The organism is Acinetobacter sp. 226-1 (genome assembly GCF_030329325.1).
GTDB classification, from domain to species: Bacteria; Pseudomonadota; Gammaproteobacteria; order Pseudomonadales; family Moraxellaceae; genus Acinetobacter; species Acinetobacter sichuanensis.
Genome location: NZ_JACANU010000011.1, coordinates 1 through 57,671 on the forward strand (window position 1 = coordinate 1; position 57,671 = coordinate 57,671).

At 35.1% G+C, this 57,671-nt stretch carries 61 protein-coding genes; 29 read left to right on the plus strand and 32 right to left on the minus strand.

The features are described 5' to 3' along the window. The 5 genes from HX124_RS14120 to HX124_RS14140 form a co-directional block, all read left to right on the plus strand. Positions 1-187, plus strand: a 187-nt coding sequence (locus HX124_RS14120) for a hypothetical protein (RefSeq protein WP_286383592.1), incomplete at its 5' end; no start/stop codon positions are given. A 39-nt stretch (positions 188-226) separates the two neighbouring features. Next, positions 227-1,042, plus strand: a complete 816-nt coding sequence (locus HX124_RS14125) for a hypothetical protein (protein ID WP_286383594.1) — start codon at positions 227-229, stop codon at positions 1,040-1,042. Positions 1,043-1,366: 324 nt separating this feature from the next. Beyond that, positions 1,367-3,355, plus strand: coding sequence for a transketolase (tkt, locus tag HX124_RS14130; protein WP_286383596.1), 1,989 nt, complete (start codon positions 1,367-1,369; stop codon positions 3,353-3,355). Positions 3,356-3,525: 170 nt separating this feature from the next. Further along, on the plus strand, positions 3,526-3,741 hold the full coding sequence (locus HX124_RS14135) for a hypothetical protein (protein WP_107009034.1): 216 nt from the start codon (positions 3,526-3,528) through the stop codon (positions 3,739-3,741). Positions 3,742-3,843: 102 nt separating this feature from the next. After that, positions 3,844-4,224, plus strand: coding sequence for a hypothetical protein (locus tag HX124_RS14140; protein WP_286383598.1), 381 nt, complete (start codon positions 3,844-3,846; stop codon positions 4,222-4,224). Positions 4,225-4,376: 152 nt separating this feature from the next. Here the strand turns inward: HX124_RS14140 and HX124_RS14145 are convergent, their stop codons facing one another. Continuing rightward, complete coding sequence (locus HX124_RS14145; RefSeq protein WP_286383599.1) at positions 4,377-5,648, minus strand: mechanosensitive ion channel family protein; 1,272 nt, start codon at positions 5,646-5,648, stop codon at positions 4,377-4,379. A gap of 276 nt (positions 5,649-5,924) precedes the next feature. On the opposite strand from HX124_RS14145, the gene HX124_RS14150 reads away from it, so the two are divergent. Further along, positions 5,925-6,677 (plus strand): IclR family transcriptional regulator, encoded by a 753-nt coding sequence (locus HX124_RS14150; protein ID WP_286376979.1) that lies wholly within the window; start codon positions 5,925-5,927, stop codon positions 6,675-6,677. Positions 6,678-6,745: 68 nt separating this feature from the next. Here the strand turns inward: HX124_RS14150 and HX124_RS14155 are convergent, their stop codons facing one another. The 4 genes from HX124_RS14155 to HX124_RS14170 form a co-directional block, all read right to left on the minus strand. Continuing rightward, positions 6,746-8,242 carry a CoA-acylating methylmalonate-semialdehyde dehydrogenase gene (locus HX124_RS14155; protein ID WP_286383600.1) on the minus strand — a complete coding sequence of 499 codons (1,497 nt, stop codon included), beginning with the start codon at positions 8,240-8,242 and terminating at the stop codon, positions 6,746-6,748. 81 nt (positions 8,243-8,323) lie between these two features. Continuing rightward, a complete protein-coding gene (locus HX124_RS14160) occupies positions 8,324-9,484 on the minus strand; it encodes an iron-containing alcohol dehydrogenase (RefSeq protein ID WP_286383601.1) in 1,161 nt (386 codons plus the stop codon). A gap of 38 nt (positions 9,485-9,522) precedes the next feature. Then, positions 9,523-10,920, minus strand: a complete 1,398-nt coding sequence (locus HX124_RS14165) for a GntP family permease (protein WP_286383662.1) — start codon at positions 10,918-10,920, stop codon at positions 9,523-9,525. A gap of 386 nt (positions 10,921-11,306) precedes the next feature. After that, a complete protein-coding gene (locus HX124_RS14170; RefSeq protein ID WP_107009029.1) occupies positions 11,307-12,086 on the minus strand; it encodes a ferredoxin--NADP reductase in 780 nt (259 codons plus the stop codon). A gap of 105 nt (positions 12,087-12,191) precedes the next feature. On the opposite strand from HX124_RS14170, the gene tsaA reads away from it, so the two are divergent. Then, positions 12,192-12,911, plus strand: a complete 720-nt coding sequence (gene tsaA, locus HX124_RS14175; protein ID WP_286383602.1) for a tRNA (N6-threonylcarbamoyladenosine(37)-N6)-methyltransferase TrmO — start codon at positions 12,192-12,194, stop codon at positions 12,909-12,911. Positions 12,912-12,939: 28 nt separating this feature from the next. Here tsaA and HX124_RS14180 read toward each other — a convergent pair whose 3' ends face one another. From HX124_RS14180 to HX124_RS14195, 4 genes are all read right to left on the minus strand, one after another. Then, on the minus strand, positions 12,940-13,308 hold the full coding sequence (locus HX124_RS14180; RefSeq protein WP_286383603.1) for a hypothetical protein: 369 nt from the start codon (positions 13,306-13,308) through the stop codon (positions 12,940-12,942). A 165-nt stretch (positions 13,309-13,473) separates the two neighbouring features. Next, entirely contained in the window at positions 13,474-14,322 is an 849-nt protein-coding gene (gene thiM, locus HX124_RS14185) for a hydroxyethylthiazole kinase (protein WP_286383604.1), read from the minus strand. 9 nt (positions 14,323-14,331) lie between these two features. Beyond that, positions 14,332-15,486 carry a hypothetical protein gene (locus HX124_RS14190; RefSeq protein ID WP_286383605.1) on the minus strand — a complete coding sequence of 385 codons (1,155 nt, stop codon included), beginning with the start codon at positions 15,484-15,486 and terminating at the stop codon, positions 14,332-14,334. 282 nt (positions 15,487-15,768) lie between these two features. After that, positions 15,769-15,948 carry a hypothetical protein gene (locus tag HX124_RS14195; RefSeq protein WP_286383607.1) on the minus strand — a complete coding sequence of 60 codons (180 nt, stop codon included), beginning with the start codon at positions 15,946-15,948 and terminating at the stop codon, positions 15,769-15,771. Positions 15,949-16,324: 376 nt separating this feature from the next. On the opposite strand from HX124_RS14195, the gene HX124_RS14200 reads away from it, so the two are divergent. From HX124_RS14200 to HX124_RS14215, 4 genes are all read left to right on the plus strand, one after another. Next, complete coding sequence (locus HX124_RS14200) at positions 16,325-16,609, plus strand: hypothetical protein (RefSeq protein WP_107009024.1); 285 nt, start codon at positions 16,325-16,327, stop codon at positions 16,607-16,609. A gap of 130 nt (positions 16,610-16,739) precedes the next feature. Then, entirely contained in the window at positions 16,740-17,777 is a 1,038-nt protein-coding gene (gene fba, locus HX124_RS14205) for a class II fructose-bisphosphate aldolase (protein WP_107009023.1), read from the plus strand. An 81-nt stretch (positions 17,778-17,858) separates the two neighbouring features. Further along, positions 17,859-18,710, plus strand: coding sequence for an EamA family transporter (locus HX124_RS14210; protein ID WP_286383609.1), 852 nt, complete (start codon positions 17,859-17,861; stop codon positions 18,708-18,710). 135 nt (positions 18,711-18,845) lie between these two features. Continuing rightward, positions 18,846-19,445 (plus strand): GNAT family N-acetyltransferase, encoded by a 600-nt coding sequence (locus HX124_RS14215; RefSeq protein WP_286383610.1) that lies wholly within the window; start codon positions 18,846-18,848, stop codon positions 19,443-19,445. A gap of 59 nt (positions 19,446-19,504) precedes the next feature. On the opposite strand, the gene HX124_RS14220 is transcribed toward HX124_RS14215, so the two are convergent. The 3 genes from HX124_RS14220 to HX124_RS14230 form a co-directional block, all read right to left on the minus strand. After that, positions 19,505-20,455 carry a hypothetical protein gene (locus tag HX124_RS14220; RefSeq protein ID WP_286383611.1) on the minus strand — a complete coding sequence of 317 codons (951 nt, stop codon included), beginning with the start codon at positions 20,453-20,455 and terminating at the stop codon, positions 19,505-19,507. A gap of 273 nt (positions 20,456-20,728) precedes the next feature. After that, a complete protein-coding gene (locus tag HX124_RS14225) occupies positions 20,729-21,769 on the minus strand; it encodes an AlbA family DNA-binding domain-containing protein (RefSeq protein WP_107009019.1) in 1,041 nt (346 codons plus the stop codon). Between the two features lie 201 nt (positions 21,770-21,970). Then, positions 21,971-22,621: an A1S_1983 family putative colistin resistance protein gene (locus HX124_RS14230; protein ID WP_286383612.1), complete on the minus strand. Its 651-nt coding sequence runs from the start codon at positions 22,619-22,621 to the stop codon at positions 21,971-21,973. 101 nt (positions 22,622-22,722) lie between these two features. Here HX124_RS14230 and ispF point away from each other — a divergent pair, with 101 nt between their 5' ends. Next, positions 22,723-23,214: a 2-C-methyl-D-erythritol 2,4-cyclodiphosphate synthase gene (gene ispF, locus HX124_RS14235; RefSeq protein WP_107009017.1), complete on the plus strand. Its 492-nt coding sequence runs from the start codon at positions 22,723-22,725 to the stop codon at positions 23,212-23,214. A gap of 54 nt (positions 23,215-23,268) precedes the next feature. Here ispF and HX124_RS14240 read toward each other — a convergent pair whose 3' ends face one another. From HX124_RS14240 to HX124_RS14255, 4 genes are all read right to left on the minus strand, one after another. After that, on the minus strand, positions 23,269-23,820 hold the full coding sequence (locus HX124_RS14240; protein ID WP_286383613.1) for a hypothetical protein: 552 nt from the start codon (positions 23,818-23,820) through the stop codon (positions 23,269-23,271). Further along, positions 23,820-24,344 carry a protein tyrosine phosphatase family protein gene (locus tag HX124_RS14245; RefSeq protein ID WP_286383614.1) on the minus strand — a complete coding sequence of 175 codons (525 nt, stop codon included), beginning with the start codon at positions 24,342-24,344 and terminating at the stop codon, positions 23,820-23,822. The genes HX124_RS14240 and HX124_RS14245 overlap by 1 nt, the downstream gene beginning before the upstream one ends. Before the next feature lie 82 nt (positions 24,345-24,426). After that, complete coding sequence (locus tag HX124_RS14250) at positions 24,427-25,518, minus strand: 3-deoxy-7-phosphoheptulonate synthase (protein WP_286376964.1); 1,092 nt, start codon at positions 25,516-25,518, stop codon at positions 24,427-24,429. A 141-nt stretch (positions 25,519-25,659) separates the two neighbouring features. After that, positions 25,660-26,538, minus strand: a complete 879-nt coding sequence (locus HX124_RS14255; protein WP_286383615.1) for a sulfite exporter TauE/SafE family protein — start codon at positions 26,536-26,538, stop codon at positions 25,660-25,662. Between the two features lie 216 nt (positions 26,539-26,754). On the opposite strand from HX124_RS14255, the gene lpxB reads away from it, so the two are divergent. Both lpxB and HX124_RS14265 read left to right on the plus strand, forming a co-directional pair. Further along, entirely contained in the window at positions 26,755-27,924 is a 1,170-nt protein-coding gene (gene lpxB, locus HX124_RS14260; protein ID WP_286383616.1) for a lipid-A-disaccharide synthase, read from the plus strand. Positions 27,925-28,076: 152 nt separating this feature from the next. After that, entirely contained in the window at positions 28,077-28,499 is a 423-nt protein-coding gene (locus HX124_RS14265) for a protease inhibitor I42 family protein (RefSeq protein WP_286383617.1), read from the plus strand. Between the two features lie 62 nt (positions 28,500-28,561). Here HX124_RS14265 and HX124_RS14270 read toward each other — a convergent pair whose 3' ends face one another. Further along, positions 28,562-29,431, minus strand: a complete 870-nt coding sequence (locus HX124_RS14270; RefSeq protein ID WP_286383618.1) for a DUF2797 domain-containing protein — start codon at positions 29,429-29,431, stop codon at positions 28,562-28,564. Positions 29,432-29,463: 32 nt separating this feature from the next. Between HX124_RS14270 and HX124_RS14275 the strand changes: the two genes are divergently transcribed. The 3 genes from HX124_RS14275 to HX124_RS14285 all read left to right on the plus strand — a co-directional run bounded on the left by HX124_RS14275 (position 29,464) and on the right by HX124_RS14285 (position 32,530). Next, positions 29,464-29,934, plus strand: a complete 471-nt coding sequence (locus tag HX124_RS14275) for a DUF6231 family protein (RefSeq protein WP_107009007.1) — start codon at positions 29,464-29,466, stop codon at positions 29,932-29,934. A 264-nt stretch (positions 29,935-30,198) separates the two neighbouring features. Then, a complete protein-coding gene (locus HX124_RS14280) occupies positions 30,199-30,807 on the plus strand; it encodes a YidB family protein (RefSeq protein ID WP_286383619.1) in 609 nt (202 codons plus the stop codon). A gap of 424 nt (positions 30,808-31,231) precedes the next feature. Beyond that, positions 31,232-32,530 carry an MFS transporter gene (locus tag HX124_RS14285; RefSeq protein ID WP_286376959.1) on the plus strand — a complete coding sequence of 433 codons (1,299 nt, stop codon included), beginning with the start codon at positions 31,232-31,234 and terminating at the stop codon, positions 32,528-32,530. 75 nt (positions 32,531-32,605) lie between these two features. On the opposite strand, the gene HX124_RS14290 is transcribed toward HX124_RS14285, so the two are convergent. The 5 genes from HX124_RS14290 to HX124_RS14310 form a co-directional block, all read right to left on the minus strand. Continuing rightward, positions 32,606-33,091 carry a GNAT family N-acetyltransferase gene (locus HX124_RS14290; RefSeq protein WP_286383620.1) on the minus strand — a complete coding sequence of 162 codons (486 nt, stop codon included), beginning with the start codon at positions 33,089-33,091 and terminating at the stop codon, positions 32,606-32,608. A 97-nt stretch (positions 33,092-33,188) separates the two neighbouring features. Next, complete coding sequence (locus HX124_RS14295; protein WP_286383621.1) at positions 33,189-34,388, minus strand: acyl-CoA dehydrogenase family protein; 1,200 nt, start codon at positions 34,386-34,388, stop codon at positions 33,189-33,191. A 25-nt stretch (positions 34,389-34,413) separates the two neighbouring features. Beyond that, complete coding sequence (locus tag HX124_RS14300) at positions 34,414-35,700, minus strand: acyl-CoA dehydrogenase family protein (protein WP_286383663.1); 1,287 nt, start codon at positions 35,698-35,700, stop codon at positions 34,414-34,416. Between the two features lie 245 nt (positions 35,701-35,945). Then, the gene (locus HX124_RS14305; RefSeq protein ID WP_286383622.1) at positions 35,946-37,319 is read right to left on the minus strand and encodes an ABC1 kinase family protein; all 1,374 of its coding nucleotides are present in this window, start codon (positions 37,317-37,319) and stop codon (positions 35,946-35,948) included. 159 nt (positions 37,320-37,478) lie between these two features. After that, positions 37,479-37,784: a hypothetical protein gene (locus HX124_RS14310; RefSeq protein WP_107009000.1), complete on the minus strand. Its 306-nt coding sequence runs from the start codon at positions 37,782-37,784 to the stop codon at positions 37,479-37,481. 101 nt (positions 37,785-37,885) lie between these two features. Between HX124_RS14310 and HX124_RS14315 the strand changes: the two genes are divergently transcribed. The 4 genes from HX124_RS14315 to aroC all read left to right on the plus strand — a co-directional run bounded on the left by HX124_RS14315 (position 37,886) and on the right by aroC (position 40,885). Continuing rightward, positions 37,886-38,146, plus strand: a complete 261-nt coding sequence (locus HX124_RS14315; RefSeq protein ID WP_286376955.1) for a hypothetical protein — start codon at positions 37,886-37,888, stop codon at positions 38,144-38,146. A gap of 136 nt (positions 38,147-38,282) precedes the next feature. Continuing rightward, the gene (locus HX124_RS14320; RefSeq protein ID WP_286383623.1) at positions 38,283-38,675 is read left to right on the plus strand and encodes a hypothetical protein; all 393 of its coding nucleotides are present in this window, start codon (positions 38,283-38,285) and stop codon (positions 38,673-38,675) included. 92 nt (positions 38,676-38,767) lie between these two features. Next, positions 38,768-39,778 carry a 50S ribosomal protein L3 N(5)-glutamine methyltransferase gene (gene prmB / locus HX124_RS14325; protein WP_286383624.1) on the plus strand — a complete coding sequence of 337 codons (1,011 nt, stop codon included), beginning with the start codon at positions 38,768-38,770 and terminating at the stop codon, positions 39,776-39,778. A gap of 12 nt (positions 39,779-39,790) precedes the next feature. Next, positions 39,791-40,885, plus strand: a complete 1,095-nt coding sequence (aroC, locus tag HX124_RS14330; RefSeq protein ID WP_286383625.1) for a chorismate synthase — start codon at positions 39,791-39,793, stop codon at positions 40,883-40,885. A 69-nt stretch (positions 40,886-40,954) separates the two neighbouring features. On the opposite strand, the gene HX124_RS14335 is transcribed toward aroC, so the two are convergent. Beyond that, positions 40,955-41,419, minus strand: a complete 465-nt coding sequence (locus tag HX124_RS14335; protein ID WP_286383626.1) for a hypothetical protein — start codon at positions 41,417-41,419, stop codon at positions 40,955-40,957. Between the two features lie 130 nt (positions 41,420-41,549). After that, complete coding sequence (locus tag HX124_RS14340; protein ID WP_286383627.1) at positions 41,550-42,023, minus strand: CinA family protein; 474 nt, start codon at positions 42,021-42,023, stop codon at positions 41,550-41,552. Positions 42,024-42,287: 264 nt separating this feature from the next. Between HX124_RS14340 and HX124_RS14345 the strand changes: the two genes are divergently transcribed. Continuing rightward, a complete protein-coding gene (locus HX124_RS14345; protein ID WP_107008994.1) occupies positions 42,288-42,521 on the plus strand; it encodes a hypothetical protein in 234 nt (77 codons plus the stop codon). A gap of 61 nt (positions 42,522-42,582) precedes the next feature. Here the strand turns inward: HX124_RS14345 and HX124_RS14350 are convergent, their stop codons facing one another. The 3 genes from HX124_RS14350 to HX124_RS14360 all read right to left on the minus strand — a co-directional run bounded on the left by HX124_RS14350 (position 42,583) and on the right by HX124_RS14360 (position 45,372). Then, entirely contained in the window at positions 42,583-43,026 is a 444-nt protein-coding gene (locus HX124_RS14350) for a universal stress protein (RefSeq protein ID WP_107008993.1), read from the minus strand. Between the two features lie 148 nt (positions 43,027-43,174). Continuing rightward, positions 43,175-43,621, minus strand: a complete 447-nt coding sequence (locus HX124_RS14355; protein WP_286383628.1) for a universal stress protein — start codon at positions 43,619-43,621, stop codon at positions 43,175-43,177. Positions 43,622-43,911: 290 nt separating this feature from the next. Beyond that, on the minus strand, positions 43,912-45,372 hold the full coding sequence (locus HX124_RS14360) for a sensor domain-containing diguanylate cyclase (RefSeq protein WP_286376949.1): 1,461 nt from the start codon (positions 45,370-45,372) through the stop codon (positions 43,912-43,914). Between the two features lie 257 nt (positions 45,373-45,629). On the opposite strand from HX124_RS14360, the gene HX124_RS14365 reads away from it, so the two are divergent. Next, on the plus strand, positions 45,630-46,118 hold the full coding sequence (locus HX124_RS14365; protein WP_286383629.1) for a hypothetical protein: 489 nt from the start codon (positions 45,630-45,632) through the stop codon (positions 46,116-46,118). Positions 46,119-46,176: 58 nt separating this feature from the next. On the opposite strand, the gene accC is transcribed toward HX124_RS14365, so the two are convergent. Genes accC through aroQ form a run of 3 tightly spaced genes read right to left on the minus strand, consistent with a single transcriptional unit; the run spans position 46,177 to position 48,454 of the window. After that, positions 46,177-47,541, minus strand: coding sequence for an acetyl-CoA carboxylase biotin carboxylase subunit (gene accC, locus HX124_RS14370; protein WP_107008989.1), 1,365 nt, complete (start codon positions 47,539-47,541; stop codon positions 46,177-46,179). Positions 47,542-47,557: 16 nt separating this feature from the next. Then, entirely contained in the window at positions 47,558-47,980 is a 423-nt protein-coding gene (gene accB, locus HX124_RS14375; protein ID WP_286383630.1) for an acetyl-CoA carboxylase biotin carboxyl carrier protein, read from the minus strand. Positions 47,981-47,998: 18 nt separating this feature from the next. Next, positions 47,999-48,454 (minus strand): type II 3-dehydroquinate dehydratase, encoded by a 456-nt coding sequence (gene aroQ / locus HX124_RS14380; protein WP_107008987.1) that lies wholly within the window; start codon positions 48,452-48,454, stop codon positions 47,999-48,001. A 1,190-nt stretch (positions 48,455-49,644) separates the two neighbouring features. On the opposite strand from aroQ, the gene HX124_RS14385 reads away from it, so the two are divergent. The 3 genes from HX124_RS14385 to HX124_RS14395 all read left to right on the plus strand — a co-directional run bounded on the left by HX124_RS14385 (position 49,645) and on the right by HX124_RS14395 (position 50,699). Beyond that, a complete protein-coding gene (locus HX124_RS14385) occupies positions 49,645-49,800 on the plus strand; it encodes a hypothetical protein (protein WP_286383631.1) in 156 nt (51 codons plus the stop codon). 136 nt (positions 49,801-49,936) lie between these two features. Continuing rightward, positions 49,937-50,275 carry an immunity protein Imm33 domain-containing protein gene (locus HX124_RS14390; RefSeq protein ID WP_107008986.1) on the plus strand — a complete coding sequence of 113 codons (339 nt, stop codon included), beginning with the start codon at positions 49,937-49,939 and terminating at the stop codon, positions 50,273-50,275. 49 nt (positions 50,276-50,324) lie between these two features. After that, the gene (locus tag HX124_RS14395) at positions 50,325-50,699 is read left to right on the plus strand and encodes a hypothetical protein (RefSeq protein WP_286376945.1); all 375 of its coding nucleotides are present in this window, start codon (positions 50,325-50,327) and stop codon (positions 50,697-50,699) included. Positions 50,700-50,885: 186 nt separating this feature from the next. Here HX124_RS14395 and HX124_RS14400 read toward each other — a convergent pair whose 3' ends face one another. Continuing rightward, positions 50,886-51,776 carry a DUF4198 domain-containing protein gene (locus tag HX124_RS14400; RefSeq protein ID WP_286383632.1) on the minus strand — a complete coding sequence of 297 codons (891 nt, stop codon included), beginning with the start codon at positions 51,774-51,776 and terminating at the stop codon, positions 50,886-50,888. Positions 51,777-51,881: 105 nt separating this feature from the next. On the opposite strand from HX124_RS14400, the gene HX124_RS14405 reads away from it, so the two are divergent. The 3 genes from HX124_RS14405 to HX124_RS14415 are packed head-to-tail and all read left to right on the plus strand — an operon-like array spanning position 51,882 to position 55,422. Further along, on the plus strand, positions 51,882-53,444 hold the full coding sequence (locus tag HX124_RS14405) for a DUF2271 domain-containing protein (RefSeq protein WP_286383633.1): 1,563 nt from the start codon (positions 51,882-51,884) through the stop codon (positions 53,442-53,444). 33 nt (positions 53,445-53,477) lie between these two features. Further along, the gene (locus tag HX124_RS14410; protein WP_107008983.1) at positions 53,478-54,074 is read left to right on the plus strand and encodes a PepSY-associated TM helix domain-containing protein; all 597 of its coding nucleotides are present in this window, start codon (positions 53,478-53,480) and stop codon (positions 54,072-54,074) included. A gap of 10 nt (positions 54,075-54,084) precedes the next feature. Further along, the gene (locus tag HX124_RS14415; protein ID WP_286383634.1) at positions 54,085-55,422 is read left to right on the plus strand and encodes a sulfite reductase subunit alpha; all 1,338 of its coding nucleotides are present in this window, start codon (positions 54,085-54,087) and stop codon (positions 55,420-55,422) included. Between the two features lie 120 nt (positions 55,423-55,542). On the opposite strand, the gene HX124_RS14420 is transcribed toward HX124_RS14415, so the two are convergent. Further along, positions 55,543-57,612, minus strand: a complete 2,070-nt coding sequence (locus HX124_RS14420; protein WP_286383635.1) for a TonB-dependent receptor plug domain-containing protein — start codon at positions 57,610-57,612, stop codon at positions 55,543-55,545. Positions 57,613-57,671 lie beyond the last annotated feature (59 nt).

A 57,671-nucleotide genomic window follows, 5' to 3' on the forward strand; every position in this document is an offset into this window, starting at 1 on the left:
CCATGTGAGAGTAAGTCATCGCCAGCTTTTAAATCTAAAAGCCCCCTCAAAGCGACGGGGCTTTTTTTATGGGGGAAAGAAAGATAGTTTTAGCCTTACTTATATAAAAATAATAAGCCATCTTCATGATACTTTGATATTTCTTAATATAAAGGTTTTAAGTAATTTCATATTTGATTATAATTAATTTAAATAAAATCTGTTTTTTTAGATTATAGAGATAAGTATGATTGATATAAACCTCAAACAAACAGAACAATTGAAAATGTTAATTAGTGATACATTTCAAGAGTTTTATTATCATTATAAAAGTAGTGGTATATATGCATTCGTTGTAGAGCTTAATAAAAATTTTGATATAGAATCATTTTTAATTTCAACACAATCTAGTATTTTTGATCATACTGAAAATAAGCAACAATATCTTTTGGAAGATGATAAGTGGAATATAAATAAATGGAAATTTAAAAAAGAAATTTATTATGATTTACAGTTTAATTCTTCTATAAATAATATTTATCAAAATAGCTTAATGAGCCAAATTTATGATACGGCTTTTTATGAACAAGATTTAGATGAAAAAAAAGAATGGATTATTACGACTTTTCAACAAGCTATTGTATTTTTGATGAATGTCTATAATTTAAAAGAAGATTCTATCATTTTTCTACTGAAGTCTACTGTAGATAATCACTTATTAACTGAGCAAGCTGTTCATTTAAATCAAGCCTCTTCTTTATTATTTGAATGTATTGCGAATATTAAAATAGCTGAAAGAAATGAAGTAATTCAGACCGCTAAATTATCACAATTAGATAAAGACTTATTGATTGATTTGGCTCAAGTCGTCAAAAATATAGAACCTTATGATTCTTTATCGGTTGCTTATCAGGCATATTTATTTACTTTAGAAGGTAGTTTTCAGGATTTAAGCCCTCACATTCAAAATTTAGTGAATCATATTGCAGCACTTGAAGGACAAGAATTTGCATTAGATCGCAAAGAAATTTTAGATCGAATTAATCAATTTTATCGTATATAACTTGATTTAATATCAAATTATTTTAATGTTATATTATTCAACTAAATACTTAATTTTATAAATGATTCATGATCAGCATTTTAATCTTTATTTGTGATATAAAGATATTCTAAGGCACTGAATTTTTTATAGAACAAAGATCATAATTTTGTCATTTTAATGTTGTAATGTTCTTTTTATTGATGTTTTTTTGTTCTATTGCGTTGCGTTTTAATATTTATAGCTGAACAGGCTTTACGCCCTTCATTTTTTTTACGACAATATACGGCAGTTTTGAATTTTTATTCATTCTCTTATTTTTTTATATTTATTGGACTTTGATCTATGACAACCCCGCTGAATGAACGTCGTATTGCCAATGCAATTCGTGTACTCGCAATGGATGCTGTGCAAAAAGCAAACTCTGGACATCCAGGTGCGCCAATGGGGATGGCGGATATCGCAGATGTGGTGTGGCGTGAGTTTTTAAATCACAACCCAACAAATCCACAATGGGCGAACCGTGACCGCTTTGTACTTTCAAATGGTCATGGCTCAATGCTTCAATATGCATTATTACATTTGACAGGTTATGATCTTTCAATCGAAGATTTAAAATCATTCCGTCAATTGCATTCAAAAACACCGGGTCACCCAGAGCTAGGTTATGCACCTGGAATTGAAACCACGACAGGTCCTTTAGGTCAGGGTATTGCCAATGCGGTTGGCTTCGCGCTTGCTGAAAAAACGCTTGCTGCACAGTTCAACAAAGAAGACATTAAAGTTGTTGATCACTTCACTTACTGTTTCTTGGGTGATGGTTGCTTAATGGAAGGTATTTCCCATGAAGCATGTTCGCTTGCAGGAACTTTGAATCTGGGTAAATTGATCACTTATTATGATGACAATGGCATCTCGATTGATGGTGAAGTAGAAGGTTGGTTCTCTGACGATACTGAACAACGTTTCTTGGCTTATGGTTGGCAAGTGCTTCGTGTAGACGGTCATGATGCTGATGCAATCCGTGCTGCAACTGTTGAGGCACAAGCAGAAACAGCAAAACCAACATTGATCATTTGTAAAACTGTGATCGGTTTAGGTTCACCAAATAAACAAGGTAAAGAAGATTGCCACGGTGCGCCACTCGGTAATGATGAAATTGCTTTAACTCGTGAAGCGTTGGGTTGGACAGAAGGTCCATTTGAAATTCCTGCTGATGTTTATACAGCTTGGGATGCTAAAGCCAAAGGCACTGCATCTGAATCTGCATGGGATGAAGTTTTTGCAGCGTATGCAGCAAAATACCCAACTGAAGCAGCTGAACTTAAACGTCGTTTAAATGGTGATTTACCTACAGATTTTGTTGCTCAAGCAGATGCATATATCGCTGAAGTGAATGCAAAAGCTGAAACCATTGCTACACGTAAAGCAAGCCAAAATGCAATTCAAGCATTTGCACCACAACTTCCTGAAATTTTAGGTGGTTCTGCGGACTTGGCAGGTTCTAACCTGACGCTTTGGAAAGGTGCCAAAGGTGTTGAGTCTGATGCTGCAGGTAATTATGTACATTATGGTGTACGTGAGTTTGGTATGACAGCCATTGCCAATGGTGTAGCACTACATGGCGGTTTCATTCCTTATGTTGCGACATTCCTGATGTTTATGGAATATGCACGTAATGCAGTACGTATGTCTTCATTGATGAAACAGCGTGTAATTCATGTCTATACCCATGACTCAATCGGTTTGGGTGAAGATGGTCCTACACATCAGCCAATCGAACAAATTGCATCTTTACGTGGTACACCAAACTTAAACACTTGGCGTCCATGTGACACTGTAGAAGCGTCTATTTCATGGAAATCTGCATTGTTACGTAGCGAAGGTCCTACAGCACTTATTTTCTCTCGTCAAAACTTACCATTCCAAACCCGTACAGCAGAACAAATTGCTGATGTGGCTAAAGGTGGTTATGTGTTGGCGAAAGAAAAAGGTGAATTGAAAGCGATCATCATTGCAACAGGTTCAGAAGTTTCATTGGCAATGGAAGCATATGCACAACTTGAAGGTGTGCGTGTCGTGTCTATGCCATGTGCTGAAGAATTTGTGAAACAAGATGCTGCTTACCGTGAAGCTGTTCTTCCTGCAAACATTCGTGCACGTGTAGCGGTTGAAGCTGCGCATGTAGACTACTGGTGGAAATTTGTAGGTTTAGACGGTAAAGTGATCGGTATGACCACTTATGGTGAGTCTGCACCTGCTAAAGAATTATTCCAACACTTTGGTATTACCACTGAAGCAGTTGTAAATGCAGTTAAAGAATTAACAGCTTAATGTTTTAATTGAACTGTTTAAAGACGCTCCAATTGGAGCGTTTTTTATTTTATAAATTGTTTGTAAATTGATCAGATTTTACTGGTAGTTTTTATTAAAAGGTATATAGTGTCCTGCGTCATTTCGTTTTCATGAGATATGGTGATCTAAATACCATAAGTGAGGAAAATATGAGTCTTTATGAACAAATTAGCGATGAAATTGTGCTAATGGATGCGGGTGAGCAAAAATGGATTGGTCAAGATTTACCGCTTGAATCAATGGTTGCTGTAGAATTGTTATTGCAAGATTTAGCAGATGACAAGCAAATCAAAATCCGTCGCAAAAACCATGAAAAGCAAACAGGTTTAAAGCAAATCGATCGAATTCTGGTTGAAAAGTTGTAAGTTGAAATTGGTAAATATAAAGCTCCGAAATGGGGCTTTAGTTTTTTTCCGATATAGATTTGGAATAGTTTAAATTAAATTTTTAAAATAGTATTTTAGAGAATGAACGACTTAAATTGGTTTCTAAGCGTATTAGAAAGATTAAATTTAGATAAAAATAGCTGTAACTTCAAGGCACTAGGGTTTCTATTTCATTTGAAAGATAAAGTTGCATATATTAATCACTTTTTGGAAAATTTTCGATTATCTTTAGAAAAGGTAAATGATAATTTCAGTTTAAAAATTTTATTTGATCAATTAAATGTAAAAAATTGGGAAAATATTATGAATATGGAGTCGCACTTTTTTGAAAATGATGACTATCTTTTTTTAAGACTAAAAGTATTTATATTTGATTTACAAACAGTAGATGCTGAAAGTGAGACTATTGATTGGCTTAAGTTTTTTCAAAAAAAATATATTGAGAGTTTAAACTTAAAATAATGGAAAAAATAAATATTTCAGAATTTGATTTAGTCTCAATTCTAGAGAGATGTGAATCTAATTAAGGTAGATTATTTTAATGTCATTTAATCCCTGTATTTTTTAAAATAATCTCCATTGCACCCAAACCGAGTGCAATGAAATATTCATCTTTAAGATGAAAAATGCTGATCGTGATTTACAATATGATTTTGCTGAAACATGGCTTGTAGATCGGAGCCTGAAGGGGCTTGATAAATTTTCAAACCAAACTCAGGTAAGATTGCCATCAGATGATCAAAAATATCAGATTGAATCATCTCGTAATCTCCCCAAATTGTGGTATTGGCAAAAGCATAAATTTCCAATGGTAAACCTTCACTGGTTGGTTGCATTTGTCTGACCATAACCGTTTGAGTTTGAGAAATACCCGAATGCTGCTTTAAATAAGCGGTAACATAAGCACGAAAAGTTCCTATATTCGTTAAGCGACGTTGGTTGAATGTTGCATCATTTAAAAACTGTTGATTAAACTCTTTTAATTCGCTCTGTTTTTCATCTAAATAGGTATTTAATAATAAAAAAGCATTTAGTTTTTTCTGCTCCTGAGCACTTAGGAAATGCACACTATTTTGATCTATAAAAATAGAGCGTTTAATACGCCTAGCACCTAACTGTTTCATTCCACGCCAATTTTTAAAAGTATCAGTGACGAGTTTGTTGGTTGGAATAGTGGTAAATGTTTTATCAAAATTTTGTACAGTAATCGTATGTAATGACATATCAATGACATCACCATCTGCATTGAGAGAAGGCATTTCAATCCAATCGCCAATACGTACCATATCATAAGAGGAAATTTGTACCGATGCGACAACTGACAAAATCGTATTTTGAAAAACGAGCATAAGTACAGCCGCCATTGCACCAAAGCCTGCAAGTAAACTAAAGACATCTTTCTTTAAAAATGTACCTAAAATTAATAAACCACAAACAATATAAATAATTAATTTAACAAGTTGTAAATAACCTTTGATGGGTTTATTACGTGATTTAGGAGTATTTTGATAAAATAAATTAAAAATACTGAGACATTCACTAATTGCTAATGCGATTGTCAGAAAAATAAATGCTTGAGAAAGCATTTGAATAACAGTAATAACTTTAACAGATAAATGAGGAACAGTTAAAATTCCATTAATAATAATAATCGCAGGAACAATATTTGCGATACGGCGAATGACACTATGTTCTGATAGAATTTCACTATGAGCAAATTTTAATTTAGAAATCAGTTGACGAATACCTCGTACAACGATTTGTTTCGCAATAAAATTAGCAAGTAATGCAAACAAGATCAGAATACTCAAGGATGTCAACATTTCTAACCAAGGATATTGATCTGACCAATCTTGGATGTTTTGGATAAAAGTAAACTTTTCCAAAATTAAAACCTCTATTAAATTGCGAGTGAAATATTCTATTGATTTATAATGACAATATGTTTTTGGGTAACGATTTAGCTACATTTAAGATAAAGTTTTTCACCACAAACAAACGATTTATATTGTTGATGATTATTTTTTTATTTTATTTAGCCTAAAAATTTTTAATTTAAATCATGCAATATATAAGCTTGGAAAAATAGAATAAAGATTTATACCTACAGTATCTTATGTTAACTTAAACTGAATTGATTTATGTTTTAATGAAATGAAAAAATGAATAAAAAAGGTTCTTCTATTACCAGAGTGCTTGATATTCTTGAAGCAATTTCGACTGCGAAACATCCACCTACGCCTTTAGACTTAGCGGTTGAATTGGATATTCCTAAACCGAGTATTCATCGTTTATTACAAACCTTAGAAAGCCAAGGTTTTGTGAAATATGATGCTTATGGCGGCTATGTGATTGGTGATCGCACTTATAAATTGCTGATCAGCTCATGGGAGCAAGAACCACGTAAAATGGAACGCATGGCAATTTTACAGAAACTTTCTGATCAAATTGGAGAAACCTGTGGTATTGCAATTTTAAATGATAACCAAATGCTGTATACCGACCGAGTACAAACCAATTGGCCCTTACAAGTTTATTTACCTGTAGGTTCAACTGTACCGTTATGGTGTACTTCAAGTGGTAAACTCTTTTTAAGTTTTTTAGCTGTTGAGCGACAAAAGAAAATTTTAGAACTTTTGCCAATTTGCTCACTCACAAAAAATACCATTGTTGAGCCTCATTTACTCGCACAAAATTTAAAACAAATTTTTGAGCAGCAATTGGGAACAGATGATGAGGAATTTATTGCAGGAATGGTGGCTTGTTCAGTGCCTATTTTAAAAGATGATGCAATTATTGCCTGTTTGTATACGCATGCGCCGACTATACGTAAATCACTACAGGATTTATTAAACTTCGAACCTTTATTGCGTCAAGCAGCACAGGATTTGGAGCAACTGATCAACATCAAATAAACCATCAGATTTAACAAGAAAAACCGCAATGGTTATTGCGGTTTTTTTCATCGTGAAAGAGATTAAATTTAGTTTAAAGTTGGCATGGCAAATTGTGCACCTTCACGGACATTTGCTGTTGGCCAACGTTGAGTAATGGTTTTGCGGCGTGTATAAAAACGTGCACCATCTGGACCATACGCAGATAAATCACCAAATAATGAACGTTTCCAACCACCAAAACTATGGTAAGCCACTGGCACTGGTAGTGGAATGTTAATACCAACCATCCCTACTTTGATATGATCACTAAAATAGCGTGCTGCTTCACCATCACGGGTATAAATACAGGTGCCATTACCATATTCATGCGCATTGATTAAATCCATTGCCTCTTGCATGCTATTTACACGTACCACTTGTAATACAGGACCAAAAATTTCTTCTTTATAGCTGGTCATTTCAGGTTGAACTTGATCAATGAGTGTTGCACCCACATAAAAACCATTTTCATAGCCAGCAGGAGCAGCTTTTCGACCATCAACGACAATCTTGGCACCTTGTTGTTCTGCACTGTCGATGTAACCAACGACTTTGGTTTTATGTTGTGCTGTAATCACAGCACCAAAATCATTATTTTTATCTGAAAAATGCCCATATTTTAGGGATTGCATTGCTTCAGATAATTTTTCAATCATTTCATCAGCGATTTGATCACCGACAGCAACAGCGACAGAGAGCGCCATACAGCGTTCACCTGATGAGCCAAAGGCAGCACCAAGAAGTGAACTCACAACGTTATCTAAGTCGGCATCTGGCATGACAATGGCATGATTTTTTGCCCCGCCCAAAGCTTGGCAACGCTTACCTTGGGCAGTTGCTGTACTATAAATATATTCAGCGATTGGCGTTGAACCTACAAAACTGACAGCCTCTACACGTGGGTCATGGAGCAATGTATCAACCGCTTCTTTATCGCCATTCACAACATTTAATACACCATCGGGTAAACCTGCTTCTTTTAAAAGTTGTGCAATAAATAAGGTTGATGAAGGATCACGTTCTGAAGGTTTTAACACAAAAGTATTGCCACAGACGATTGCCATAGGGAACATCCAGAGTGGTACCATCACAGGGAAATTAAATGGCGTAATTCCTGCAACGACACCGAGAGGTTGGAATTCACTCCAAGAATCAATAGAAGGTCCAACATTTTTACTAAATTCGCCTTTTAAAAACTCGGGTGCACCACAAGCATATTCGACATTTTCAATACCTCGTTGTAATTCACCTGCGGCATCATGCACAATTTTACCGTGTTCTTCACCAATGAGCTGGCAAATTTTATCAGCATTTTTTTCAAGTAATTCTTTGAATTTAAACATAACACGTGCACGTTTAATGACAGGTGTATTACGCCATTCAGGAAAAGCAGCTTCTGCGGCAGCAATCGCTTGTTCAACCGTGACTTTACTTGCAATTGCAACTTCTTTGCCCTGTATCCCTTCTGATGGATGATAAACTGCTTGAGTGCGTGTATGGTCGTAATTGATAGCACCATTGATAAAATGTCCGATCATATCCATGATAAATTTCCTCTGAAAAAACTGTTAAATCATTGAGTTGTTATAAAAGTGTGGTGTATTTAATGCATTTAAAAAGTTTAGTTATGACCAAAGTTGTTGGTATAACTGCACCATTTCACTGACGCTTGGAACACGTGGATTGTTGTTTGGAGAACCTGAAGCTAAAGCTTGTTCAGCCATTGTTTGCACAACTTGATCAAAATCAGCTTTTTGTACACCAAACTCAGCCAATGTGGGAACTTGCAAATCGCGATTAATTTCGATTAAAGCTTGAACCAATTTTTCATTAGCACTGTCATGTGAGTCATCAATATGTGCAACACCCATTGCTTTAGCGCAATCTGCATAACGTTCAGGCGCTGCTTGAATTGAATAAGCCGTAATGCTTGGTAAAAGCATGGCGTTTGAAAGCCCATGTGGAACGTGGAAAAATGCACCAATCGGACGACTCATTCCATGTACCAACGCTACAGAGGCATTGGAAAAAGCAATTCCTGCAAGGGTAGAGCCAAGCATCATTTTTTCACGAACTTGCTCATTATCAGGTTGGTGATAGGCTTTTTGTAAATTTGGAGCGATGAGCTTCATTGCTGCAAGTGCTTGGGCATCACTATATAAGCTGGCTTTTTTGCTCACATAAGCTTCAATCGCATGTGTTAAAGCATCTATACCTGTATCTGCCGTAGTACGTGCAGGCAACGACATGGTCAGCTCATAGTCCACAATAGCTGCGACAGGTAAAAAACCAATTCCTGCACACAGCATTTTTTCACTTGTGGCATCATCAGTAATAATGGTGAAACGAGTACATTCAGAGCCTGTACCTGCTGTCGTTGGAATGGCAATGATCGGTAAACCTGTTTCATTGACTTGGCGGGGAAATTTATAGTCACGAATATTGCCACCAAACTTTCCTAAGATACTGATCGCTTTTGCGCTGTCAATTGGACTACCGCCACCAACAGCAATAATGGCATCATATTGATGTGTTTTGACATGTTTAACGCCTGCTTCAATAGAACTCGAAGTCGGTTCTGGAATGGTTTGGTCAAAGTAATCAGAATCAATACCAGCACTATTCAAAATATCTTGAATTTTAGCGATATAACCTAAAGACACCATCACTTTATCAGTAATAATTAAGGGCTTTTTACAACCCAATGCAGCCAGAATATCAGGCAGTTTACTGCGCGAATTTTTACCAATTTCCATCATACGAGGGAGTTGAATACTATGTGACATAAAATTTCCTTGTCATTTATCATTTTTAAATTATTGAGTCAAAAAGAACCAAACATTGTGCCAAGCGTAATTACGCCTATTAATGCGATTAATGGAATAATCACAGCAATAATGAACATGTCATAGTAAGATTGTTTATGTGTTAAACCACATAAAGCGATGATCGTAATAACAGCACCATTATGAGGAAGTGAGTCAAGTGCACCAGATGCCATGGAAGCGACCCGATGCATGAGTTCTGGAGAAATGGAAAATTGTTGCGCTAAATTCATATAAGTTTCACCCATCGTATTGAGTGCAATACTTAAACCACCAGAAGCCGAGCCTGTGATACCAGCCAGTACGTTAATGACAATCGCTTCGGAAATAAGCGGGTTATTGGGTGCAAGTCCGACTAAAAAATCACGTAAAATAATAAATCCTGCTAATGAAGCAATAACAGAACCATAACCAACTTCAGAGGCAGTATTGAAAATCGGCAAAAATGATGAAGACACGCCTTGTTGTAAAGAATCTTTTAAATCTGCAATGTATTTCCAATTTAAAACAATGATCGTGAGGCAAGCAAGAATCAGTGCGCAAATGATTGCCCATAAACCAACAACAGAACTGAGAGAAGTATTCCCAAATTTATCCGTTGCTAAATAAGCAGTATCTAGATTTGGTAAAATAAGTTTAGTTAAAACAAGGTTGGTAATGATGACGACAAAAATCGGAGTCATGGCGATCATTAAACTCGGACTTTCGCCTTGCGTTAACTCATTAGAATAATAATGGCTTTCAATATGTTGACCATAACCTTCTTGGTTTAAATGTGCTGAATTAACACGTTTATTGAGCCACCACATACCTGAAAACAAAATAAAAATAGAGGCTAGAATTCCTAAACCTGGTGCTGCATATAAGTCTGTATTAAAAAATGGCATTGGAATCGCATTTTGAATAGCAGGTGTACCAGGAAGTGCTGTCATGGTAAATGTAAGAGCACCTAATACAATAGCTGCTGGAATCAGACGTTTTGGAATACCTAATTCTTTAAATAATGCAGCCGCGATTGGAAATACTGCAAAACCAACCACAAATAATGACACACCGCCATAAGTTAAGATTGCACAAGATAATACAATCGATAACATGGCACGTTTATGCCCTAATTTTTCAACAAAAAAATTCGCAATTGTTTTTGCTGAACCTGAGTCATCCATTAATTTACCAAATACTGCTCCCAACAAAAATAAAGGGAAATATTTGATGATGTAACCGCCTAGACCTGTCATAAAAATTTGAGAATAAAAACCTAATACTTCGTGACTAAGTCCACTCCAAAGTACAGCAAAAAGTGCCAATAGTGGTGCAAGTATGATGACACTGTAGCCTCGATACGCTAAATACATCAGCAATATCAAAGACAGGATTATTCCGATAAGCCCGATCATTGTTTTACGTCCTGTTTTTATAATATCCATATAATGATACATTTCGTATCATTATTAATTTATATAGCGTAATTTTACATAAGTCAACAGCAACGATTGACAACACTGCTAGGTATTAAAAAATATCCAAAAATTATGTTAAGAAAGAAAATATAACAGCGCTTGAAATGTGTAATTAGAATATATTGTATTGAAAAATATGAATTAATTTGTATTTTAAAGATTGGGTATGATGTACTTAATCAGTTGAAGCTTGTTGAATATTTTTCTTAAAATAAACACTTTTGATTGTTTTGAAGCATAAGAGAGGAAAATAATCTCAATTTATATTTTTTGGGTGATAAAAAACCGAGTGCTTAGACTCGGTTTTTATATTGAAACAATAATTATTTTTCTACAAATGCGCGTTCGATCACATAGTCACCTAACACACCCATTTTTGGTGATTCTTTAAGACCATGTTGGTCAAGTAAAGCTGCAACATCATCAAGGAAAGCAGGGCTACCACATAACATTGCACGGTCAGTTTCAGGGTTGAAACGTGGTAAACCAATTTTTTCAAATAGTTGACCTGATTCAATTGCAGTAGTTACACGACCTTGCGTATGGAAGTCTTCACGTGTCACAGTTGGGTAATACACTAATTTTTCACGAATACCTAATTCTTGGAAAAACTCGTGATTTGGAAGTTCATCTAAGATTAGATCTTGATAAGCTAGTTCTGAAATAAAACGTGTGCCGTGAACAACAATGATTTTTTCAAAGCGTTCATAAGTTTCAGGGTCACGAATCGTTGACAAAAACGGTGCAAGACCTGTGCCTGAAGAAAGAAGATATAAATTTTTACCCGGATTTAAATCATCAAGAACTAATGTTCCTGTTGGTTTTTTTGAAATAAGGATATCATCGCCGACTTTTACTTTTTGTAAAATTGAAGTTAAAGGACCATCTGGTACTTTAATAGAGAAAAACTCTAACTCTTCTTCGTAGTTAGCACTTGCAATAGAATAAGCACGCATTAAAGGCTTACCATTGACTTCAAGTCCAATCATCACAAATTGACCATTTTTAAAACGTAAAGTGGTATCACGTGTCGTTTTAAAACTGAATAATGTGTCATTCCAGTGGTGTACGTGAGTAATCTTTTCGACGTTGAAAGCAGCCATTAAAGGTCTCAATAAATTATCAAATTAGAACAGCTTACTATTCTAATCTAAAATCATTCTCGATAAACTGAATATATTTAATTGAGCTTATCAGAAAAAGTGATTATGACTGAGTTGACTTTGCCTATTATTGGTTATATGCATTCTCCTTACAAGGAAAAATTTGGTATTCCACGCCAACCAAATTTGGTACAAGTTGAATCTTATATCGAGATGCTTGCACCTTATAATGATCTTTTAGCCTTTGAAGGAATTGAAGAATTTAGTCATTTATGGTTGGTTTGGCAATTTCATGAAAATAAGAATATAGAAGAAAATCAAAAATTTAGACCACAAGTTCGTCCGCCACGTTTAGGGGGGAACAAAAAAATAGGCGTGTTTGCAACACGCAGTATGTATCGTCCTGCACCTATAGGTTTGTCGGTCGTACAACTTAAAAAAGTGGAAAAAGTAGGAAAATCGGTGCGTATTTATTTAACAGGAAGTGACCTATTAGAAGGCACACCGATCATTGATATCAAGCCTTATATTCAATATTCAGATGCTCTGATGAATGCGACGAGTGGTTATGCACAACAAGAGCCGATCAGAAAAAAAGTTGTTTGGTCTGAAAATGTACAATTAACTTTAGAAAACTTATTGAAAACTCAGAAAATTACAGCACAAACGCAATATGAACTTGAACAAGTGCTGTCTTTAGACCCACGTCCAGCCTATCAAGAAGATGAATCACGTGTGTATAAAATGAAATTTTCTAATTTAGATGTGAGCTTTAAGGTCAGCCAAATAGACATTGAAATTATTAAGGTGCAAGTCTTAGCCTGATTTTTTTACACAAGATTTCATGAGAAACTTATAGAAATAAAATATTGAGATCTTGTGTAAATGGTTGCATGTCTAAGCGACCAATCGCACCTAGATCTAAACAATATAAAGTCAAATCATTTTCGATATTGGAAATGAAATATCCCTGATCACCTTCTTGTCCAATCATTAAATAATGAGGCTCATGAACTTGGATTTGGTAGGTTTTATTACGTTCAATGAGGTCAAAAGCATTATAAAAACAAATAAAAACGTCTTCTTCATTCTCTTTACATTCAACTTCAAAAATAGCTTGGTCTTGAATAATATGAATTAGAACTTTTTGATAATATAAGGGGAGCGTATATTTCCAATAATCTTCAATTTTTTTAATATGACTTAATATAGCATGATGCATATTTAACCTTCAGTGTTTGTGTGATTTAACCGATGATCTCATGATTTAAAACATTTATTGGATTATGAACCAAAAACTGCCAATAGATTGAAGCTCTATTTAATTATCAAATATTTTAGGCTTCTTTCTAGATGACTTAATTCAAAGAAGCCTTTTAGCATTAAATTATTTTAAAACCTCAAAGTCGGCATATTCATAAATTTTTTCGGCATTTATTTCATAAATTGCATCTAGAAATGCCACATTAAAACTGCCTACAGATTGCGTTTTTTCAAAAGCGAGTTTACCTGCTATAGCAAAATGGATATGTGCTGCTAATGCTGCTAATGTGGGCGTTGTAACAGCACCATAGGCTGCAATTAAGGCACCTAAAGCACAACCTGTTGCAGTCACTTTGGGTTGTAAATAACTGCCACCATTGACTTTAATGGTGATGTCTAATTCTTTTGATAGAATAAAATCAGACTCACCTGAGATTGCAACACATTCGGTACATTCTAAAAGTGTTAAGGCGGTTTGATAAACATCATCACTTGCAAGCGTACTATCTACACCTTTGGATTGTACTTGATTTCCTGCTAGCGTACTGATTTCTGAAGCATTACCGCGAATAATCGTGGGTTTTAATAAAACAAGTTGATCGACCATTTCGCTACGCCACTTTAAAAATGCACCATAACCGACAGGATCAAGTACCCAAGGCATTGCTTTGATTTGAGCAGTTTGAGCAGCAATTTTCATTGCTTGCATTTGTTCTGTTGTTGGCGTACCAAGGTTTATACTTAGGGCTGAGGCGATATTTGCAAAACTTTCAGCTTCAAAAGGGTTGTCAATCATGGCAGGAGAAGCCCCTGCGGCAAGTAGAACATTTGCAACATAATTAGCTGCAACACTATTGGTAATACAGTGAACCAAGGGTTGTTGTGTATGTAGTAATGTCCAAGCTTCGATCACTTTCTCAAGTAAAGTTTCTGTTTGAATGGATTGTGCAGAAATATTTTCAAGCTGATTCATATTCAGTCCTTACTGAGTAAAGTAATGGTCTTGGTGTTTACAACGATTACAAAATGTTGAAATTGAGTTGTTGGCATCATATTCGATACTTAATTCTGTAGAGCCACAGTGCATACAATTAAATTTTGAAAAAAACTCCATACGCGGTTTGATATTATGCCAAATATGCTGAATCGTTTGAGCAATATAATTTTCATCTAATTTAATAAATTGGAATAAAAATATTTCACTCATACGACTGAATTTTAAATCGAATGGACGAGGTAAGGTTGAAATTTCAAATTTTCTTTCAATCGATGTTCGACGATATTCTTCAAGGGTTTTACGGAGTTTGTTGGTATTATTAAAATCTGTATTTTGAAGATCAAGCGCATTATTTTGTTGGTGTAAATAATCTAATGCAGTTTGAATCATATAATAAATTTGACCTAAGGATAAATAGTTTAATAAATAATCGCAATAATCCTTAAATTTTTTATTTCCTGAAAATTTAACACCTAATCTTTTACAATAATATTGAGTAAATTCAACAATTTCATTATAAAAAATAATGAATAGCGTATTTTTTACTTCCTCAGCTTGTTGAAATGGTGCGCCATATTTAAAATCTTCAAAAAACCATTGTCTTAATCTTTGATAAATTGTGTATAGTGATGGTTCTAAAAAGCGGTCAACTCGAACATCAAGATAATAGCTATTGTCATCATCTTTTAAAGTGATCATTTTTCTTTTACTAATCACATGATATTTTTCAAGCCGATAGAGAATCGTATTTTGTAGAGAATAAGTCGAGGCTAATTTTTCCCATTTTAATTTTTCAAAATTAATAAACTCATGCTCAAAATAATCATTATGTATGGTTTTTTCTAAAACAGAGAGCAAAAATAATTTATCAATTAAATATAAACTTGAAAGTGGACGTATATTTAAAACCTTTTTATGATTTGGACTGGCTTCATCTTTAGGTGAAAGTAAGTTTTGAGAACAGTTTTGACAAGTACACTGCATCGCATCTGATTCAGATATTTTATGCTCACAATGTGTGCACTCAAAATATTCTAAAGGAACATCATTGAGTTCAGCTGAAACGAGAAACATAGAGGCTTTACAAAGAGGACAAAAACTACTTTCATCATGTTCTTTTTGTAGAATTAGGAGCGCCATAATTAATCTAAATGCTAAAGTTGACATGAGTATAAAATTTTATGTCATAGAATGCTAATTTTCACTTTGAGTACGGAGAAGTGTTGAATGATCAAAAAAATCAAAAACTATTTTTTATAATATGGGTTTTAGAAAGCGGGTTAGAAACGTTAAAAATGCGCGTTATGTTCATTGAAGATAAGTGGTTTTGATGGCTATTTTTAGTTGAAAAATCACATTTACAAATGAATAAGTATCAACTAAAAGCCTCACGTTGATATAAGGCTTTTAATTGATTTAAACTTATTTTGCAGCTTCTTCAGTTGCTACAACTGCACTAGCAGAAGCTTCTGACACAACGACAGTTTCTTGAGCAATAGCTTCAGTCGCAGTAGGTGTTTCTGCTTGATTTTCAGCAGCAATAGCAATTGCACATTGTGTAGAAATGAGAGCAGCAAGACAAAGCTTAGATACAGTTTTCATGTATAATCCTTAAAAAAATAAGTTTAAAACGAGAGTCCGAACTTTAAAGAAGAAAATATGTTTAATGTGTTGTGATATGTGATTTTTATGTAAGTAAAATACGTGAAAATTAACATAATATTTGATGTTTAATGCATTTTTAAAAATTTATGTGATATTTAAAGTATAAGCAAAGCATACAAGAGTAGACCGTTATACATTAACAATGTGTAGATGGCTTAAAATAAATAGCAATCACAGACTGTTGAGCACTTATTGAAAGTTATTAAATAAAAGTGACATAAAGCACAATGGTTTATTCACTTTTTAGTCATGAAAATGAAATATATCTGAAATAAACTGAGTGCTATTAAATCACCCGTTGTGGAAAAATGTGATGAAATTAAATCTTGCACTTGCTGTACTTCTTATTGCTCCTTTAACTTTAGTCGCTTGTTCAAAACAAGAAAAAGCACCTGCTGCTGAGCAAGGTTCAAGCTCTGCCGCGGTTGCACCTGAAGCGACTTCAGAAAAAGTAACACCAGAACAACAAGCAGCGATTGATGCATTGGATCAACCTGTATTAGATGAAAAAAATACAGATGTTCCTGCTGAGAAAGCCAATGCACCAGCAGATGCGGCAACACCTGAAGCAGCTGAAGAACCTGCAAAAGCTCAATAATTTAAATCGCTTTGTTGTTATTTGTTAAAAGTCCCTGCATTTGCAGGGCTTTTTTTTGAAATAGTCAATATTGTTGCTGAATTGAAACAAATCACAGGGTAGAATATGCCACATTACCTGGGAGGATATTATGGCTCTTATTTCATTGCGCCAGCTCTTGGATCATGCCGGTGAACACAATTACGGCGTTCCAGCGTTTAACGTAAACAACTTAGAACAAATGCGTGCAATCATGTTAGCCGCAGATGAAACAAATTCACCTGTAATCGTGCAAGCTTCGGCTGGTGCGCGTAAATATGCAGGTGCTCCATTCTTACGTCACCTTATTTTGGCAGCGATTGAAGAATGGCCACATATTCCAGTGGTAATGCATCAAGATCATGGTACAGACCCTGATGTATGTCAACGTTCAATCCAATTAGGCTTTTCATCAGTGATGATGGATGGTTCTTTGGGTGCAGATGGCAAAACACCAACATCTTATGAATATAATGTTGATGTCACTCGTCGTACAGTTCAAATGGCACATGCATGTGGTGTTTCTGTTGAGGGTGAAATTGGTTGTTTGGGTAGCCTTGAAACAGGTATGGCGGGTGAAGAAGATGGCGTAGGCGCAGAAGGCGTACTTGACCATTCACAACTTCTCACTTCTGTTGAAGAAGCTCGTAGCTTTGTTGCCGATACGAATGTTGATGCGCTTGCAATTGCTGTAGGTACTTCACACGGTGCGTACAAATTTACACGTCCACCTACAGGCGACATTTTGGCAATTGACCGTATTAAAGAAATTCATGCGGCATTGCCAAATACACATCTGGTGATGCACGGTTCAAGTTCTGTACCGCAAGAGTGGTTGGCTGTGATTAACCAATATGGCGGCGACATCAAAGAAACTTATGGTGTTCCTGTTGAACAATTGGTTGAAGCAATCAAACACGGTGTACGTAAAATCAACATCGATACAGATTTACGTTTAGCATCTACAGGCGCAATGCGTCGCATGATGGCTGAACAGCCAAGCGAATTTGATCCACGTAAATTCTTCGCTAAAACTGTAGATGCGATGAAACAAATCTGTGTAGATCGTTATACAGCATTTGGTACAGCAGGTAATGCAGATAAAATTCGTCCAATTTCTTTAGAGAAAATGGTTGAACGTTATAAATAATTGTTATTAGATTATTTATAAAATAAAAGCCCACATTTTGTGGGCTTTTTCTTGAACTAAAAATGGAATAAAAGGATCGTAATGGAGCTTATTTTTTCAGCAGCCTTGTGTAGTGTACTGGTTTCGATCCTGCTTAAAATTGCAAAAAACAAAGGTTATGATACCTTGCAAATGATTGCATGGAATTATGTAATAGCCAGTATTTTAAGTTATTTTTGGTTTAAACCTGATCTTGCTCATATTTCAATTTCGAATACACCATGGTGGCTGATTATTGTTTTAGGCGTGGTTTTACCCAGTATTTTTTTATGTCTAGCAAAATCTTTGCAAACAGCAGGTATTCTCAAAACTGAACTTGCTCAGCGTTTATCCGTAGTTTTGTCTTTATTGGCAGCTTATTTTTTATTTCAAGAACAGTTTAATACCTTGAAAATGGTGGGTACGGTTCTAGGAATAGTTGCAGTACTTTTTATTGTTCTTTCACAAAAACAATCAGTTGAACATACCGTTGAACAAAAAGGCGTTTTCTTTTTACTGAGTGTGTGGATTGGTTATGCGCTGGTTGATATTTTATTAAAATATACAACGAGTTTGGGGTTACAATTTGCTGTGACATTAAACTTAATGTTTATTGCAGCGTTTATCTTTACGACTGTTTATTTGGTACTTAAAAAAACACAATGGCAAAGTAAAAATGTGATGGCTGGTGTTGCTTTAGGGCTATTAAATTTTGCCAATATTGCACTGTATGTTAAGGCACATATGTTGTTAAAGGATTCCCCAGCTATTGTTTTTGCAGGTATGAATATTTTGGTGGTGCTATTGGGTGTTGCTGCTGGACTGATTGTTTTTAAAGAAAAATTGAAATTATTCAACTTAGTAGGATTATTTTTAGGATTAATTGGCGTGATATGTTTGGCTTTGGCGATCTAAGCTTTATATTTTTGAAAAGTCGATTCAAATATTAATTTGGTTATAAAGTCATTAAAACATCATATTTTGATCATAAAATTTTAAAAAATAGCGTGGAAAATAGGCGAGAGCTTTCTTTGTAGTGGTGTATGTGCCATGAATCAAGACCTATTTTCTACGCTATATGCTTCACTTTATCAAAACCAAGTACAACTTATTGCCATGCGTGAAGAACATGAACCAGACTTGATGAAAGTCTGTCAAGATGGTCGCTTATGGGAGTTACATTATACGTCTGTGCCTCATTATTTAGAAATGGGAATATATATTCGTAAAGCTTTAGCGCAAAAATCTGAAGGTACACGTATTCCTTTTGTGGTCATGGATCAACATACAGGGCTGATTGTGGGTACAACCAGTTTTCGAGATTTTGATTGGGATGTGCGCCGAGTAGAAATAGGTTATACGTGGTATGCACAATCTGTGCAACGTACCCATATTAATACGCAGTGCAAATTTCTTTTGTTGCAACATGCTTTTGAAGTTTTACAACTCAATTCAGTTATTTTACGTACAGATATTTTGAACCTAAAAAGCCAAAAAGCGATTGAACGAATTGGAGCAAAACGTGATGGGGTTTTACGTCAGGATGCTTTAAGAAAAGATGGTTCAATTCGAGATACGGTGATTTATAGTATTGTGAAAGATGAATGGAAAGGGATTCAACAACATCTTACAAATTTAGTTACTGGTTAATTGCTATCAATTTTACCTATTTCAAGACCTACATGGACGTAGGTCTTGAGTTTTAAAAGTTATTTATAGTAGGTTTCAATAGCTTTTTGTATAGTGTCAGCAGCAATTTTATTAAACTGATAGCATTGATTATTTTTGCTAAAAATAGTGGTTTCCTCAAAGCTATCATCATTTGCAAAGTGATATCGTCCTTCGCCAGCACCAGTTTTTCCCTTGTAAGAATATTCTATCGCGGCAGGACGGTAGTTCTCGGATGTATCATTCAAGTACATCCAAGAATGATTTAACCAATTGCCATAAATTTTAGCTTGAGGGTATGTTGTGCTATTGGTGTAAAAATTTGATGTTTTGAAGTCAGATTCCCAATAATTAGGACTAAAGGTTAAAAAGTCTTGATTAGTACTCACATAATCTGAACATATATATTTTGCCCCTTCAGGGAATTTCACATGAGCATTAAAAAGTCGATCCAGTTTTGGATTGGTATCATAGATCCCAAGTATATTTTCTGTAAGTTCAAGTCCTGATAAATCATCTATTGAATATTTGACTTTAAAATCAAGTTTTCTTTGTGTATCAGCAGGAAGGCTATAATGTAAATAATAGATTTCATTCCAGTTGGTTGTTTCTATTTTATTTATAAATGCGACAAACTCTTCTATTATAAGGCTTGATTTTTCTGAAGGTGGAATATAGATATTCTCTGTGAGAAAACCATTAGTATTAATTTGAGGAGCCCTAATATCACTCGGATTTGTAATGTTTTTTTCACTTACAAATACTTTATCTTTATCAATTCTTCGTGTAACACGTGAAATATCAATATCACCATTATTTTGATAAAAATAAGAAAATGAATCCGTACCTTCAAATACAATAGTCGTTGGAGTCGTTGGAGTCGTTGGAGTCGTTGGAGTCGTTGGAGTCGAAGAGCTATCATTGCTACTTCCACCCCCACAACCTGTCATGAATATAGATAACGTGAGCAATGTAAGTGAGTATTTTTTCATTATATTTTATTCCTAATCTTGGAATTTTTTGGGTTTTAGAACTCAAAAGCTTAAATGTTTTAATAAATAAAGTAAATAATATTGTAATTTTAAATTAATAATAAGGCGGCTTTGTTACTCAAATAAAATTTAAGTTGAACCGACCTAGCTCGCGTTATTTCAGCACACATTAGTTTAATATCGTGTGTGAGGTAAAAAGGCATTTAAATCAATTACTGATCACAACATAAGTAGAAATAAAAAAGATATTCTATTTATTTATATTCTGAGTATTCAACAATAAAACGCTTCTCTAAAACTTTCAATCAACTCAGGTGGTACGCGAGTTGTTTGAGCATTAGTACGCATAAAAAGTTCACCTTTATAATAAAGTGGTCGATCGGCTTTATTACATTTAAACACTAAAATGGTTTTTCCATGAATTTGAATATCTTCAAGTGTCGAATAAATATTGGAAATTTTATGACTTTCATGCGCGAGTTTGTCAATCAAACTACGTTTCATCAAGTCTAAAGAATTATTAAAAAAATCCTGCATTTCTTGTTCTATTCCCACAATTTTTAAATCATCAGAAACCCCAATAAATACATAACCATTTCGTGTATTCATAAAGGCAAAACAAGCTTTTGCCCATTTATCAGACTTGCGGTTAGTTAATAAGTCTGTAGTACGTTCCTTAAATTCAACGCGTTGATTTTCTCCAAGATGAATTAAGTTGAGATAATAATCAATATGGGGCTTTTGCTGATAATGTTGCAAGGTCGTTTTAATCTTTTCTAAGGATGTATAAGCGACTACGGTTTCAAGATTGTGAATATTTTGCCATTGGTAAATCAGTTTGATTTTATGCTCTATAGAAACATCTGAATCTGCTAAAAAATCAAAACTCTGATTTAAAACCTTTAAAATTTCACTATAAATTTCATGGCTATGGATTGGGATTGAAATTTTATTAAAAGTTTCTTTTATTCGTATAATTTTTTTTTGAAACTCAAAAGGCTCTTGATAAAAACTTAAATATTTAAACTCATTTAAAATATGTTCATAGGGGCGATGGAAAGAAGCAGGAAAAAGTTGTTTAGGAGGAGTGTCGATATATTTTTCTATTTTTTGAAAATAATGTTTCAGTGTGGAATATTTTAAAGATTGATAAATATTAATTTCAAATTTTTCAGAAAGCTCTTTGGTAGTATAGGACTGAAAAAATAATAACGTTTGGATTTCTTTATAGCTATTGGGGTAGTCGTGCCAATGGGTTTCTAAAAACTCATTAAAGTTCTTAAATTTATTGGTGATATATGTGTTTAAATCCATCACACACCTTTTCCTTGACTGTATGGTGTTTTGTATTTTCAACAAATATGTCAACAGACTATTTATATTACCTTATGTATAAGTGATTTATATTTAGAAATAAAGATACGGTGTTATTTTGTGCGCTAAAATTGTTAGAAAATATACCAAATATTTCAGTTTGGTGAAATAAAAATACAAGGGGTTTAAGTCAGGCGATAATCAATCATATAAACGATAAACCCCACTAAAACGCTCACAACCTTTTTGCTCTGTTTTAATCGTTAAAATAGCTTTTTGAAAATCAAGTCGATATTTACAATCATGTTCATTATCTAGAATCTCATTTTTTTTATCAGGCGTGGTATAAGATAATAAAGAAATAATCTGTTTATCTTTGTGATTATTTGGGTTTCGATAAGCCAAACCTTCAATTTTAATACGATCTTTGGTGAGTTGATGCACTTGAATGTGAACAGGTTGTTTGGATATTTCACCCTGTTCATATTTAATAAAATGTTGCGTTAAACTTTGATTCATCGAGGTATAAAAATTTAAATCTTCTAAACGAATATCAAATTGTTGTTGAAAACATTCACTTGATTTACATTGTTGTAAACGATTTAACCAAAGGCGGTTACTATCATAAAGTAAGCGAATAGGCGCATCAGTGACAAGGTATGCTGTTAAATATTTTTCATTTAATTCTGTGCGTAAACTTTCAAATTGACTTGAGCATATTTTCTTTAAGACAGTAGTGTTTTGCTGTTGACAGTCAATAGGCAAAGCGTGCGCCACTGAAGTAAGGGCACAGCTTAAAATAAAACCAGATAAAAGGTTTTGAATAGGATTAAATTCTGTATTCAACAGCATGATCGCTTATACTTTCACAATGTTTGCATCCGTACTATAGCGAATTCGAAAGTACGAATACAAGATTTTTAAAAATTAAACATAGCATAAAGGAACTGAAAATGATCATACCGATTCGTATTGGGCAAGGAATGGATGTGCATGCCTTTGAAGAAGGTGATTTTGTGACTTTAGCAGGGATTCAAATTCCGCATACGCAAGGGTTAAAAGCGCATTCTGATGGGGATGTTGTTTTGCATGCGCTCAGTGATGCATTACTTGGTGCTTTAGCCTTAGGAGATATTGGTCAGCATTTTCCAGATACAGATCCAGAGTTTAAAGGTGCCGATAGCCGTAAACTTTTAAAACATGTGTATCAACTTATTTTAGATCGCGGTTATGTACTCAATAATGCTGATATTACTGTGGCATGCGAGCGTCCAAAATTAGCAAAACATAATTTAGCAATGCGTCAAAGTATTGCAGATGTATTGGATGTTGATGTTACTCAGATTAGCATTAAAGCAACGACGACTGAAAAGTTAGGTTTTACAGGTCGTCAGGAAGGAATTTTATCGACTGCAACAGTGTTGATTAGTCATCACAGTAAATAATGTTAAAAATTGCTGAAATAGAGATTGATGCTTTATTTCAGCAAAATGTGCAGATTAATGTTGCCAAAAACCCGCAATGATTTGATGCGTGTGTTTATGTTGAAATAAATATAATGCGCCATAAGCAAAAATATATGAACCTTGTAATGTTGAATCTAAATAATAATCTTCATCGATTTGCAAATAAAACTGATAATCTTGTTGGAGATGCTCAAAATAACAAGCAGTATCTTGGATTAATTTTGGCTGTTCTGAATAAGTAATAAAGTTAAATTTGGACTGATGGACATGTTGAAAAGGGCTTAAATAGCTTTTACATAGATCAGGAAGGCGGAAAGCAACGGCATTTCCTTCAGGTGAGGCATCATGTTCAAAAACTTCAATAGCAATATCGGGGAAAATTTGCTGATCAATACGAGTATTAAAATCGTGATGTACAAAGATACTTAAATATTTTTCAGGATTTTCTTTTTTCTGAACGGTTAAATAGAAGCGATAATCTTCAAAGGTAGATAATTTGTCGGTCAGAATTGCTGGAGGACAACCACCAATCCAACCGATTGCATCAGTTGGATGGTCATTGTAAATTTTTGAGATGAAATTCATTAAGCAAAATGGTCAGCATTCATCAAAGAATGTTGCAAATCCAAAGTCGATTTACGACCTTGCAATTGTAAGCTGACAGCATGAATTAATCCTGTCCAAGTTTCATTGGGTTCCCAAATTTCATGCATTAACTCTTGAGCTGTAGGCATGTCCATATCCATAAAATATTGACGATATAAATAAATTAAACTGCTGACACGCATATTTTTAGCACAATGTACCCAAACCATTTTTTCTTGTACAAGATGCGCAATCATGTCTAAAACAAATAAGCATTGATCATCGGCTGGCGTATCCCAAGAGATCGGAATTTGAATATAATTTAACCCAAGTTCAGCACAAATTTTATCTTCATGTTCGAGATGTGGATTTGCATCTGTAAATGCCAGATTAATAATTGTATCAACACCGTATTCTTTAATCTGTTTCAACTGTTCAGCAGTAGGTTGTCCTGAAGTGAGTAGGTGTTCATGGACAAACTGAAAGTCTGCGATTTGACTGAGTTCTTGTTCAAGTTCGTTCATAGCATTCTTACAGGTATACAAAAAAATATAATGACATCATAAACAAAAAACGCCATCTATGTAGATGACGTTTTTAGATTAATTAACGATTTGGCAATATTTCTTTTAAAGCCGCATCCATTTCAAGTAAGGTTTTTTCTGTCGTTTCCCAGTCAATACAACCGTCTGTGACAGATTTACCGTATTCAAGGTCACATAGATTTGCAGGAATATCTTGACGTCCACCTTTAAGATGACTTTCAACCATAATACCTACAATTGACTTATTACCATCTAAAATTTGCTCTGTGATATTTTTCAATACCAAAGGCTGTAAGTATGGGTCTTTATTTGAGTTAGCATGACTGGCATCAATCATGATTTTGTTGCTCACTTTTGCTTTAGCAAGCGCATTTTCAGCTTCCGCAACAGAACCAGCATCATAGTTTGGTTTACCATTACCACCACGTAATACCACGTGTGCATAAGGGTTACCTTTGGTGCGAATAACAGAAACTTGTCCTTCGTTATTTAAACCTAAGAAACTATGCCCATGTTTTACAGATTGCATTGCATTGGTTGCAACGGTTAAGCCGCCATCTGTACCATTTTTAAAGCCAACTGGTGAAGATAGACCAGATGACATTTCACGGTGGGTTTGGCTTTCAGTGGTACGAGCACCAATTGCAGACCAAGAAATCAGGTCTTGATAATATTGTGGTGAGTTTGGGTCAAGTGCTTCAGTTGCACAAGGCAAACCTTTTTCATTGAGCTCAACTAAAAGCTGACGACCTAGGCGTAAACCTTTTTCAATATTGAATGAATCATTCATATCAGGGTCGTTAATTAGACCTTTCCAACCTACAGTTGTACGTGGTTTTTCAAAATAAACTCGCATAATGATATAGAGTGTATCTTTGACTTTTTCACTCAGTACTTTTAAGCGATCAGCATATTCATGAGCTGCTTTTGTATCATGAATTGAACATGGACCAATGACGACAAATAGACGTTTATCATTGCCATCTAAAATATTGCGAACAGTTTCACGACCATGAAGTACAGTTTGATAAGCAGTTGCTGTTAATGGTAATTCTGCTTTTAATTCTGCTGGAGTAACAAGTGTTTGAATGCTTTGGACATTCACATCATCAATATCTGATTGAGTAATAGGATTAGACTGTTGTGTATTCATTGCCGTCACTGGGTATTAGATCATACAAAAAGTATTTTTAGTAATTTGAATATAACATGAATTGATTCAAGTTTTGTTCAAATAAATCATTAAAACTTTAGCATCAATACATAATTATTAGTTATGTATAAGTGGATAATATTAAACTTGATATCGTTGGTCAATCTGAATCAACATCGCAGTTTGTGGTTTTTCTACAGGTTTGCTTTTTACAGGATTGATAATAAAGTTGACACCAAGCGCAAATAAGGTGATTCCTAAAATTTTACGAATGAGTTTTTCAGGCATACGAGAACTGATCAGTGTACCCACAATAATCGCTGGAATTGAACCCACTAGTAACCATCCAAGTAAATGGAAGTCGACATTTCCCGAAGTCATATGTGCAAAGCCTGCAACGGACGTTAATAACACTGCATGTACAACGTCAGAACCAATAATTCGGATCATGGGTAGATTTGGAAACATTAAAATTAATGCCATAATGCCAAATGCGCCTGCACCTACAGATGACAAGGTGACAAAGACACCCAGTACAACTCCCATGATGATCACATAGAGCTTTTTACCTTCGATATTAAAAGCTTGCTCTGATAAATTCCCTTTTTTTTCTACACGTATTTTGTCAAAAAAGCGCTCAATCTGTGCTCTAAACATAATTGAAAGCCCAGTAAGTGTGAGCATAAAGCCCAAAACCATTGTTAACACTGTTTTATAATGTGTAGAGTTACTTAGATAGTTATCTAAAACCCAATGTGTAACAAATGATGCAGGAATACTACCAAGTGCTAACCATAAAACAATGGGCCAGACGATATTGAGTTTTTTTGCATGCACCAAAGAACCACAAAATTTTGAAATTGCGGCATAAAGCAAGTCTGTTCCAATGGCAATGTGAGGTTCAATTCTAAATAGACTAATAAGAATAGGGGTCATTAATGAGCCACCACCCACACCAGTAATACCAACACAAAAACCAACGAGTACGCCAGCTAAAATAAACTCAACAGGACCAACCATGACTGAATTGCCAAATATCAAAAAACTGGCATATCTTATGACTTTTTAATATAAGTCGTTGTCTTGATTATTGATTTACTTATTCTAAAAAATGCTAAAGTAAAAACGAACTATGAGATTAATCAACAATATTAGAATTCTGTTCAATCACACTTGTTAAATTTGCTAATATAAAACGTGATTGGCTTTATATTTTATTTCAATAAGGATTTTATCTTGCAAAATCGAAAACTTAAAATTGGAATCGTGGTGGGTGAGGTATCAGGCGATACGCTTGGGGCTAAGCTTATTCGTAGTTTTCGTGAGCAAGGCATCGAGGTTGAATTTGAGGGGATTGGCGGTCCTCAAATGATTGCAGAAGGCTTTAATAGTTATTATCCAATGGATATTTTGTCTGTGATGGGCATTGTTGAAGTTTTAAAAGATATTAAAAAATTATTTGCTGTACGTGATGGATTAGTAGAAAAATGGAGTGAAAACCCTGTTGATATTTTTATTGGCGTCGATGCGCCAGACTTTAATTTACGTCTTTCAAAAAGTTTAAAGCAAAAAAATCTACCGATTAAAACGGTTCAGTATGTCAGTCCTTCGGTATGGGCATGGCGACAAAGTCGTGTTTATGGTATTAAAGCGAGCATCGATTTGGTGTTATGTCTATTTCCATTTGAAAAAACATTTTTTAAGAAATTTGATGTCCCTGCGGCTTTTGTTGGTCATCCTTTAGCGAGTGAATTGCCTTTACAAAATCCAATTTTAGACGCAAAGCAAGAGCTTGGTTTAGACCTGAGCCAAAAACATATTGCGTTACTACCTGGTAGCCGTCGTGGTGAAATCGAGCGCTTAGGTCCTTTGGTTTTAGATGCGGCAAAAATCATTCATGCTAAATATCCAGAATATCAATTTGTGATTCCTGCCATCAATGATTTACGTAAGCAACAAATTGAAGAACTGTTAAAAAGCTATCCAAAATCACTTATAGATCAAATTCATTTACTTGAAAATAAAGATAAAGAATCCAAAATAGGTCGACAAGTCATGAATGCCGCCAATATTGTTGCATTGGCTTCAGGTACAGCAACTTTGGAAGCTTTACTTTTACATCGTCCTATGGTGACGTTTTATAAGTTAAATTGGTTGACTTATGTAATTGCTAAATTAATGGTAAAAATTCAGTATTATTCATTGCCAAATATTATTGCAGGAAAAAAAGTGATTCAGGAATTAATCCAATCTGATGCGACACCTGAAAATTTGGCGGCTGAAATTGAAAAATTAATGAATCAGGAAACAGCGCAGATTCAGGCAATGCAGTTGATTACCATGCATAAACAGCTTTTATCTGATAATAGTGAAGATCCTGTGCAGGCGGTTTTACGCTTGCTCTAAGATTAATGATAAAACATTATGGTAAACAACTGATTTAGATCATATTTTATTGAGGTTTTTATTTAAATGTTGTTATACTGCTATGTTTGAAAAGCCTAAGCAAATCATGAAGCTGCTTAGGTATAGCATTGATTTAAATAGATATATAGAGCATGACGAAAAAAGTAATTTTATCTTTAATGAGTAGTGTGATGATTTTAACAGGATGCCAAACCTCGTTATTAGGACAGAAAAAACCACAAGCAGATTTTGTATATACAAATCAACAGAAATGTGAAAATCCAGTACAGTTAAAAGTCGGGCAAACATTCAGGTTTAATGCCGCAGAAAATGTGACTACAGGCTATTATTGGGCACTGACTTCCTTTGATGATACTTTGTTAAAAGTAGAGCAGTCCTATGTATCAGATTATGCTAAACCTAATATGGTTGGAGTCGGTGGTACAAAATCTTTTATATTTACCGCTTTAAAATCAGGTCAGACAGCGATTGAGTTGCATCATGGGCGCGGTGGAAGTCGTTATGACAGCGTATCTTGGCAATGTAAAATTCAGATTTCTGATGCTATTCAATGATTCAATTTGATTAAACATAAAAAATGGACATTACAGTCCATTTTTTCTGTTGGTTAGAATTTTTAAACACGAATACTGATTTCATAACCCGTGTATTTACGAATATTAATCACACCTGTATCCATAATCAGATATTGACCTTTAATGCCTTGAAGCTTGCCGCGGATAATCGGAGTTTTATCCAGATTATGTGACTTAATCTTTTCAGGATATAGATCTACAGGATAGACAAATTCACGTGGTAACTCATTGTCCAACAATTCAATGCCTTCATTAAATTCAAGGTTTTGTGCAAATTCATCACGAATAGTTTGAATTTTTGGTGCAAATTCTTCAATCAATTCATTTTTAATTTCTATCAGATTAATTGGATCAGCTTCACCTTTGAGTAACTTGCGCCAATCCGTTTTATCTGCCACCTGAGTCCCAAACATCACTTCAAGCTGACCAGAAAGACGACGTGAACCTACTTTCATAATCGGTAAGGCTTGAGTCGCACCTTGATCGAGCCAGCGTGTTGGCATTTGCCCAAGACGGGTGATTCCAACTTTTAAGGCACTCGAATTGGCTAAATAAACAATGTGTGGCTGAAAACAAACGTCATGGGCAAAACTGTCTTCACGGCATGTTCCCAAGTGATAATGACAAGTTTCTGGCTTCATGATACACATATCACAAGATGCCTTAGTCTTCATGCATTTAAAGCAATGCCCTTGAGAATAAGACTTCGGCGTTTTAGATCCACAAGAAACACAGTAAATATTACCTGTTGCTTCGATTTCGATCTCTTGCCCTAAAACAAAAGGGAGATCAATTTCTGTACGATCTAATATAAATTTATATTCAACATTTGCCTTATGTGTTTGCTGATCAGTTACACTAAGGTCTTTAAGACCTGCATGCATTTTATGACAAATGCCTTGTAGTTCCATGTTTCGTTACTCACTTCAATAAAGGTGCAGTTATGGCTCAGCAAAATGTCATTACTTCTATGCTAGACGATTTATCGCATGAACAGCCTATTCAAACTGCAGTGTGTATTGGGCAAAATTTAGCGCAATACAATACAAATCATTCAATTCAATGGACGTATTTTAACGTATCTGATTTTTTAAATCTGCCTTTTACACAGCGATATGATTTAGGTTTTGTATTCTTTGATACAGATCAAATGCTAGATGTATCAGATCAACATAAATCACAATTATTAGTGAAGTTACGTGATTTGTTAGCAAAGCGCATCGTTGTTGCTTGTAAACTTAAAGATGAACAATTATTAAGAGCTTTAGGTTTTACTCAGCTGATTGATAAAACTGCTCATGAAAATGACTTCGCGTTGTGGCAATTTAATATTTTGACTTATAAACATGTACCAGACTGGTTTAATTCTAAGTTTTGGGCAAATCCTGAAAACTGGAATAAATTTCGTTGGTAATTTAAAAAAATTATAAAAGTATGATCAAATATGAAACCTGAACTTTTGTATTTGGTCATCATTTTCAACTTAGTTTTAATCTTAATATTCTAAATCCAATCATTTTATCTTTAAAACCATCATGATTAAAAAATGAAAATGGCAATCCATGCCATGCAGAAAGTCATTCTAAAAATCTTGCAAAAACATAACAATTGTTTTTTGGCAATTCACCAAAAGCACAGTATTCTAAATTAGACTTCATAATAGTAATTAGGAAAAATGATGACTAATTTAAGCAATATTGTAGAAATTTTAGCGAAACAAGCATTAGGTGGTGGACAGCAGCAATCTCAACAAGGGGGACTTGGTGGGATTTTAGGTTCAGTACTTGGCAGTTTAGGTGGACAGCAACAACAGCAGTCTCAACAAAGCGGCTTAGGAGGCGTTCTAGGTTCAGTTTTAGGTGGGTTAACAGGTGGGCAGCAACAAGCGCCACAAACTCAGCAGAGTGGTTTTAATGCACAATCTTTATTGATTGCAGTTGTACCATTGGTATTGGCATGGATTCAAAAAAATGGTGGTTTACAAGGTGCTTTAGATCAGCTTAAAGGACAAGGTTTAACGAGCCAAGTTGACGATTGGGTTTCGACGGGTGAAGGTGCAAATGCAAGTGTAAACCAACAGCAAGTACAAAATTTATTTGATCAAAATGATGTAGAACAGGTTGCACAACAAGCACAAGTACCTACACAAGATGTATATAGTGCAATTTCTTCTGTATTGCCTGAAATTATTGATTCACTGACACCACAAGCAGGTCAAACTGATCATAATGAAGCCAATAATGATATTCAAAATGTTCTAAATCTAGTTTCAGGATTCTTAAAATAATTTATATAAAGCTATATTTTTAAGCTAAATCAAAGTGTTATTTTTTGTTTTAACACTTTGATTTTAAATAAAAAGGTGTAATGTGTAGCTTGAAAATGGAATGACACACAATATTTATAAATGAAAAATATAAAATTTATAGGAGGTACTTATCAATAAAACCTTAAGTTTTTACACGCTTTTTAACGACTCCTAAATCAAAAGTATTTCTTAAAAAATCGGCAATACAGTACTGCATCTCATCGTACACGTTTGACTGTAAACGTGAATTATTTTTAGATCATTGGTTTATTGAAACTCGATTTGTAGCTTAAGAAATATCAAGTCACACAACATCAGAAATAAGACAGTCAAAACTCAAATACAGGGCTACATTTTATCCATACCGTATAGAAGACATCTATATGCAAAATAAGGAAATCCTATGAGTGATACACATGTTTACCATCCCCATGAAAAACGAAATCGTGTTATGTCGATTGTGGGGGCGGCATCAGGTAATCTCGTTGAATGGTTTGATTTTTATATCTATGCCGCATTTGCTGTTTATTTTACCCATGCTTTAACTGCACCAGACATGAGCGATTCTGCAAAAGCAATCTATGTCTGGGGTGTCTTTGCTGCCAGTTTTTTTATGCGTCCTATAGGAAGTTGGTTGTTTGGTCGCATTGGAGATAAATATGGGCGTAAAAAATCCATGGTCATTTCCATCACCTTAATGGCGATTAGTTCATTTTTATTTGCGTGTTTACCAAGTTATGACCAAGTGGGTATGGCAGCGCCATTTTTATTGTTGGCTGTACGTCTGTTGCAAGGTTTATCTGTAGGTGGCGAATATGGCACAGTTGCTACTTATATGAGTGAAGTTGCACTGAAAGGGCAACGTGGTTTTTATTCTTCTTTTCAATATGTCACTTTAGCAGGTGGGCAATTATTGGCAAGTTTATTGGGTGTCATTATGTTGGCATTAATGACCAAAGAAGAACTTATGAACGGTGGTTGGCGTATTCCTTTTGTAATTGGTGGTGTGGTTGCGATTTTATCTTTTTTTGCTCGTCGTCATTTAAAAGAGACATTGTCGAAAGATGACAGTCAAAGAGAGGGTTCTGGTACATTAGCAGAATTGTTGAAAAATAATTTAAGAACCTTCTTATTGGTGGTTGGCTATACTTCGGCAGGCTCTTTAAGTTTTTATGTAATTACAGTTTATTCAAAAACTTATATTACGAGTCTTGGTTTTGAGGACAGAATTGTTGGTTATATGATGACCATTGCATTGTTTGTCTTTATGTGTGCTCAGCCATTTTTTGGCATGTTGGCAGACCGTATAGGACGACGTGCTTCCATGATGATTTTTAGCGTGAGTTGTGCGGTATTTATCTATCCTGTCATGGTGATCTTAATGCCAAGTTTTAGTGGTTCACCTGTTATGGTGACATTATTGCTGATTTTTTTAATGTTATTACTGAGTTTTTATACGTCAATCAGTGGCTTAGTCAAAGCTGAAATGTTTCCATCGCATATTCGTGCTTTAGGTGTGGGTTTTGCTTATGCTGTCGGAAATGCTATTTTTGGTGGTTCAGCGCCCGCAGTTGCATTGAAGTTTAAAGATTTAGGGCATGAAAATACATTTTTTGTTTATGTGGTTGTCATGCTTATTATCTGTTTATTTTGTAGTATGCAATTACCAAAACAGCCAAAATATCTACATCATGATGTTTAAGTTTAATGATGTTTAAATTTATTTGAATGAGAAAAAACCGAATTCAGTTGTTCGGTTTTTTTATATTTAAAATAATCAAAATGTTTTTAACATCCAAATTTCACAAGCATGACTGTGTCCAGTATTTCCTTTCGGTGTAGGTAAATGTTGAAAACCTAATTTTTCGTAGAGTTGGACTGCTTGATGTAGTTGTTTTGTGGTTTCTAAATAACACGCATAAAAACCTTGTTGTTGTGTAAAAGAAAAAGCGTGTTCTAAGATTTTTTTAGCAAAACCAAAACCACGTACTTCAGGGAGAAAATACATTTTTTGGATTTCTAAGATAGATTCATCACCTTTTAAAGGTGCTAAACCACCACCTCCAAAAATCTGCCCAGATTCATTTTCAATGACCCAGTATTGACTGTTTGCAGCAGAATAAACTGCAAAAAGCTGATCTAACACTGGATCTGCAACAGCAAAACCTGATTCGGGAGCTAAACCAAACTCTTTGGAAACTTCACGTATAATTTGAGCGAGTTGAGCATTATCTTGAGGTTGTATTTTGCGTAATGAGTACATAATTTTATGAGATAAATAAAATAAAAAGATGGATTTTTATAATACGATCTCTCGTATAAATCCACCTTTTTACACTATAAAGGTCAGTTCAAAAGAACTATTTCAATTCACTTGATGATTTTCCAAGTTCACGACGAGCAATAATCAATTGTTGAATTTGCTGTGTGCCTTCAAAAATATCTAAAATTTTAGAATCACGTGCCCATTTTTCTAAAAGTTCATCTTCGTTATAACCCACACTTGCAGCAAGTTCGACACATTTTAAGGTGATTTCATTGCCTATACGTCCAGCTTTTGCTTTTGCGATAGAAGCTTCACGTGAATTTGGTTTTTTATTGTCTGCCATCCATGCTGCTTTAAGCATCAGCAAACGAGCTGCTTCCCATTCAGCTTCCATGCGATAAATTTGTGCTGCAATATTAGAAGATTGTAAATAAGGGGTCGTATAGTCAGCATCAAGTTGATCTTGAAATATTTCTTTTATACGTTCTAAAGAAGCTTTTGCACAACCAATTGCCATTGCGGCAACGAGAGGGCGCGTATTATCAAAAGTTTCCATCACCCCAGCAAAACCTTTGGCAACATCAATTTCAGCATTACCCAGTAAGTTCGTCGCAGGAACACGACAGTCAATGAAGCTAATGGCTGCTGTGTCAGAGGCTTTGATACCCAGTTTGTGTTCAAGGCGTTCAACTTTCATACCTGCTGTTCCTTTCGGTACAACAAAAGACTTAATTGCAGCACGACCGAGCTTTTTGTCTAAAGTTGCCCAAACAACGACAGAATCTGCACGTTCACCAGAAGTCACAAAAATCTTTTCACCATTTAAAATATAGTCATCACCATCTTTGGTTGCAGTTGTACGAATGGCAGCAGAGTCAGAGCCACAGCCTGGTTCTGTGATCGCCATCGCTGCCCAAGTCCCTTTAAAGCGTTCAAGTTGTTCATCGTTAGCAACAGCCGCAATCGCAGAATTGCCTAAACCTTGACGTGGCATAGATAATAATAAACCTGTATCGCCATAGCACATTTCAATAATGCCTAGAGCAGTGGACATATTGGTACCATTTTTATTGCTATTGTCCTGATCACCACGTTTATTGATGGCTGCACCTGCATTTAAACCATCACCGCCATCATTCATGCCATCAAGTAAAGATGCGAGCATATCTAACTCTTTTGGATAGGCATGTTCTGCTTTATCATATTTGCGAGAAAGAGGGCGTAAGACGTTCAATGCAGTTTCATGTGCTTGATCAATCAACATTTTAAATTTTTTAGGATTTTGTAAATTCATGATGATTTTCCTGAGTTATTGTTGATTAAGCATGTAAGCCAGACTGTAAAATTGCGGTAGCACGTAAGTCGCGATACCAACGCTCAACAGGATGCTCTTTGGTAAAACCATGACCACCTAAAATTTGTACACCATTTGTCCCAATTTGCATGGACTTTTCAGCACATAAAAGACGTGCTAAATAAGCTTCACGGTGAAATGGTTTTCCTGCTTCTGCAAGGCTAGCCGCGTTGAGAACCAACATGCGCATTGCATCAATTTCAATCGCCATATCTGCAATCATAAAAGCGACGCTTTGACGGTGTGAAATTGGCTCACCAAAAGCTGTACGTTCATTGGCATATTGCACACAATAGTTTTTCACTGCTTCACACGTGCCGACAGCTAAAGCGCACCACATTAAATTACCCAAATCTAAAAAGGCAGTGTAATTAAAGTCATCATCACCTAAACGTAAGGCAGGAGTTTTATTAAAGTTTAATGTGACGGTTTCAGTGCCTTTCAAACCCATAGCAGGAGTTTTTTTGTAACTTATGCTGGCATCACGTTTAACAATAAAAACATCTGGTTGACCTTTGAAGTCAGCACTCACAATGAAAATTTCAGCAGTTTCGCCCAATAAAACCAGTGTTTTTTCTCCATCAATGGTAAATTGTCCATTTTGAGATATTGCTTTAGTTTTTAAACGATAAGGATTAAAAGCAGGTGTTGCTTCTTGTACTGCAAAAGTTGCTTGAAGAGATGGATCTTCTGCAAAAGCAGGTAAATAAGTAGATTGAGTTTGTGCTGAACCCCAAAGCGTAATGGCGTTGATTGTACTGAAAGTAGAAAGTAAGCCCGCAGCCAATGAAAAATCACCTTTGGCTAAGCTTTCTGCAATTAACACATTACTTAAAATATTTTGTTCAGTCGCAACACCACCTAAAGCTTCTGGCAAAGCATAATAATTAATCCCCAAGTCAAGGCTATGTTGCCATAATTCTTGTGGAAATTTTTCATTTTGATCAGCTTGGTGAGCAAGGGGATAAAGGACTTCAGATGCAAACTGTGACATTGCATCTACAGTCATTTGCTGTTCTTCAGTTAAATTTAAGTCAAATAAACTTTTATTTTGTGTAGGTAAGCGCTGTTTATTAACTTCAGGGCTTGATTTAAACGCTTTTTGTGAAGCTGAGAGCGTTTTAAATCCAACTTTAGACCCCTGATACAATGATTTTTCAACAAATTTACGAAGTTTTAATTGGTCTAATAATTCGCTTCCCGCAATTTTTGTAATGAGATTTAAGCCCAAGCCTTGAGCTTTATTTACCATGTTGGTCATTTGAATACCTAGTTTTTTGTGGTGGTATACAAACTATCCTGACATGCCATTTTATAAAAAACTATGTCAAAGCTGACGAAGTAGAGTGAAGTAGATAAGTGGAAATAGATAAAAATATTTTAATTTAAGTATTTGTATTTTATTATTATTTTATTTTTATAAAAACCAACAAATGTTGGGTATTGACTAAAATGACATTTTTGAAAAATTTGCCATTTTAGTCATCTATCCCGATTTTATATAAAAGGAGTGATCATTTTGCGGACATTGGTCTTCGCCTCTATGACTGTCATAAAGGTATAAGCACCAATAAATTTACGGCTAATAAACATAAATTCTTTAGGTGGAACACTGAAATAACGCGATGCCATAGATTTAGAGGCTTGCTGCATTACACGGCTATGTAATAAGCTTTTTTTCCAATCATAACGATTATGTTCATCCATAACGCCTTTAGGTAAATCATGATTGTTGATAGGCGAACTAAATGCTTCTGTCGCCAATAAAAATACTTTTGCCATATCAGGTTTAATACTTGCAGGCATGCCATCAAAAAACTCATAACCAGTCATAGCATCAACCATTGCATTTGCATCATGGTTGTAACCTGCTTTGATCAGATTGCGTGCAACTTGCAGAAGTTGAGCATCAAACTGACGAATTGCACCGAAGTCCAGTAAAATAATTTTATCTTTAATATCTTTGCCGTTGCCCAAACGTACTAAATAATTACCAAAATTTGGATCAGTTTGCATTTCACCCCATTCAAAGATTTCACGCACGGCAATTTCTAAAGAAGCTTCACCTAAAGCATTACGACGCTCTTGTGGTAAAGACAACATCACAGGGCTGTTAATTGGTACACCGCGTTCAAAAGTCATACATAAAACGCGGTCTGTGCAGTAGTCATTAATGATTTGAGGTACAGCATAACGTGCATCGTTTTGTAGTCGCTCAGCAAAACGGCGTGTGGTTGCCGCTTCAACATGATAATCAACTTCTCGATGCATCATGTCACGTACTTCATCAAACCATTGATCAAATTCACGAGTTTGTGGCACCATTCGTGTGAGTTTGAGCATGTTTTTAAATAAGCTCATATCTGAATCAATCGCTTCAGCCACACCTGGATATTGGATTTTTAAAACAAGTTCTAAGCCATCAGATTTACGAGTAGCGCGGTGAACTTGTGCTAAAGATGCAGTACCAATCGGTTCATGATCAATAGTTAAGTCATCGAGTTTGGAACCTAGCTGACTCACTAATTGTTCTTTTATCGCAGGCCAAGCCAAAGCAACAGTTTGATTATTTAAGGTATTTAAAGCTTGTGTGATTTCTTCAGGTAGAAAATGTTCACCATATAGTGCCATCATTTGTCCAATTTTGACAATTGAACCTTTAAGCTTGCCTATTTCAGAAACTAAATATTCAGCTTGCTCTTTCATTGCTTTTTTACGTTTCTTTTCTTTTGCTTCTTCACTTGAAAAGATTGAACTTGCACTTGAAGCAGCCCAACGAGATCCTGCTAACAAAGAGGCTTTGGCAATTGATAAGCGTCTGTCCATGGAAGATGTTTTTAACTGTTTAAGCTTATCATTCTGATCTGACATGAAGATTAAATCCTTAAAGTAAGCGATTGAGCATACAACATAGTGTGCAACATATTACATGCTATCCACGTATTAAAATAGTTTTACCTGACCAATATTGTATGTTTTCAATACAATATATGTGATATTAAACACTACATGTAAATTCAAACTTTATATTTACATACGATATTGGATTTTGAGTGTTTCATGTTGCATTAAACGTACCTTATTCTCGTGGATATATTGCGTGATCATACTTTGGATGGCACTGTGACTAAAACCTAAAGCATAACCTTTAATGATGATAATACTTGGTAAACTAAAGAAAAAATATTTTACATCTTCTAGAGTTGGCGCATTAAATACACCATGTTCAGCTAAAATGTTCTGTAAAAATAACTTTTCTAATTGGACAGAATCTGTCTCTGTATCGTTCCAGAAATTTTGGCGCATTGCCATTAGGTTATTGTGTTTATAACTCATTTAAACTTACCAAGCCGATGATTTATATTTATAGATGGAGGAAAAATTGCTAAAAATCAAGTTTAAATTTGAGCCTATTGTCATATAAATGCAAATTATTCGTGTTAAAACAAAGAAAAGTTAAAGGTATTTTCTTGATGAGCGAATTAAATTTAAAAACATTAAATGACATGATTGAAGATTTTAAAAAAGCAGGTAAAAACCCAGATAAATTAGAAATTGGTTATAAAACCTATACTCGTTTAATTGGGCAAGATAAATTTTTTGATCAAGTAACAAAATCTGATGATAGTTTAACGCGTTTTTATCGAGGGATAAAAATTAAGCTAGTCGCTGAAAAACATTTTTTAGCTGTAAAATAGTTTTTTATATGTATGATCTTAGACATTCCTATTTCTGATCTATTCTAATTTTGCTTTGCAATTTTTTCCAAGTATTTTAAGATGTGTTTTTTATTCAATAATAAATATTTTAAAATACAGTTCTTTGGGGGCAATGATGAAATTAGCTGTTTGGGGATGGGGCGTTGGTATATTGTTTGGTGCAATGTCTGTGAGTCATGCAATGGGATATAGCGCAGAATATTTGAATTGTATGAGCCAAACACAAGATTCAACTGCACAGGCTGCATTGTGTATGAAGGCGGAACTTAAACAACAAACGAAACGTTATGAATATTTTGCCGATATTCATGTTAAAGCTTTGGCTAAAGAAAAACGTAAAGAACAAGAAAAAGTCAATAAAAACTGGCTCACCTTCCGTGATGAACAATGTTTAATAAACAATGTAAAACTTTCTGTTGGACATGCAAGTAAATATTATTTTTGTGCAATGAAAAAAACACAAGCTCAGGCAGATCTGCTAGAAAAACAAGCATACAAATATCGTTGATTTTTATACATCGCTTGATAAAGCATTATAAATGTAAACAAAACAAGGTATCATTAAGCAGTTTTAATATTTTGACCTTGGAGAGACCTTAAGTGGATCGACCGACTATTAGCGCTGAACATTTACAAGAAGCTGCTGAAAACCTCGTAACAATTCGTGATTTTATTCGTTTTGGGGTGACAGCATTACGTCAATATGATGCACATTTAGGTCAGGGTACAGAAGATTATTTTGCAGAAAGTTCTGCATTGGTTTTACAAACCATGTCGCTAGAGTGGAATGCGGACGCTGAAATTTTAGATGCTAAATTATTGCCAAGCGAAAAGGCTGAATTTTTAAGCTTATTAGAACGTCGTATTAATGAAAAAGTACCGACTTCTTACTTGTTGAATTTAGCTTATTTTGATGGCAAACCTTACTATGTCGATGAGCGTGTACTTATTCCACGTTCACCGATTGCTGAATTGATTCAAAATCGTTTTGCGCCATATTGTTTGGATGAAAATGGTCAAGCTCGTGAAGGCGTCAACAATTTACCTGAAAATACCAATCCGAAAACGCCACAACGTATTTTAGATATGTGTACAGGTTCAGGTTGTATTGCCATTGCATTGGCGTATGCATTCCCAGACTCAGAAGTTGATGCGACGGATATTTCTAAAGAAGCTTTAGAAGTAGCTTCAATTAATACGGAACATCATAATAAGCAATACCAAGTTGCACTGCTTGAATCAGATTTATTTGCTAAAATTCCTGCTGAAAATCAATATGATTTGATCGTGTCTAATCCGCCTTATGTAGATGCGGAAGATATGGCTGATTTACCTGAAGAGTTTCACCATGAACCAGAACTTGCGCTTGCAGCAGGTCAAGATGGTTTAGATTTAGTTCGTAAAATGTTGGCTCAGGCGGCTGATTACTTAACGGAAGATGGTTTAATTGTCATTGAAGTAGGTAACTCTGAATGGGCAATGAAACAAAACTTTAATACGATTGATTTTTATTGGTTACAGTTCCAAAAAGGCGGTTCAGGTATTTTTGCTTTAACAGCTGAACAATGTCGTACTTTCCGTGATTTATTTATTCAATCCATTCAAGCTTAAGGAGTCATGAGCGTGGCAGGTAATAGTATTGGACAACTTTTCCGTGTAACGACTTGTGGTGAATCTCACGGCGTAGGTTTGATGGCGATTGTAGATGGTGTGCCACCAGGCTTAGAACTCTCTGCTGAAGACTTACAAAAAGATTTAGACCGCCGCAAACCTGGAACGTCTAAGTTTGCAACCCAACGTAAAGAACCTGATGAAGTAGAAATCATTTCAGGGGTTTTTGAAGGTAAAACAACAGGTACACCAATTGGTTTACTCATTCGTAATACTGACCAAAAATCGAAAGACTACGGCAATATTGCCCAAACTTTCCGTCCTGGTCATGCAGATTATACCTATACCCATAAATACGGTTTCCGTGATTATCGTGGTGGTGGTCGTTCAAGCGCACGTGAAACTGCTATGCGCGTTGCGGCGGGTGCAATTGCCAAGAAATTCCTTGCTGAAAAATTCGGTATTTTGGTTCGTGGGCATGTGACTCAGATTGGAACAGAAGTTGTTGAAAAACTGGATTGGAATGAAGTCCCAAACAACCCATTTTTCTGTGGTGATGTAGATGCTGTGCCACGTTTCGAAGCGTTAGTGACTTCTTTACGTGAACAAGGCACAAGTTGCGGTGCAAAGCTTGAAATCCTTGCTGAAAATGTTCCTGTGGGTTGGGGCGAGCCTGTATTTGATCGTTTAGATGCAGATATTGCGCATGCTATGATGGGAATCAACGCGGTCAAAGGTGTTGAAATCGGTGATGGTTTTGCTGTAGCTGGTCAGTTTGGTCATGAAAGCCGTGATGAATTAACGACGGATGGTTTCCTTGCAAATCATGCAGGTGGGATTTTAGGTGGGATTTCTTCAGGTCAAACGATACGTGTTGCTATTGCTTTAAAACCAACAGCATCAATTACAACATCGGGTAAAACCATTAATATAGATCGTGAAGATACAGATGTATTGACCAAAGGTCGTCATGATCCTTGTGTGGGTGTACGTGCGACACCAATTGCTGAAGCGATGTTAGCGATTGTTTTGATGGATCATTTTATGCGTCATCGTGCACAAAATGCTGATGTGATCGCACCATTTAAACCGATTGAGCCTAAATGATTTGATCAGTATCTAAGTGTAAAAAAACCAGACCTTGAGTCTGGTTTTTTATTTCAATCTATAAATAACTTATTGAGGCAGTTGACCTGTATAACCTTTTAGGAAAGTTAAATATGCAGAAGATTGCTGACCATCTGCTTTTAAGATAGAACGCTCAATATCACCTTGATCTGTAACAAGTTTAAGTGAAATTTCTTTACCATTACGGAAAGAATTTAAGAAGCTTACAGGAACAATAATCGAGTTTGAAGAAATTTGTTCATTATACTGAGTCGCATTAATTGTTGAATAAGTATAAGGTTGCCCATCCACTAAAAACTCAAATTGTTTAATATCATATTTTGTTGGGTTATTAATTTCAGCGACAATTTTAAAACCATCACGTTTTTCATCATTCCAACGCATTGCAAGTTCAGGGCAAATCTCGCCAGTCTCACAAATTAATGGTCCTTTAGTCACAACTCGTTCAGGATAAGAACCTGCACAACCTGTGAATAATGCAACTGTAGCCACTAAAGCCAATTGAAGTTTCATAAATTTACCCATCTTCATATGATTGTTATATCTCTGTAGAGAATATGTTAAATTTAACGCTTTCATGCTGAAAAGTGAACAATTCTTAGCAAATTTGCCGTTTTAAATTGTATTAAAGTTCGCATATTTGTTATTGAATAAGATGAAGAATTTCTTTTGCAACAAATTCAGTTAATTGTTGCAATTTACTTTCGGCACTTCCATTTATCAGATACTGAAAATGATATTTTTGATTAAAAGCATAAATGCAGATAAAAAAAGTACCAACAGGCTTTGCTATAGACTCACTGCCTCCATGTTTTAATAGTCCAGTACAACTGATGATGAGGTCTGCTTGCTCAAATAAAACTTTACCTTGCACCGCCATTGCGGTGGTAACTTCTATAGATTCTGCACTATATTTTTCGATAAGTAGTGGATCTATATGTAATATTTTAACTTTAATGGAAGGGTCATAACTGACCAAGCCACCCAATAAAATATTTGCACCACGATCTTTATAAATGGAAAACTGTGCAGTTAAATATCCTGAACTTGCACTTTCAATAAAGGCTATTTGTAGATTTTTGGATTGAAGCTCAGCACAACATTTTGTTAAATACATAAGATTTTACTTTTATTTCAATTATTGAAATATAAAAATAGATGAATGAGAGAACGTTATCATGAATTGGGGACTGTGAGTATCATAATCGAGCTATGAATAAATTGTGAATTTTACAGTGAATGATCATTTTAAAATTTTGAAGCAACTATGTGTAAATGATCATTCGCGGAAATAGTAAACAATTTACGCTATAAAGTCCTTTATTGTTCTTCAAAAGCTGTTATAACTAAAAATAAAGGGCATGAAAATAGGGAGTAGCTTATGAAAACCACCGTTAAATATGTAGTTTTGAAGAGTAAAGATTATCAGCTTGGTACGCCACTATTTGAAGAAAATTTAGAAGCAGGTAGCCAATACTTTGATCAAATTCCGAATATCATTCAATATCAGCATCATGACTTTAAAGTAAAATCTAAAGAGTTAATACGGAAGCAAATTTTTGATGATTTTGAAGAAACACAAACGATTCTGGTGAAGGTTATCGCAATCAATTAAGATTTTTATATTTTATATCAGCCAAAAGCCTGCAAAAGCAGGCTTTTATCACGACAAGTTTTTATTCTTTAACAATTAAAACAGGCAATGTTGTTTGTCCTAATACATCTTGAGCAAAACTACCGAGGAAGAATTTTTTAAAGCCTCGACGACCATGTGAACCCATAACAATTAAGTCAATATTCAACTTTTCAGCGGTTTCAATAATTGTTTCTGATGAAACATAACCTTTGACCACTTGGGTCTGAATGCTGATTCCTTCTGCTGTTGCAAGTTGTGTGACGTGATCAAGAGCTTTGAGTGCATTTTTATTGGCTTCTTCTAAATATTCTTTCATCATTGACGCATTATAATAAAAATCTGCGCCTGAAAATGGATCTTCTGCGACTAAACTAATAGCAGTGAGTTGGCAATTAAATGCTTTTGCGATAGAAATTGCTTGTTGTGCAGCAGAATAGGAAATTTGAGAACCATCTACTGGAACTAAAATATGTTGGTAAGCCATTTAAATTTCTCCGTTATCGTTATTTCTTGATTTATTAAATAATTAACACATAAATTAAAGCACGCCAATCCTGTATTTACACTTTTAAAAATTAATTTAAAATTAATGTGAAACAGCATGCAAATTTTAAAGTAAAAGAGAAAATATTCTATTGTTTAACGATCAAAACAGGAACAAAACTTTCACCTAATACTTCTTGGGCTACGCTGCCTAAAACAAATTTTTTTAATCCTTTACGCCCATGAGAACCCATAATAATTAAGTCCGCACCAATTTCATTTAAGGTATTTAAAACTCCCGTGGCAGGTGACACCTCACGTACAATTTTAGTGTTAACCTGTTGTATACCATGAGCTAAAAGTGTTTCTTTTACTTCATTGATACGTGCTTGCGCATTTTTTTCAGCAGCAAGTACATATTCAGTAATTGAAGGTGCAATTTGATAAAAATCAACACCGATCATAGGGTCAAGTGCTAATACGCTAATCACGGTAATTTTAGAGCTAAATTTGAGGGCAATTTCTTCAGCATGTTGTAATGCTGCATAAGAAATAGGGGATTCATCCATTGGGACAAGAATATGTTCATATGACATGGTGACTCTCCTAAAGTATCAGATAAATTTTTCAAAAAATGAGTGAATAATAAATATACTCATCCTAGTTATAGCTTAAAATGAAAGCATATTCATTATGATTTTTCACAAAAATCAGAATTGATCTTTTTGTTATATTTTGCTTTTTATTGATTTGTTTTTTTTATTCGTATGATGATTTTATTTGTGTGATATATTTGGCATTAATATAAAAAATGTATGTTAAAAATAGTGAGGAGAATATGATTTTTGATCGAATTAATAATAAGGCATTTAGAGTAAAGTTTCGTTTAAGTAATCGTTCTTAAATTTGATTCTAAACAAATTTGATTACGACCTTTTTCTTTTGCTTGATATAAAGCATGATCTGCACGATTAATTAATTGTTGAAATGGTAAGGCATAAGGAAGTTTTTCAAAACTTAGACCAATACTGACACTAATATAAATTTGTTCACCATTATCCAAAGCTGTAGGGGTGGATTGAATAATTTCACGTATTCTTTCTGCGATTATAATACTCTGATTTAAATTGACATTTTTCAATAAAATAGCAAATTCTTCACCACCTAATCGACCGAATAAATCGTCTTCTCTTAAAATATTTTTTATTCTTTGTGTAAAGGTTTTAAGTACGATATCACCATTATAATGACCATGTTGATCATTAATCTTTTTAAAATGATCAAGATCTAATAATAAAACCGTAATGGTTTTTTCGGTTTGTATTTTTGTGGTTGAACCAACAACATCTTCACTTTGCTCATAGAAAAATCGTCGATTCATAACTGTTGTTAAACTATCATGATTTGCAAGATATAAAATCTGCTGATAAAGTTTTTGACGGTTTAAACTAATAATTGCCAATGTAAGTGGTCCAAGAGCTAACATAAATAAACCCATTCGGATTGAAATAGAGGTCGCTAAAAAAGCATTAGACGATTGATGAATGTAAAATTCGCTTAAGGTATTATTAAGCAACATGCAAACGACACAATTAATTAATGCAATAAAAAACAAATTATAAGTTAATGATGCCCAAACCAATGCAGCAATGGGGAACATGAGTGCCCCTGGACCGATAAAAAAATGCGTTAAACTGACCGAAATAATGACAGCAATAAGAGGAAGAAAAATCTGAAATGGCAGTCCTTTGAGTTTGATATTTTGTATCACATCATGGAAGGTTTGTTTGTCAGGTATTGCCAATAAAATAGGTAAAAATGCAATCATATTTAAAATTTCACCTGACCACCACATTCCAAAATCAATCCAGACACGCTCAAGGGTCATAAATGTATTATCGATATAAGGTAATGTGAGTGCAGCAAAAGCAGGGCTTGCTAGACAACCTCCAATCGAGCATAAAATAAATAAATATAAAAAAGTCAGTCCCTTATTGTATTCTTTATAGTTGAGTCTAAATAAGGTAATTAAGGATAAAGAAACCAAAGGGTTTAATAAATTTGCAATGGTCAGTAACAGAGTAATGAGAAATGTATTGCCAGTGAGTAGATCTGCAAGCATAAAAGCAGTAAATGCGCCTGTCCAACCTCCTAAATTATTCAGCGATTTAAAGCGAAGAAATAAGCCTAAAAGTGCAGCATTTGCAGGCCAGCAAATCGAAAGAAAAAATAAAGGGCGTGCCAAAATACCAAATAAGGCGCAAATGAAGACGATGCTTGCAACAATCAGAAAAGCATTAACTTGTTGTTTGACACTATGTTGAAATGTTTGAGTAAATACAGACAATTCAGGACCCTATAATATCAAAAGTGTATAACTACACATTTATTTTATGGAATTGTTAAGTTTGAATAAAGTATTTCATAGAAATCTTAATTTTCCTATACATATTCAATATTTTGTTGTAGCAAAACACATTTTTTTGAGGTTGAACTAAATGAAGAATTTTTTTTAAAAGATTGTTCATATATGGTTATTTTTACATGCATTATTAGCAAAATATGTTAGTTTAAATGTAAATAAATTGTGGTACGCTTTCGGATATGAAGAAAACATTATTATTAATTCCTTTATTGATTTGCACATCAAATTTTACTTTTGCTGAGACGAATTCAACAGCACCTGTTGCCGCAAGTCAAGTGATTACTCCCTTAGTTGCAAATACAATTCGTATTTCAACACGTCCTGAGATTTTAGGATTATGGGGAATGGAAATTCCAAATAATAAAAAATGTGTAGAGTATTACAATTTTCGTGGTGGCAATGAAGTCGTGGTCAATAGCGGTAAAGAATGGTCAATCGGTTTATTTGATTATCAACCGTCTCCAGATAATACAAAAGAAAAGCTACCTGCTTTAATTATGCAGATTAAATATGAAAATAATCAGGTAGATTGCTCTGGTTATCAAGAAAATCAGGCGGGTGAGGTTTCTCAGTATTTTGTACGTTGGAAAAATGAAAATACCATTAAATTCTGTGCATCTGAAAAAGAAGATAAATGCTTTGCAACCTTAAATCGTGTTTTACCTTAACAGATAGCAATAAAAAACCTCTTGAATTCAAGAGGTTTTTTATTTACTTACTCAAAAGTTAAGCATCATTTTCATGACCTTGTACTTGTTTAAGTAAATGTTTTTCAAGGTAATGAATGTCCATTGCTTGTTCACAAAACTTTTTATCTTGTAAGATTAAGTCTTTATGTAAAGGAATATTGGTTTTAATTCCAGTCAGAATAATCTCATCAAGTGCTTGTTTCATGCGTGCAATCGCGGTATCGCGATCTTTACCATGAGAAATGAGTTTTGCAATCATTGAGTCATAATAAGGTGGAATGTTATATCCTTGATAGATATGAGAATCTAAGCGGATACCTGCACCACCTGGTGCATAGAAGCTTTCAATTTTACCTGGTGATGGTAAAAATGATGAAGGATCTTCTGCATTAATACGACATTCAATTGCATGACCTTGTACATGAATATCTTCTTGTTGAAGATTTAGACCAAGACCTGCTGCAATGCGTAATTGTTGTTCAATAATATCAATGCCTGTCACCATTTCAGAAACAGGATGCTCTACTTGAACACGAGTATTCATTTCAATAAAGAAGAACTCACCATCTTCAAATAAAAACTCGAAAGTACCTGCACCACGATATTGCATAAGTTTACATGCAGTGACACAAGCTTCAAGAATATGAGCACGCGCTTCTTCAGGTAAACCAGGTGCTGGTGCTTCTTCAAGCACTTTTTGATGACGGCGTTGTAAAGAGCAATCGCGGTCATACAGATGTACAGCGTGACCATTACCATCAGCTAAAATTTGTACTTCAACATGACGTGGCTTTTGTAAAAAGCGTTCCATGTAAACGGTGTCATCACCAAACCACATTTCAGCATCACGTTGAGCAGCTTGAACAGATTCGAGTAGGGTATCTACACGCTCTACAATACGCATACCACGACCACCACCGCCAGATGCTGCTTTTACGATGAGTGGAAAACCTATTTCTTTCGCTTCAGCAAGCGCATTATTTGGTGTCACTGCATGAGCAGAACCTGGTACGGTTGGAACACCTGCTTTACGCATTGCCATAATTGCAGAAACTTTATTCCCCATTAGGCGAATATGTTCGGGACGAGGTCCAATGAAAATGAACCCAGAACTTTCAACGATTTCAGCAAATTCAGCATTTTCAGACAAGAATCCATAACCAGGATGGATCGCATCTGCGCCTGTAATCTCTGCGGCAGTAATAATCGCAGGGATATTTAAGTAGCTTTCACTACTCGCACCTGGACCAATACATACAGCTTCATCTACAAAACGTAAATGCATCAAGTCTTTGTCAGCATCAGAGTAGATACCAACGGTTTTGATTCCTAAAGTTTTACAAGCACGAGTGATGCGAAGCGCAATCTCACCTCGGTTTGCAATTAAAACTTTTTGCAACATATCAACCCCCTAGCGATTACGCGCGGTAGCGGAATAAAGGTTGACCGAATTGGATTACATCACCATTTTTTACTAAAATTTCTTCAATCACACCACTTTGAGTTGCTTCAATTGGGTTCATGATTTTCATTGCTTCAATGATTCCTAAGGTTTCACCTGCAGAAATCGTTTGCCCCACATTAACAAAAGGTGCTTCACCTGGATTTGGTGCAGCATAGAAAACGCCAACCATTGGAGAAGTTTCTACAGCACCACGAGCAGCAGCTTTGACAACTGGTGCATCAATAGTAGGTGCTGCTGCAACAGGTATAACACCACCAGCAACAACAGGATTACGACGCGTCAATGCAATCGATTGATCTCCTTCCTTAACCTCAATCGCTTGAAGGTCAGATTCGATCATCAAATCGATGAGCTTTTTGATTTTGCGAATATCCATGGATTCGTATTCCTAATGTTATGAATGAGTTGAAGATTGAATTTTTTCGATTGCAAAATCTAAAGCAAAGGAATAGCCTTTTGCTCCAAGACCGCAAATCACGCCAACGGCTTTATCTGATAAATATGAATGATGTCTAAATGCTTCGCGAGCATGAACATTTGATAGGTGGACTTCAATAAAAGGAATTGCGACACCTAATAATGCATCACGTACTGCAACAGAAGTGTGAGTGAGTGCAGCAGGATTAATAATAATAAACTGCACACCTTCTTGCTGCGCTTGATGGATACGATCTACAACGGCACCTTCCCAATTACTTTGGAAAGTATCTAGTGTTATATTGAGCTTTTGTGCTTGAGCGATGAGCTGCTGATTAATATCTTCTAAAGTAAGGTGACCATAGACTTCTGGTTCGCGCTTTCCTAGCAAGTTTAAGTTTGGTCCGTGAATGACCAAAATGGTCGAACTCATTGAGCCTGCTCCAATTTAAAAGTTGCAAAAAATCTTTGCAAGATCGCTGCAAAGTTTGCGTATTATGGCATATTTTTCTACATCTATTTTATAAATTGTTTTAATTGGTGCAGAAGTCACATACCGACTATGCGCTATATATTGAGAATTTTGCTGCTAAATAACAATGTTAAAATATGACAAATTTTCTATTTTTTAAAGTTGATTTAGTTTAAACCGAATTGACCAAAACTGTTGATTTGATTTATGTAACTATAACCTAGAGCGACGGTTTTTTTTAAAAGTTTTATAGATCAGTTCTGGGTTTTTAAAATTTAATCAAGTTAAACTTTTGATTTATTTTTGAAAAATATAAAAAATTTAATTTCTAGAGAGATGAGAAAGTATAAGTTTGAAAAATGTATTTTGTCATCATTTTTAGGTATTACAGTTTTGTGTATTTATTGGTACTGATTTATTTTTATTTCTCTAAATATTTAATTTTTATTTATTTTTATTTCTCTAAATATTTAATTTTTATTTATTTTGTTTAAATTCGATTTAAAGTTATCTAACGCATATGGCTCATCAAAGTTGAATGAATTGAAAAATAGTCATGATTTGTGAGGAGCATGAAATTTCAATAATTTTGTTGTTGATCTTATTGATTTGAAGAAAATAATAAAATCTAGAATAGACTGTTTGAAATCAATGACAAAGTATATTGATACTAGAGCAGGGTTTTTAAAAGTTCATGCTGAAATGCATTGCGTGTAAATTCAGCATGAGATTGACCGAATTGCTCAATCTGTGTATGACAAATGAACAGTCAATCAGACCAAGAAAAATTATAGGATTGGCAAAACTTCCATATCATGCAGGATTACATTTCTTTCTATGATAGAAATGATCATTTTTATTCTAAAAATGTTGAGCAAGATAAAAATTAAGCCTGTTTTTTGTACTTTATTTGCTGAATAAAATGTCAATAAAATAAAATGATGTAAAGAAATAATAACGTTTGGCAAGATTGGGTAACCAAAGTAATTATGTCATTTAAAAGTCATCAACATTTGAAGGGTTTATATTTTAAGCTTTACATTGTCTGAAAATGACACATCTATTGGCTTGTGCGAAGAGGAAAAAGTTTTAAAGTAGATTTTGTCGTTGTTCATACGGCATTCCCCAAATTGCAAAGGAAGATGATGAAAATGGCTAATCAACAAAACCAATCGAACCAACACAATGATCAACAGCAACAACAATCTAATCAGCCAAACCAACAAAATGATCAGAAACAACAGCAGCAGCAATCTGATCAGCAACGTCAGCAAAATGATCAACAGAAACATAATCAACAGCAATAACTGTTCAATATAGTCGTTAAATGATGCAAAGCCCCGAATGTTCGGGGTTTTGCTATTTTTATTTCATCAAGTTGCATTGTGCATTTAGAATGAAATGCATAAAATTTGAAATCTAACTGAACGATGTAGAATATTTATGTTGCAAGATTTTATTGAAGAACAAAAATTGGTATGTGAAGAATTTGATTCTCGTTATATCAAAGTAAATGAAACAGATGTGATTGCGATTGCCAAACATACTTTAAACCAAGAACCGATTGTCGGTTTGCGTAAAGCACCTGATGAAAATCAAGTGGCATGGTTTATTTATGGTGGAGAATTAGCTGCTGAGCAAGATGATTTTGAACTGGTTACCGTAAAGGAGCTTGAAGAAATATTTCCAGATGCGATTCCATATTTAGCTTTAGAGCAGGGCTTTCGCTTTATGATCGACGCTGATGACTATGAGGATGTATGGAAAGCCGATGCATTTTAAATCTATAAATAAAATAAAATATTGGGGAATGATTTTTTTGTGCTGTGGATTGAGTCATTCAAATCTAAGTTTTGCACAAGATTATCAGAAACTGACACAAGCAGAATATGACGAGCGCATTGCTTATTATACTCAAGAGGTCAATGCTACAAAAAAAATATTAGATGAGTCTGATCAAGTCGATGCAGCAACACAAAAGAAAGCTTTTTGTAGCAGAATGAATGCATATCAACAGATTGCAGACATTTCAAAAAATAATGCACAGTTAAATACAGCGAGCATTATGTTGATGATCTCTAATCAGTTTTTAGAGCGTCAAAAACAGTCACTCACTGACTCAGGGATGACCGAAAAAGTATTTTGTGCTGCTGTAGTAAATAAAATGTCAGAAAATGACATAAAAATGGCTGAAAATGATAAGTAGATCAAAGTTTTTTTAGGGATAATAACCGCATTAAAACAAAGCGATAAAGATTTTCCCTGGTCTTGTTGTGCCGTGTTTTAATCATCACTGTTCAAGTTGATGACTTTAAACCCGCTCTTAAAGGCGGGTTTTTTCATGCTACTCTAAAATAAGAAAGGAAGCCGAAACTTCCTTTACGTTATATTTTTATTCAGTAACTTCAACCGTTAAGCCATAAGTATAAATTTCACTTTGTGGTTTTTTACGATTGTCTTCATCTGCTTCTGGATAAGCTGTTGTAATGAGGTAAATGCCTGCTTTTTCAAACTTAATTTCAAACTCACCTTTAGCATTTGTTTTGACATGTGGTTGTTCACGTTGAGCATTTGTTTCATAGCTGCTTGCACCTTTAAAGATGTCAATTTCTTGATTTGCAACAGCTTTACCATTAAATAAAATTTGCCCTTTTAATGCTTCACCTGAAAATAGTTCATTTGGGTGTGTTAATAATTTAACTTCAAAACCTTTGTTTGTGACTGTAGGAATTGGTGATGGTTTTCCTTTAGTGACATAACTCTCAGCAATAATATTATTTTTTACTTCTAAAATTTGTGCATTTTCAGGAACTTTATCTGCAGAAATAACGCGAGGAATTTGAGCAGTTTTTTGTTCTATTGGTGCTTTAGTTTCCGTAGCTGCTGGTTTTTGTTCATTGTTTGGCATTGGGGCACGTACAGGACGAACACGTAACCATCGTCCATCAACCAGTGCATATTTGCCAATATTTCCTTGAGCATCTTGAGTGCGAATACGATAAGTACCGTCAGCGTTTAAATCAAATTCACCGATATTAAAACGTTTAAGTGAAGCTGCTGCATTGATTTGCGTTTGTTGACCATCTGGTGCAGTTACGACATAGCTGGTTTTAAAGTTATTACTTGGAATAAAAAATTTCTCAACAGTGATTGCACTTTGAAAAGTAATATTTTGCGCAGCTTTGCTATCAAAGAGTTCTGGTAATAAAAATGGGCTAGCAGTGTGAGCGGATGCCATGATTGGTAAAGCAGAAAGAAGTGCAATTTTGAACAAATGTTTCATGGTTTAAGTTCCATAAATTAAATAGTTTGTAAATTTGCACTAATGTACTTGATAACAAATATCATTATCAATATTATTTGTGAAAATATTTTTTGGAGTTTCAGCATGTTGAACATTGCTGCAAAAAGAACCATGACTCAATCTTTGGCATTCAAACTTTCACCATTAGTGATGGCTTTAACGCTGATTTCTCCAATAACAGCACAAGCAAATTCAGATGTTCATTTAGAAAGTCAGTTAGACCAAGTAAATCAGCAACGCCACCAATTTCATCGTGATCATGTTTTAGGTACATCTTTAGATGTTATTGTGATGGGAAGTTCTAAACAAGATGCACAAAAGGCTTTTGCAGCAATCGAAAATGAAGTTGCCCGTTTAGATAAAATTTTATCGACATGGCGTGATGATAGTGAGATTAGCCAATTAAATAAAAATAAAAGTATTCAAGCTTCATCTGAATTATTTGAAGTCATTGCAGCCTGTGAGCAAATCCGTCATCAAAGCTGTGGTGCTTTTGATGCTCGTTTAGGACAGCTTATTGCCTTATGGGAAAAAAGTCATGGTGTTGTGGAGCTAGATGCAGCAACCAGAAAACAAGTATTGGCGCAGTTAACTGAACACAGTGTAAAGCTTGATGAAAAAAGTCAGCATATTGAAATTGATGAAAATGTAAAATTTGCTCCTGATGCTTATGCAAAAGGTTATATTATTGACCGCGCTTTAGTGGCTGCACAGCAAGCAGTACCTTCAATACAAGGAATTTTAGTTGATATTGGTGGAGATTTAAGAGTTTGGGGTGAAGCACCACAAAAAGATGCTTGGAATATTGGTGTACAAACAGCTTTTAATCATTTTGATAATACTGCACCTGATCAGTTTCTAAAATTAAATGATCAAGCAGTGGCTTTTAGTGGAAAAGGTTATCGTAATTTAGCAGGACAGTCCCATTTATTAGACCCAAAAACAGGTCTAGCTTTGCAACATGTAGAACAATGTGTTGTGGTTGGAACATGTGCGGCAGACAGTGATGCATTGGCAACAGCTTTGGCAGCAATGTCTCCACAACAAGGCTTAGAACTCATTGAAGCATTGGTCGGCTATGAAGCCCAAGTGGTTGCAGCAAGTGGTCAAATATATCAAAGTAGTGGTTGGTCAAATTTAACTCAAAGTGCTAATCATCAACTTGATTTTGTCAATGTTGCAACAGGTGCAAGCGCAAAATGGCCTGCGGGTTATCAAGCTGTGATTGATTTGGTGATTCCTAAACTCGAAGTGGAAAAATATAGAGCACCTTATGTTTCTGTCTGGGTAACAGATGAGAATAAAAAAATTGTGCGTACACTTGCGGTTTGGGGTAAAGATGACAAATGGATTAACTCAAATTATGTATGGTGGCGTCGTTATGGACGTCAAATGACCAATTTAGATGCCGTTGCTAAACCATCACGTCAACCAGGACAGTATAAATTAGCTTGGGATGGTAAAGATGATACTGGACGTGCTGTAGCTGCTGGACAATATCAGATCCATATTGAAACTTCACGTGAACATGGTGAGCATTCATATCAAACTTTTGATTTAGATGTAAAAGCAAAATCAAGTCAACAGACTTTAGCTGCACAAAAAGAAATTGGAGCACTCAAACTCAATTTTCAAAAAGTGAACTAAGCGATATAAGTTATTGATAAAGAGATATTCAACGTGTATCAAAAACGTGATTTTTACCGCCATGCACGCTATGTGCATGGGTGGTTATCAGCATTTGCCTTTTTAGTCTTAATTTTCTTTTCAATTACAGGCATTTTTTTGAATCATCCTGAATGGTTTGAGCCAGCCAAAAAAGAAAATACCAGTACGATTTCATTACCTGATGAATTATTAGCTGAGATTAAAGCCAAAGAGAATCCAAGTGATTTAATTTTAAATTATATTCGCCAGCAACAAGCGGATGCTTTGATTGGACGTTATCAGAGCAGTGAAGTCTTAGATGGTGAAATTATGATTCATTTGGAAAGCCCCGCGGGTTCATCCGATGTTTGGGTGACTTTGGACACTGCCGAAATGGAAATCAGTAGTAAACCTGCTTCAACCATTTCATTGATCAATGATTTACATCGAGGAAAAAACTCGGGTACTGCGTGGCGTTGGCTCATTGATATTAGTGCTATTTTGATTACTATTTTATCGTTAGCAGGTTTTATTTTATTTTTGAGTATCAAAACACGTTTAATTACACATTTAGTCTTAATTGCTTCAAGTATTGTGTTGTTCATGTGGTTGATTTGGGCTGCAATTTAAGGTTGATAAAATGACACAAGCTGTAGAAGGCGTATTGCTGTGTTTGGCAATTTTGTTGGTTATTGTATTGTTTATAATCGTTTTATTGATTTGGAAAAACAAAAAACAAAAAAACTTTTCTCATCAATCTGATTATCTAATTGTTTATGCGAGTCAATCAGGTCATGCTGAAAATTTGGCAAAACAAACACAACAGCAACTGCAACAAGCAGGTTATTCAACTTATTTATTGAATATTCAAGATATCACAGTTTCGGATTTGCAAAAAAGTTTACAATCTTTATGGATTGTCAGTACCTATGGTGAGGGTGATTTACCTGATACAGCACGTCAGTTTTATCGGAAGGTGATGCAATCGGCTGTAGATTTGTCGCAACATCATTATGCAATTTTGGCTTTGGGAGACCGACACTATAAACATTTTTGTAGATTTGGCACGGTGTTGCAGGACTGGTTGCAACAGCAACAAGCACACGCTTTATTTGAAATGATTTGTGTTAATCAGTTGCAACAGTCAGATTTAAAACAATGGCAAATGCAGTTGCAAACTTTGTTAAAAACTCAGTTGGTTGATTTAAATATTGAACGTAAATGGTCAACATTCAAATTGACTTCTCGTCAGTTGTTAAATCAGGGCAGTCAAGGTAATCCACTGTTTAAGTTGGAATTTTCATATACTGAAAATATGTCGTGGCAAGCTGGTGATCTGGTGGAAATTCAATGTCATAATGCTATCGATGTACGAGATTACCCTATCCGTGAGTATTCAATTGCGAGTTTAGTCGAGCAGAATAGACTTGAATTGGTGGTGCGACAGGAAGTTCATGAGCAAGGTTTAGGTTTAGGTTCAGGCTTATTGACACACAGTTTGCAAATAGGGGAGTCTATTTCTGCTTGTATACGGCAAAACTCTGCGTTTCATTTAAACTTAGACTTTCCAGCCGCAATTTTTATTGGAAATGGCTCTGGTATTGCTGGTTTATTAGCTCATATTCGACAACAAGCGCTGTTAAATAGACAACATAACTGGTTGATTTATGGTGAGCGTCAAGCACAGTTTGATACGGTTTATGATGAGCAGATTCAGGCGTGGCAGCAACAAGGTGTCTTAACTGAAGTGGATCGGGTTTTTTCACGTGATGGGCAAGCACAAAAATATGTGCAAGACTGTCTTTATGCGAAGTCTGAATTACTCAAGCAATGGCTGAATGATGGAGCTGCAATTTATGTATGCGGTAGTATGCAAGGAATGGCACAGCAAGTTGACCAAGCGTTATTAGAGATTTTAGGCAAAGTTGAGTACGAAAAGTTATATGAACAAAAACGTTATTTAAGAGATGTTTATTGAGCATTTAATTTTTTATTTAACATCAAGCAAAAACAAAAAACCGATGAATATTCATCGGTTTTTTTATTTATTGTGCGAGTTCGTGTTTGATGGAAAATCTTCAACGAAGAAATTTAAGGATTAAAATTTCTTTTCAACACTAAGCATGACAGATGGAATTGCTTGGTTATTACGTGCTTGATAGATTGCACCTGTATTTTGGTCAGTTAATTTTTCTTTATAATCTGTGCTTAATAGATTTCGTCCTGTGAGCGTGGTTGCCCAACCTTGTTGAAAACGTTTAGTAAGGCTGACATCAACATTAAAGCGTGCATTACTTGTGCGGTCATACGCTTGGTTTTCTAAAGCACGTGTAAACTCAGGAACATAGTTTAGGTTAATACTGCTTGCTAGTTGCCAAGGTTGGTAGTTGTATGAAATGCCTGTGCTTGCAGTATAAGGTGCGACATCACTCACAAGGCGTTCATGGTGTTGTTCATCTTCAACTTTGGCACGTACAGTTGAAAGTTGACCATTGAGCATAAATGAATGCCCTTGCTCAGTTTGCTTCAGTGCATATCGTCCTGTAATTTCTACACCATAGGTTGTGGCATTATTTTGGTTGTAAGGACGCTCTACATAACGATCACCTTCAAGTTGAATCGATTTTTCGATGTAGTCATCAATATCACGTTGAAATGCGGTAATATTCATACCACCAGCAGTCGTGTTATAGCCTAATGTTGTTTCATAAGCCGTAACTTTTTCAGGTTTTAGATTAGGATTACCGCCACGATCAGGATTATTTAATGAACCTGCATCAGCATCTGTCGAAAGTGTTACAGTTGGAGTCAGGCGGTTACTGTTTGGACTTCTAAATGCTTGGCTAATATTGGTTTGTAATGACCATTCTTTAGTGAAATCAAAGCGATGGGCTAGAACAGGGCTAAAATGTTGGTCAGTATATTCAACTAAACCTGAACGATCTAACCATTCTTGGCGCGCGCCTAAGGTTAAAGTTTGACGATTTGTAAATCGCCAACTGCCTTCTGCATAAAGTGCATAGCGTTTTTCATCTAAAGCATCTGTCATATTGCTTTCGAGTTCACTCGCACGTGTGTCTAAACCAAACTTAATTTGTTTTTTAGCATCAAATTTACGTACACCATCGTAGGCAAAACCATATTCATTGATGGTTTCATCAATATAACTGTTATTTTGTAAAGCACGTGTTGACTCAGTTTCATCTTGTTTTTCAACAGAAAAACGAACTTTATCTGAGTCTCCTTGGTCTTTACGCTCATAACGAGTATTGAAACGTATGCTTTCATTTTCATCATTTTGAATCTGGTCGCCACGTGTGCCATCACTTTCATTTTTACGATAGAAAATTTCGCCAACTACTTTCTGTTTACTGTCAATCTCATATTCTACGCGTGGAGCAAACATGGTTGAACGTTGTTCTATGACACGCTTTTGTTCACGTGTTTGATTTGCTGTTTGTGTTTGGGTGATACGTGTTGCATCTGTCCACATTTGATTGGCAGAAAAGCTATATAGCCATGATTGGTCACGACCATCCATTTGTAATGAAAGGTTTTTTCTATCTTCATCATTTTGCCCAGCTTTTGCGAGTGAGTAACCTGCACGAACAGTTCCTCCAATAGGCGCATTTTTTAAAGGTTCTTTTAAAATGATATTAATAACTGCGCCTGAAGCGACAGACCCATAAGCCACACTAGGTTGTTTGGTAATTTCTATTTTTTCTATCATGTCGGGTGTAAGTGTATCGACAATCGACATACCACCACGTGGTCCACCTTGTACTGGTTCACCATTGACCAGAAAAATAGGTGCAGCACCACCGCGAAAACGCATACCTGATGCACCGCCGCCGCCACGTGGACCTTGACCAGGTGCAGGCATTTGAAAACCTGCGGCACGACGTAAAGTATCATTGACAGATTGATCCCCATACTTGAGCATTTCTTCACGTGTCACGGTCGTTTTTGCTATTGCGCTAATATCAGGATCTTTAGCTATTGCTTTGGCTTGAAAAGATAAAGTATCTAAAGTTTGAATGGGTTCTGTTGTTGAGGGCTGCTCAGGAGGAGTTGAATCTGCCCAACTTGGAGCACTGATGCATAATAGTGCAAAACTTAAGCCGCTGAGTTTCCATTTTTGTAATGTACGATATTGTGTGTAAAGCATGAAAACACGTTCCATTTATGTAATTTTGCGTAGCTTAACTTAAAATTATGTAGAAACTT

What these genes read in the sequence shown, in the direction of transcription:
- HX124_RS14335 (WP_286383626.1), bottom strand. Translation starts at nt 41,419, where the DNA reads ATGAAACTTCAATTGGCTTTAGTGGCTACAGTTGCATTATTCACAGGT.
- HX124_RS14140 (WP_286383598.1), top strand. Translation starts at nt 3,844, where the DNA reads ATGAACGACTTAAATTGGTTTCTAAGCGTATTAGAAAGATTAAATTTA.
- HX124_RS14300 (WP_286383663.1), bottom strand. Translation starts at nt 35,700, where the DNA reads ATGGTAAATAAAGCTCAAGGCTTGGGCTTAAATCTCATTACAAAAATT.
- HX124_RS14275 (WP_107009007.1), top strand. Translation starts at nt 29,464, where the DNA reads ATGGCTCAGCAAAATGTCATTACTTCTATGCTAGACGATTTATCGCAT.
- fba (WP_107009023.1), top strand. Translation starts at nt 16,740, where the DNA reads ATGGCTCTTATTTCATTGCGCCAGCTCTTGGATCATGCCGGTGAACAC.
- aroQ (WP_107008987.1), bottom strand. Translation starts at nt 48,454, where the DNA reads ATGAGTTCGACCATTTTGGTCATTCACGGACCAAACTTAAACTTGCTA.
- HX124_RS14170 (WP_107009029.1), bottom strand. Translation starts at nt 12,086, where the DNA reads ATGGCTGCTTTCAACGTCGAAAAGATTACTCACGTACACCACTGGAAT.
- HX124_RS14195 (WP_286383607.1), bottom strand. Translation starts at nt 15,948, where the DNA reads ATGAAAACTGTATCTAAGCTTTGTCTTGCTGCTCTCATTTCTACACAA.
- HX124_RS14125 (WP_286383594.1), top strand. Translation starts at nt 227, where the DNA reads ATGATTGATATAAACCTCAAACAAACAGAACAATTGAAAATGTTAATT.
- HX124_RS14255 (WP_286383615.1), bottom strand. Translation starts at nt 26,538, where the DNA reads ATGGTTGGTCCTGTTGAGTTTATTTTAGCTGGCGTACTCGTTGGTTTT.
- HX124_RS14200 (WP_107009024.1), top strand. Translation starts at nt 16,325, where the DNA reads ATGAAATTAAATCTTGCACTTGCTGTACTTCTTATTGCTCCTTTAACT.
- tsaA (WP_286383602.1), top strand. Translation starts at nt 12,192, where the DNA reads ATGACTGAGTTGACTTTGCCTATTATTGGTTATATGCATTCTCCTTAC.
- HX124_RS14280 (WP_286383619.1), top strand. Translation starts at nt 30,199, where the DNA reads ATGACTAATTTAAGCAATATTGTAGAAATTTTAGCGAAACAAGCATTA.
- HX124_RS14405 (WP_286383633.1), top strand. Translation starts at nt 51,882, where the DNA reads ATGTTGAACATTGCTGCAAAAAGAACCATGACTCAATCTTTGGCATTC.
- HX124_RS14180 (WP_286383603.1), bottom strand. Translation starts at nt 13,308, where the DNA reads ATGCATCATGCTATATTAAGTCATATTAAAAAAATTGAAGATTATTGG.
- tkt (WP_286383596.1), top strand. Translation starts at nt 1,367, where the DNA reads ATGACAACCCCGCTGAATGAACGTCGTATTGCCAATGCAATTCGTGTA.
- HX124_RS14215 (WP_286383610.1), top strand. Translation starts at nt 18,846, where the DNA reads ATGAATCAAGACCTATTTTCTACGCTATATGCTTCACTTTATCAAAAC.
- HX124_RS14225 (WP_107009019.1), bottom strand. Translation starts at nt 21,769, where the DNA reads ATGGATTTAAACACATATATCACCAATAAATTTAAGAACTTTAATGAG.
- HX124_RS14355 (WP_286383628.1), bottom strand. Translation starts at nt 43,621, where the DNA reads ATGTCATATGAACATATTCTTGTCCCAATGGATGAATCCCCTATTTCT.
- HX124_RS14415 (WP_286383634.1), top strand. Translation starts at nt 54,085, where the DNA reads ATGACACAAGCTGTAGAAGGCGTATTGCTGTGTTTGGCAATTTTGTTG.
- thiM (WP_286383604.1), bottom strand. Translation starts at nt 14,322, where the DNA reads ATGAATCAGCTTGAAAATATTTCTGCACAATCCATTCAAACAGAAACT.
- HX124_RS14265 (WP_286383617.1), top strand. Translation starts at nt 28,077, where the DNA reads ATGACGAAAAAAGTAATTTTATCTTTAATGAGTAGTGTGATGATTTTA.
- HX124_RS14345 (WP_107008994.1), top strand. Translation starts at nt 42,288, where the DNA reads ATGAAAACCACCGTTAAATATGTAGTTTTGAAGAGTAAAGATTATCAG.
- HX124_RS14295 (WP_286383621.1), bottom strand. Translation starts at nt 34,388, where the DNA reads ATGAATTTACAAAATCCTAAAAAATTTAAAATGTTGATTGATCAAGCA.
- HX124_RS14365 (WP_286383629.1), top strand. Translation starts at nt 45,630, where the DNA reads ATGAAGAAAACATTATTATTAATTCCTTTATTGATTTGCACATCAAAT.
- HX124_RS14305 (WP_286383622.1), bottom strand. Translation starts at nt 37,319, where the DNA reads ATGTCAGATCAGAATGATAAGCTTAAACAGTTAAAAACATCTTCCATG.
- HX124_RS14290 (WP_286383620.1), bottom strand. Translation starts at nt 33,091, where the DNA reads ATGTACTCATTACGCAAAATACAACCTCAAGATAATGCTCAACTCGCT.
- HX124_RS14250 (WP_286376964.1), bottom strand. Translation starts at nt 25,518, where the DNA reads ATGAATACACAACAGTCTAATCCTATTACTCAATCAGATATTGATGAT.
- HX124_RS14420 (WP_286383635.1), bottom strand. Translation starts at nt 57,612, where the DNA reads ATGCTTTACACACAATATCGTACATTACAAAAATGGAAACTCAGCGGC.
- HX124_RS14135 (WP_107009034.1), top strand. Translation starts at nt 3,526, where the DNA reads ATGAGTCTTTATGAACAAATTAGCGATGAAATTGTGCTAATGGATGCG.
- accC (WP_107008989.1), bottom strand. Translation starts at nt 47,541, where the DNA reads ATGTTGCAAAAAGTTTTAATTGCAAACCGAGGTGAGATTGCGCTTCGC.
- HX124_RS14340 (WP_286383627.1), bottom strand. Translation starts at nt 42,023, where the DNA reads ATGTATTTAACAAAATGTTGTGCTGAGCTTCAATCCAAAAATCTACAA.
- HX124_RS14350 (WP_107008993.1), bottom strand. Translation starts at nt 43,026, where the DNA reads ATGGCTTACCAACATATTTTAGTTCCAGTAGATGGTTCTCAAATTTCC.
- HX124_RS14220 (WP_286383611.1), bottom strand. Translation starts at nt 20,455, where the DNA reads ATGAAAAAATACTCACTTACATTGCTCACGTTATCTATATTCATGACA.
- HX124_RS14150 (WP_286376979.1), top strand. Translation starts at nt 5,925, where the DNA reads ATGAATAAAAAAGGTTCTTCTATTACCAGAGTGCTTGATATTCTTGAA.
- HX124_RS14390 (WP_107008986.1), top strand. Translation starts at nt 49,937, where the DNA reads ATGTTGCAAGATTTTATTGAAGAACAAAAATTGGTATGTGAAGAATTT.
- HX124_RS14240 (WP_286383613.1), bottom strand. Translation starts at nt 23,820, where the DNA reads ATGAATTTCATCTCAAAAATTTACAATGACCATCCAACTGATGCAATC.
- ispF (WP_107009017.1), top strand. Translation starts at nt 22,723, where the DNA reads ATGATCATACCGATTCGTATTGGGCAAGGAATGGATGTGCATGCCTTT.
- HX124_RS14285 (WP_286376959.1), top strand. Translation starts at nt 31,232, where the DNA reads ATGAGTGATACACATGTTTACCATCCCCATGAAAAACGAAATCGTGTT.
- accB (WP_286383630.1), bottom strand. Translation starts at nt 47,980, where the DNA reads ATGGATATTCGCAAAATCAAAAAGCTCATCGATTTGATGATCGAATCT.
- HX124_RS14155 (WP_286383600.1), bottom strand. Translation starts at nt 8,242, where the DNA reads ATGGATATGATCGGACATTTTATCAATGGTGCTATCAATTACGACCAT.
- HX124_RS14210 (WP_286383609.1), top strand. Translation starts at nt 17,859, where the DNA reads ATGGAGCTTATTTTTTCAGCAGCCTTGTGTAGTGTACTGGTTTCGATC.
- HX124_RS14310 (WP_107009000.1), bottom strand. Translation starts at nt 37,784, where the DNA reads ATGAGTTATAAACACAATAACCTAATGGCAATGCGCCAAAATTTCTGG.
- HX124_RS14245 (WP_286383614.1), bottom strand. Translation starts at nt 24,344, where the DNA reads ATGAACGAACTTGAACAAGAACTCAGTCAAATCGCAGACTTTCAGTTT.
- HX124_RS14190 (WP_286383605.1), bottom strand. Translation starts at nt 15,486, where the DNA reads ATGGCGCTCCTAATTCTACAAAAAGAACATGATGAAAGTAGTTTTTGT.
- HX124_RS14385 (WP_286383631.1), top strand. Translation starts at nt 49,645, where the DNA reads ATGGCTAATCAACAAAACCAATCGAACCAACACAATGATCAACAGCAA.
- HX124_RS14320 (WP_286383623.1), top strand. Translation starts at nt 38,283, where the DNA reads ATGAAATTAGCTGTTTGGGGATGGGGCGTTGGTATATTGTTTGGTGCA.
- HX124_RS14165 (WP_286383662.1), bottom strand. Translation starts at nt 10,920, where the DNA reads ATGATCGGGCTTATCGGAATAATCCTGTCTTTGATATTGCTGATGTAT.
- HX124_RS14400 (WP_286383632.1), bottom strand. Translation starts at nt 51,776, where the DNA reads ATGAAACATTTGTTCAAAATTGCACTTCTTTCTGCTTTACCAATCATG.
- HX124_RS14230 (WP_286383612.1), bottom strand. Translation starts at nt 22,621, where the DNA reads ATGCTGTTGAATACAGAATTTAATCCTATTCAAAACCTTTTATCTGGT.
- HX124_RS14160 (WP_286383601.1), bottom strand. Translation starts at nt 9,484, where the DNA reads ATGTCACATAGTATTCAACTCCCTCGTATGATGGAAATTGGTAAAAAT.
- HX124_RS14270 (WP_286383618.1), bottom strand. Translation starts at nt 29,431, where the DNA reads ATGGAACTACAAGGCATTTGTCATAAAATGCATGCAGGTCTTAAAGAC.